44 protein-coding genes, 1 tRNA gene and 2 pseudogenes (1 of these 47 running past the window's edge) are annotated in these 49,027 nt (G+C 61.0%); 17 read left to right on the top strand and 30 right to left on the bottom strand.

The features are described 5' to 3' along the window. Positions 1-509: pseudogene (locus tag NH195_RS20975) on the bottom strand (transposase); the annotation flags it as partial. A 70-nt stretch (positions 510-579) separates the two neighbouring features. Here NH195_RS20975 and NH195_RS17365 point away from each other — a divergent pair. Beyond that, a pseudogene (locus NH195_RS17365) lies at positions 580-873 on the top strand (integrase core domain-containing protein); the annotation flags it as partial. 370 nt (positions 874-1,243) lie between these two features. Here NH195_RS17365 and NH195_RS17355 read toward each other — a convergent pair. The 6 genes from NH195_RS17355 to NH195_RS17330 all read right to left on the bottom strand — a co-directional run bounded on the left by NH195_RS17355 (position 1,244) and on the right by NH195_RS17330 (position 6,750). After that, positions 1,244-1,317: transfer RNA gene (locus tag NH195_RS17355), tRNA-Gly, on the bottom strand. A gap of 688 nt (positions 1,318-2,005) precedes the next feature. Continuing rightward, positions 2,006-2,635, bottom strand: a complete 630-nt coding sequence (locus NH195_RS17350) for a fasciclin domain-containing protein (protein ID WP_066709923.1) — start codon at positions 2,633-2,635, stop codon at positions 2,006-2,008. A gap of 144 nt (positions 2,636-2,779) precedes the next feature. Continuing rightward, positions 2,780-4,816, bottom strand: coding sequence for an ASKHA domain-containing protein (locus NH195_RS17345; protein WP_066709978.1), 2,037 nt, complete (start codon positions 4,814-4,816; stop codon positions 2,780-2,782). After that, complete coding sequence (locus NH195_RS17340) at positions 4,813-5,394, bottom strand: pseudouridine synthase (protein ID WP_066709920.1); 582 nt, start codon at positions 5,392-5,394, stop codon at positions 4,813-4,815. The genes NH195_RS17345 and NH195_RS17340 overlap by 4 nt, the downstream gene beginning before the upstream one ends. A 54-nt stretch (positions 5,395-5,448) precedes the next feature. Further along, positions 5,449-6,438, bottom strand: coding sequence for a methyltetrahydrofolate cobalamin methyltransferase (locus NH195_RS17335; RefSeq protein ID WP_066709918.1), 990 nt, complete (start codon positions 6,436-6,438; stop codon positions 5,449-5,451). Between the two features lie 12 nt (positions 6,439-6,450). Next, positions 6,451-6,750, bottom strand: a complete 300-nt coding sequence (locus NH195_RS17330) for a virulence factor (RefSeq protein ID WP_066709976.1) — start codon at positions 6,748-6,750, stop codon at positions 6,451-6,453. 229 nt (positions 6,751-6,979) lie between these two features. Between NH195_RS17330 and NH195_RS17325 the strand changes: the two genes are divergently transcribed. Further along, positions 6,980-8,092 (top strand): Ppx/GppA phosphatase family protein, encoded by a 1,113-nt coding sequence (locus NH195_RS17325; RefSeq protein WP_066709916.1) that lies wholly within the window; start codon positions 6,980-6,982, stop codon positions 8,090-8,092. A gap of 88 nt (positions 8,093-8,180) precedes the next feature. Here the strand turns inward: NH195_RS17325 and NH195_RS17320 are convergent, their stop codons facing one another. Next, positions 8,181-8,738 (bottom strand): lipid-binding SYLF domain-containing protein, encoded by a 558-nt coding sequence (locus NH195_RS17320; RefSeq protein WP_066709968.1) that lies wholly within the window; start codon positions 8,736-8,738, stop codon positions 8,181-8,183. Positions 8,739-8,892: 154 nt separating this feature from the next. Continuing rightward, on the bottom strand, positions 8,893-9,891 hold the full coding sequence (gene hemB / locus NH195_RS17315) for a porphobilinogen synthase (RefSeq protein ID WP_066709966.1): 999 nt from the start codon (positions 9,889-9,891) through the stop codon (positions 8,893-8,895). A gap of 164 nt (positions 9,892-10,055) precedes the next feature. Here hemB and NH195_RS17310 point away from each other — a divergent pair, with 164 nt between their 5' ends. Next, positions 10,056-10,583: a component of SufBCD complex gene (locus tag NH195_RS17310; protein ID WP_096804916.1), complete on the top strand. Its 528-nt coding sequence runs from the start codon at positions 10,056-10,058 to the stop codon at positions 10,581-10,583. 4 nt (positions 10,584-10,587) lie between these two features. After that, positions 10,588-14,067 (top strand): transcription-repair coupling factor, encoded by a 3,480-nt coding sequence (gene mfd / locus NH195_RS17305; RefSeq protein WP_066709913.1) that lies wholly within the window; start codon positions 10,588-10,590, stop codon positions 14,065-14,067. 3 nt (positions 14,068-14,070) lie between these two features. On the opposite strand, the gene NH195_RS17300 is transcribed toward mfd, so the two are convergent. After that, positions 14,071-15,309, bottom strand: a complete 1,239-nt coding sequence (locus NH195_RS17300) for a multidrug effflux MFS transporter (RefSeq protein WP_066709905.1) — start codon at positions 15,307-15,309, stop codon at positions 14,071-14,073. A 129-nt stretch (positions 15,310-15,438) separates the two neighbouring features. Further along, positions 15,439-16,077: a DsbA family oxidoreductase gene (locus NH195_RS17295; protein WP_066709903.1), complete on the bottom strand. Its 639-nt coding sequence runs from the start codon at positions 16,075-16,077 to the stop codon at positions 15,439-15,441. Positions 16,078-16,385: 308 nt separating this feature from the next. Here NH195_RS17295 and NH195_RS17290 point away from each other — a divergent pair, with 308 nt between their 5' ends. Together NH195_RS17290 and NH195_RS17285 are read left to right on the top strand one after the other, a co-directional pair. Further along, the gene (locus NH195_RS17290) at positions 16,386-16,634 is read left to right on the top strand and encodes a hypothetical protein (protein WP_066709900.1); all 249 of its coding nucleotides are present in this window, start codon (positions 16,386-16,388) and stop codon (positions 16,632-16,634) included. Positions 16,635-16,797: 163 nt separating this feature from the next. Continuing rightward, positions 16,798-17,433 (top strand): helix-turn-helix domain-containing protein, encoded by a 636-nt coding sequence (locus NH195_RS17285; RefSeq protein ID WP_066709898.1) that lies wholly within the window; start codon positions 16,798-16,800, stop codon positions 17,431-17,433. A 47-nt stretch (positions 17,434-17,480) separates the two neighbouring features. Here the strand turns inward: NH195_RS17285 and NH195_RS17280 are convergent, their stop codons facing one another. The 3 genes from NH195_RS17280 to NH195_RS17270 all read right to left on the bottom strand — a co-directional run bounded on the left by NH195_RS17280 (position 17,481) and on the right by NH195_RS17270 (position 20,072). After that, the gene (locus tag NH195_RS17280) at positions 17,481-17,597 is read right to left on the bottom strand and encodes a putative periplasmic lipoprotein (RefSeq protein WP_066709895.1); all 117 of its coding nucleotides are present in this window, start codon (positions 17,595-17,597) and stop codon (positions 17,481-17,483) included. Positions 17,598-17,646: 49 nt separating this feature from the next. Beyond that, a complete protein-coding gene (locus NH195_RS17275; RefSeq protein WP_066709888.1) occupies positions 17,647-19,473 on the bottom strand; it encodes an extracellular solute-binding protein in 1,827 nt (608 codons plus the stop codon). A gap of 383 nt (positions 19,474-19,856) precedes the next feature. Continuing rightward, positions 19,857-20,072, bottom strand: coding sequence for a hypothetical protein (locus NH195_RS17270; protein WP_066709885.1), 216 nt, complete (start codon positions 20,070-20,072; stop codon positions 19,857-19,859). Positions 20,073-20,180: 108 nt separating this feature from the next. Between NH195_RS17270 and NH195_RS17265 the strand changes: the two genes are divergently transcribed. Both NH195_RS17265 and NH195_RS17260 read left to right on the top strand, forming a co-directional pair. After that, positions 20,181-20,954 carry a 3-hydroxybutyrate dehydrogenase gene (locus NH195_RS17265; RefSeq protein ID WP_066709881.1) on the top strand — a complete coding sequence of 258 codons (774 nt, stop codon included), beginning with the start codon at positions 20,181-20,183 and terminating at the stop codon, positions 20,952-20,954. Further along, positions 20,954-22,012 carry a patatin-like phospholipase family protein gene (locus NH195_RS17260; protein WP_066709878.1) on the top strand — a complete coding sequence of 353 codons (1,059 nt, stop codon included), beginning with the start codon at positions 20,954-20,956 and terminating at the stop codon, positions 22,010-22,012. The genes NH195_RS17265 and NH195_RS17260 overlap by 1 nt, the downstream gene beginning before the upstream one ends. Positions 22,013-22,072: 60 nt before the next feature. On the opposite strand, the gene NH195_RS17255 is transcribed toward NH195_RS17260, so the two are convergent. The 3 genes from NH195_RS17255 to NH195_RS17245 form a co-directional block, all read right to left on the bottom strand. Beyond that, on the bottom strand, positions 22,073-22,822 hold the full coding sequence (locus NH195_RS17255; RefSeq protein WP_066709874.1) for a DUF502 domain-containing protein: 750 nt from the start codon (positions 22,820-22,822) through the stop codon (positions 22,073-22,075). A gap of 167 nt (positions 22,823-22,989) precedes the next feature. After that, positions 22,990-23,898, bottom strand: a complete 909-nt coding sequence (locus NH195_RS17250) for a pseudouridine-5'-phosphate glycosidase (protein WP_202906523.1) — start codon at positions 23,896-23,898, stop codon at positions 22,990-22,992. Then, on the bottom strand, positions 23,895-24,788 hold the full coding sequence (locus tag NH195_RS17245; RefSeq protein WP_066709871.1) for a PfkB family carbohydrate kinase: 894 nt from the start codon (positions 24,786-24,788) through the stop codon (positions 23,895-23,897). Before NH195_RS17245 ends, NH195_RS17250 begins: the two co-directional genes overlap by 4 nt. 250 nt (positions 24,789-25,038) lie before the next feature. Between NH195_RS17245 and rpsB the strand changes: the two genes are divergently transcribed. Then, the gene (gene rpsB, locus NH195_RS17240; RefSeq protein WP_066709869.1) at positions 25,039-25,806 is read left to right on the top strand and encodes a 30S ribosomal protein S2; all 768 of its coding nucleotides are present in this window, start codon (positions 25,039-25,041) and stop codon (positions 25,804-25,806) included. 105 nt (positions 25,807-25,911) lie between these two features. Beyond that, positions 25,912-26,787, top strand: a complete 876-nt coding sequence (gene tsf / locus NH195_RS17235; protein WP_066709866.1) for a translation elongation factor Ts — start codon at positions 25,912-25,914, stop codon at positions 26,785-26,787. A 412-nt stretch (positions 26,788-27,199) separates the two neighbouring features. On the opposite strand, the gene NH195_RS17230 is transcribed toward tsf, so the two are convergent. Together NH195_RS17230 and NH195_RS17225 are read right to left on the bottom strand one after the other, a co-directional pair. Continuing rightward, a complete protein-coding gene (locus NH195_RS17230) occupies positions 27,200-27,949 on the bottom strand; it encodes a helix-turn-helix transcriptional regulator (RefSeq protein WP_066709863.1) in 750 nt (249 codons plus the stop codon). Between the two features lie 96 nt (positions 27,950-28,045). Continuing rightward, positions 28,046-28,480, bottom strand: a complete 435-nt coding sequence (locus NH195_RS17225) for an Lrp/AsnC family transcriptional regulator (protein WP_066709860.1) — start codon at positions 28,478-28,480, stop codon at positions 28,046-28,048. Positions 28,481-28,603: 123 nt separating this feature from the next. Between NH195_RS17225 and rocF the strand changes: the two genes are divergently transcribed. Beyond that, entirely contained in the window at positions 28,604-29,533 is a 930-nt protein-coding gene (gene rocF / locus NH195_RS17220) for an arginase (RefSeq protein WP_096804924.1), read from the top strand. After that, positions 29,533-30,600 carry an ornithine cyclodeaminase gene (locus tag NH195_RS17215; protein WP_066709960.1) on the top strand — a complete coding sequence of 356 codons (1,068 nt, stop codon included), beginning with the start codon at positions 29,533-29,535 and terminating at the stop codon, positions 30,598-30,600. Before rocF ends, NH195_RS17215 begins: the two co-directional genes overlap by 1 nt. A gap of 15 nt (positions 30,601-30,615) precedes the next feature. On the opposite strand, the gene NH195_RS17210 is transcribed toward NH195_RS17215, so the two are convergent. The 3 genes from NH195_RS17210 to NH195_RS17200 form a co-directional block, all read right to left on the bottom strand. Next, entirely contained in the window at positions 30,616-32,022 is a 1,407-nt protein-coding gene (locus tag NH195_RS17210; RefSeq protein WP_066709857.1) for a Glu/Leu/Phe/Val family dehydrogenase, read from the bottom strand. 81 nt (positions 32,023-32,103) lie between these two features. Further along, a complete protein-coding gene (locus NH195_RS17205; protein ID WP_066709855.1) occupies positions 32,104-33,558 on the bottom strand; it encodes an NAD-dependent succinate-semialdehyde dehydrogenase in 1,455 nt (484 codons plus the stop codon). A 1-nt stretch (position 33,559) separates the two neighbouring features. Continuing rightward, positions 33,560-34,846, bottom strand: a complete 1,287-nt coding sequence (locus NH195_RS17200) for a 4-aminobutyrate--2-oxoglutarate transaminase (RefSeq protein WP_066709852.1) — start codon at positions 34,844-34,846, stop codon at positions 33,560-33,562. A 145-nt stretch (positions 34,847-34,991) separates the two neighbouring features. Between NH195_RS17200 and NH195_RS17195 the strand changes: the two genes are divergently transcribed. The 4 genes from NH195_RS17195 to NH195_RS17180 all read left to right on the top strand — a co-directional run bounded on the left by NH195_RS17195 (position 34,992) and on the right by NH195_RS17180 (position 40,199). Continuing rightward, on the top strand, positions 34,992-35,561 hold the full coding sequence (locus NH195_RS17195) for a cupin domain-containing protein (protein ID WP_066709850.1): 570 nt from the start codon (positions 34,992-34,994) through the stop codon (positions 35,559-35,561). A 479-nt stretch (positions 35,562-36,040) separates the two neighbouring features. After that, complete coding sequence (locus NH195_RS17190; protein WP_066709847.1) at positions 36,041-37,426, top strand: aspartate aminotransferase family protein; 1,386 nt, start codon at positions 36,041-36,043, stop codon at positions 37,424-37,426. Positions 37,427-37,433: 7 nt separating this feature from the next. Further along, on the top strand, positions 37,434-38,735 hold the full coding sequence (locus NH195_RS17185; protein ID WP_066709843.1) for an NAD(P)/FAD-dependent oxidoreductase: 1,302 nt from the start codon (positions 37,434-37,436) through the stop codon (positions 38,733-38,735). Between the two features lie 24 nt (positions 38,736-38,759). Next, positions 38,760-40,199, top strand: a complete 1,440-nt coding sequence (locus tag NH195_RS17180; protein ID WP_066709840.1) for an aldehyde dehydrogenase family protein — start codon at positions 38,760-38,762, stop codon at positions 40,197-40,199. Positions 40,200-40,208: 9 nt separating this feature from the next. Here NH195_RS17180 and NH195_RS17175 read toward each other — a convergent pair whose 3' ends face one another. From NH195_RS17175 to NH195_RS17140, 8 genes are all read right to left on the bottom strand, one after another. After that, entirely contained in the window at positions 40,209-40,874 is a 666-nt protein-coding gene (locus tag NH195_RS17175) for a GntR family transcriptional regulator (RefSeq protein WP_066709837.1), read from the bottom strand. 173 nt (positions 40,875-41,047) lie between these two features. Beyond that, on the bottom strand, positions 41,048-41,737 hold the full coding sequence (gene phoB / locus NH195_RS17170; RefSeq protein ID WP_066709834.1) for a phosphate regulon transcriptional regulator PhoB: 690 nt from the start codon (positions 41,735-41,737) through the stop codon (positions 41,048-41,050). Continuing rightward, the gene (phoU, locus tag NH195_RS17165) at positions 41,737-42,459 is read right to left on the bottom strand and encodes a phosphate signaling complex protein PhoU (protein ID WP_066709831.1); all 723 of its coding nucleotides are present in this window, start codon (positions 42,457-42,459) and stop codon (positions 41,737-41,739) included. The genes phoB and phoU overlap by 1 nt, the downstream gene beginning before the upstream one ends. Before the next feature lie 25 nt (positions 42,460-42,484). Next, entirely contained in the window at positions 42,485-43,282 is a 798-nt protein-coding gene (gene pstB, locus NH195_RS17160) for a phosphate ABC transporter ATP-binding protein PstB (RefSeq protein ID WP_066709821.1), read from the bottom strand. A 23-nt stretch (positions 43,283-43,305) separates the two neighbouring features. Further along, positions 43,306-44,664: a phosphate ABC transporter permease PstA gene (gene pstA / locus NH195_RS17155; protein WP_066709817.1), complete on the bottom strand. Its 1,359-nt coding sequence runs from the start codon at positions 44,662-44,664 to the stop codon at positions 43,306-43,308. Continuing rightward, positions 44,664-46,127 (bottom strand): phosphate ABC transporter permease subunit PstC, encoded by a 1,464-nt coding sequence (gene pstC, locus NH195_RS17150; protein WP_066709814.1) that lies wholly within the window; start codon positions 46,125-46,127, stop codon positions 44,664-44,666. The genes pstA and pstC overlap by 1 nt, the downstream gene beginning before the upstream one ends. Before the next feature lie 161 nt (positions 46,128-46,288). Further along, on the bottom strand, positions 46,289-47,320 hold the full coding sequence (locus tag NH195_RS17145) for a substrate-binding domain-containing protein (RefSeq protein WP_066709810.1): 1,032 nt from the start codon (positions 47,318-47,320) through the stop codon (positions 46,289-46,291). Between the two features lie 303 nt (positions 47,321-47,623). Continuing rightward, a complete protein-coding gene (locus NH195_RS17140) occupies positions 47,624-48,652 on the bottom strand; it encodes an ATP-binding protein (protein WP_238379794.1) in 1,029 nt (342 codons plus the stop codon). 256 nt (positions 48,653-48,908) lie between these two features. Here NH195_RS17140 and NH195_RS17135 point away from each other — a divergent pair, with 256 nt between their 5' ends. Next, positions 48,909-49,027 carry the start of a hypothetical protein gene (locus NH195_RS17135; protein WP_066709805.1) on the top strand. Its footprint extends 298 nt past the window's final position, so 119 of the gene's 417 nt are visible here — the first part of the coding sequence; its start codon is at positions 48,909-48,911; its stop codon lies beyond the right edge, outside the window.

The raw sequence follows: 49,027 nt of genomic DNA, 5'->3' as shown, positions 1-49,027 counted from the left end.
TTTGTGGTTCCAGCCAAAACCTTTGACGTTCCGCAGATGCAAAAAGCACAGACCAAACCCCCAACTCCTCTTGGCCGTTGTCAGCGCGACAAGCCAATCGGCGATCAGCTCGTTCTCAGCTCTGAGCGTCGGCTGATATCGATAGCACGTCTCACTGATGCTGAATGCTCGGCAGGCCAAAGCAATGCTGACGGACCGGTGCCGAACCGCCCACTCGGCCATCTCTCTGCGTTGAGACGGCCTTACCACTTTTTTCCAAGCGCTTCCTTCAACAGGTCGTTTTGCATGCTCTTCTCGGCATACATGCGCTTGAGGCGCTTGTTTTCCTCGTCGAGCTCTTTCATCCGCGCCATCAGGCTCGCATCCATGCCGCCATACTTCGAGCGCCATTTGTAAAAGCTCGCCGAACTCATCCCATGCTCACGGCACAGATCCGCAACCGGCACACCGCCTTCGGCCTGTTTCAAAATACTCATGATCTGAGCGTCGCTGTATTTCGATTTCTTCATCAGAATCTCCTCTTTTATCTTTCGAGAAAATTCTACTTTCAAACGCCCCTAAATTTCGGGGGGATTACCCATTCATCATACGGATCGCGGGTCGCAATATTGTTCACATGACTATCAGAAGCTTCTGCGCCAGCATGGCTTCAAGGTGTCGATGAGCGGCAAGGGCAATTGCTACGACAATGCTGCTGTCGAAACGTTCTTCAAAACCATCAAAGCCGAACTGATCTGGCGCAAGTCATGGGAAACGCGGCGGCAAGCTGAAGTGGCGATCTTTGAATACATCAACGGGTTTTACAATCCGCGACGACGCCACTCAGCACTAGGCTGGAAAAGCCCCGTCGCATTCGAACGGAAAGTGGCTTAAACGAGCACATGGGGCGGCACGAAAACGGGACAGGTCCAAGGCGCTTAGGACGGCCATGAGGAGGCAGGCGAGGCTCAGGCTCTTGAGGAACACAGAACGGCTTGTCGTGGCCGCTGTGGTTCTGGCAGAGGAAAAGCATGTGGTAATCATGGCTCAGGTCGCAAAGGTCTCATTTTCGCCCATGATCGCTAAATCCAATAGGTACGCAAGCCGAACGGCGATCCGTTTCGAAGATGAAGAGAGGCCAAATAGGCTGAACACGCCGTAAATTCGTGTTGCATTCCGTCTTTTTGAAAATGGGGAGCGCGTTGGCTAGCGCGCAAATCAATGCGTCATTTTATTTATAAAAACAAACACTTATTGGATTTATTGGAGCGGGTAGCGGGAATCGAACCCGCGCGTTCAGCTTGGGAAGCTGACAGGCTACCATTACATCATACCCGCCTGAGGTGAGCCTCTAGGTAGTCAAAGCCGCGGGGGCGGTCAAGCGGATAAGATTGGGTAAATGCTGTTTTTTCATTAGAAGATCAGCAGTGCGACCACGATCAAAATGGCGATAACAATAAGGACCAGCCAGGGATTGAGGGGGGGGCAGCGTTGATCCGCCAATACTGACCGATCGTGAGGTTTTGAAGGATGTGGGGCTTTCCACCAATGGAGGACAGTACGAACTGATGCTTGGATTTGAGTTCGGCATCCGAATAGGTATCGCTTGAGAATTGCAGATATTTTTCAGTGCCGTTCTGCGTATACCTCACATCATATTCACGAGTATTCGTTTTCCTTTGCCCACGGGACCTTTTCGAACGCGCAGTTCCCACAAGGCTCGTAAATTCAATATTACAGTTTTTGCATGTTAGAGAGAATTCGCCTTGCCCGGAGACGGAAAACGCAGTTTGCGTCGCGCATTTGGGGCAGACAATATTCAATTGCATTGCGTTATAAATTTCATTGTTAACTGTACCTGATAAAGACGTAGCATATACGTATCTGCCTATGAAGATTTGGCGATTGTTCCCACCGTCGGCGCTACGATGAGCGCAGAAGCGCAGTATGGCGATCAAAAAGGCCACGCCCGGTGAGGCGCGGCCAAGAGGTCCGGTGGGATGGACATCAGGTCTTGCGATATCGCTTAGGACACCGGCATCAGCACACCGTCGACGAAGTACATCACGCCGTTGGACTGCTCGATGTCTTTCGCGAGCGTGGTCACGAGATTGCCCTGGGCGTCGCGCAGGATGAGCTCTTCGCCGGTGCCTTTCTCGACGCGGATCGGGTCGCCGGACACGGTGGTCAGGGTCACGATGTTGTTGTCGAAATCGACCGCGACATTTTCCGGCAAGGCAATGTTGTCCGGGGACTCATCGCTCTTGAGCAGATCGTCGATCATTTGCGGCGTGAATTCGCCTTTCACCAGATGGGCATTGATCACGTCCTGAAGCATATCACGGTTTTCCGGCTTCATCAGATCGGCCACGGCCTCGGCCGGAAGCTTGTCGAAGGCGGCGTTGGTCGGAGCGAAAAGCGTGTACGGGCCTTCCCCCATCAGCTCTTCGGCGAGACCGGCGGCCTTCACCGCTTCGATCAGGGTGGTCAGGTTCTGTACCTTCATCGCATTTTCGGCGATGGTGGCATTCTGGTCGAGTGCCTGTTCGTTGATGATCTCGGCACCGTTCACCGGCGCGTCCGCAAAGGATGCGAGCGGGGCGGCGGCCATCAGGGCAGCGGTCGACAGGGCAAGGAATTTACCACGGGTTTTCATGAGAAACCTCCGTTTCATGTTCGTCAATTTGGCGTGGGCGACGTCTTCGCCGGCCTTCTGGGGACACAACCCGGCAAAACGGGCAAAGGTTTCCCTCCGCCCGTTCACATCATTTTCAACCAGTATCTGGGAACCTTTTGGCTCTTAGCCGCGCCGCCGTCTGCGCCGCCCGCCGCCATCACCATCGCCCGCGTTGAAATTCAGATCGGGCAGGGGCACGAGAGCACGCAGTCCCGTGAAAGGATCGGTCGCGTGCGGAATGGCGTTGGCATTGACGAAATGTTCCTGAAAGCGCGGCTCGATAGCGGTTTCCACCTTGGTGATGTGATGCACCAACTCTTCGATCTCACGCCGCGCGGTCCGGTTCAGAAGCGCGATCTGCGCGCCTGTGCCAGCGGCGTTTCCGGCGCTTGTGACATGCTCCAGCGGACAATCCGGGATCATGCCCAGAATCATGGCGTGTTTCGGTGAGATATGTGCCCCGAAGGCGCCGGCGAGCACCACGCGGTCCACCGTATCGGTGCCGAATTCATCCATCAGTAGCCGCGCGCCCGCGTAGAGCGCGGATTTCGCAAGCTGGATGGCGCGAATGTCGCCCTGGGTGACGGAGACCACGGGGCCGCCCTCGGCGGAGCCGTCGTAGATCACATATTCATAAGTGCGCCCCGAGGCACGGCAGCGCGACGTTCCAACGGCCTCCGGCGAGCCGATCAGCCCGTTGGCATCGAGCACCCCCGCCATGCGCATTTCCGCCACCGCCTCGATGATGCCAGAGCCGCAGATACCAGTGACGCCAGTGCGCCCGATCTTCTTGGCAAAGCCTGCCTCGTCGGACCATTGCTTGACGCCGATGATGCGAAACCGGGGTTCCTTGGTCACCGGGTCGATCTCGATCCGCTCAATGGCGCCATTGGCGGCGCGCTGGCCGGAGCTGATCTGCGCGCCTTCAAAGGCCGGGCCGGTGGGTGAGGAACAGGCCAACACCCGCGTCTTGTTGCCCAGCAGGATTTCCGCATTGGTGCCGACATCGACGATCAGCGTCAGCGGGTCCTGTTTCTGAGGTGCCTCCGAGAGCGCTACGGCGGCGGCATCGGCGCCCACATGACCCGCAATCAGCGGCAGGATGTAGAGCTGGGCTTCGGGAGCAAGGCGCAGCCCGATGTCGGAGGCGGGCAGGTCGAGCGCGGAATTGGTCGCCAGCGCGAAAGGCGCCTGTCCAAGAGGCACGGGGTCGAGCCCCAGCAACAGGTGATGCATCACCGGGTTCATCACCACGACGATCTCGAAAATATCGGATGTGGCAATCCCGGCCTCATCGGCCAGCTCCGCCGCCAGTTGCCCAAGCGCCTCACGCACCGCATCGGTCAGTTCGGCGGCACCGCCCGGGTTCATCATCGCATAGGACACCCGCGACATCAGGTCCTCGCCATAGCGGATCTGCGGGTTCATCACGCCGCCGGAGGCCTTGACCTCACCGGTTGCAAGATCGGTCAGATGCGCGGCGACGGTTGTGGAGCCGAGATCGACCGCCAATCCGCAGAGTGCCGGTTCGTGAAATCCCGGCCAGACGCCGACCACGCGCGGCGCACCTTCGCGGGCGGTGTTGAGCGCCAGTGTGACCGCGTCCTTGCCCTCAATCAGCGCCGCCTGAAGCCGGGTCAACATGGCCAGAGACAGGGTTGCGCTCTCAATCTGCCACGTCTCTTTCAATTGCGTCTGCACCCGTTCCCAGTCGCCGGTCGGCGTGTGCATGTCGGCGGGCGGGACCTCGACATAGACGGCGCGGGTCGCCGGGTCCATGTCGATGACCCGCGTGGTGGCGGCCTTCCGCACCACCTGCTTGTGCACCTGGCTCTCGGATGGCACGTCGATCACCACATCGCCCAGCACCTGCGCCTGACAGCTCATCCGGTGCCCGGGTTTGATGCCGCGCTTGGCGTCATAGGCGCGCTCCACCGCGTTGACCGGGCTGAGCGCCGCTTCGCCCGCGTGAATGCCGTGTTTGGCGTGATCGCCAAAAGACGGGCGCACCATGCATTTCGAGCAAATCCCATGCCCGCCGCACACACTGTCGACATCGACACCGAGATCGCGCGCTGCCTGCAACACGGTGGTGCCGGGGGCAACATGGCCGCGCTTGCCGGAGGGGGTGAAAATCACCAGAGGGTTCTGATCGCTCATCTTTTCTTTGCCTTCCACGGATCGTCCTCGCGCCACGCGCCACTCTCCAACCCGTCCAGATGCCACGGCCCGATGGACAGCCGGATGAGCCGCAATGTGGGAAAGCCCACGGCGGCGGTCATCCGGCGCACCTGACGGTTGCGGCCCTCGGAGATCGTCAGTTCGAGCCAGCTTTCGGGGACGGATTTACGGTAACGCACCGGCGGCGTGCGCGGCCAGAGCCAGTCCGGTTCGTCGACACGCCGGGCGCGGGCAGGGCGGGTCATGCCGTCTTTCAGTTCAACGCCTTGACGGAGCAGATCAAGCGCCTCCTCGCTCAGATCCCCCTCGACCTGCGCCAGATAGGTCTTTGCCATCTTGTGACGCGGATCGGAGATCGCCGCCTGCAATTTCCCGTCATCGGTCAGAAGCAACAGCCCCTCGCTGTCGCGATCGAGCCGCCCCGCCGGATAGACCCGCGGGACGTCGATGAATTCCGACAGCGTCTTCCGCGTCTTCCGCGTCGTCCCCTCGGTGCCCTTGTCGGTGAACTGGGAGAGCACGTCAAACGGCTTGTTGAAGGCGATTAATCGCGCCATGACGTGCATTTCCTTTGCTGTTCAGATACTCAGACACGGTCCCTTCGGACGTGCTTACCCTCTGCGACGCCGTCCACCGCCACGACGCCCGCCACCGGCCCCACCTGCCGCCGCGGCCTGTGCCGCCTCGGCAAAGCTCGCGCCGTGCGCCACGGCCTCCGCCACGCGAGAAAACCCGATCCATTTCGTGCCATCGGGATCATGATTCATCAGAAGGTTGGCGGCGCGGATCGCCTCCATCTCCTGCACCCGCACCGGGTTCATGATCGCAGACGTCATGCCCGCGCCAATCGCCATCGGCAGAAACGCCGCGTTGATGCCGTGGCGTTGCGGCAGGCCGAAGGAGATGTTCGACGCGCCGCAGGTGGTGTTGACGCCCAGCTCCTCGCGCAAGCGGCGCACCAGGGTGAACACCTGATGGCCAGCCGTCGCCATGGCGCCGATCGGCATCACCAGCGGATCGACCACGATGTCATGCGCTGGAATGCCGAAATCCGCCGCGCGTTCGACGATTTTTTTCGCCACGGCAAAGCGCACATCCGGGTCTTCGGAAATGCCGCTGTCGTCGTTGGAGATCGCCACCACCGGCACGTTGTATTTCTTCACCAGCGGCAGAACGCGCTCCATCCGCTCTTCCTCGCCGGTCACGGAGTTCAGAAGCGGACGGCCCTCGGCCATCTCCAGACCTTTTTCCAAAGCATCCGGCACCGAGCTGTCGATGCAAAGCGGCACGTCCACCACGGCTTGAACGCGGGCCACCAGTTCGGCCATCAGCGGCGGCTCGACAAAGTTGTTGTCGGCATAGCGCGGGTCTTCGGCCATCTTGTTGGAAAACACCGCGCCCGAATTGATGTCCAGAACATTGGCGCCACAGGCCACCTGCTCCAGTGCGTCACGCTCGACGGTGGAGAAATCGCCCATCTCCAGCTCCGCTGCGAGTTTCTTGCGCCCTGTCGGGTTGATGCGTTCGCCGATCACGCAGAAGGGTTCGTCAAAGCCGATGACGACGGTCTTGGTCTTGCTCTCGATCACAGTACGGGTCATGGGTCTCGTCCTTTACTGGGCCTCACGGCCCTCGTTGTTCACCAGCGCGATCAGGCGCTCTTTGTCATAGGCCGCATCCAGTTCGGCGGCGCGGGTGTTGGCGGCCTCCTGGTCGTCGAGTGTGGTTTCCTCCACCACATCGCGCCATTCGGCCATATAGGCGTCGCCATCCGTGGCGCCGATCTTCATCGCCACGCGGTCGATGGCCTGTTCGAACCGCTCCGGCAGAACGGCACGCGCGGCCCGGCGGCCCCGGCCCACACGGACCTGCGCCGGAATATCGCGCCAATAGATTACGGTCAGATCAGCCATCTTGCTCTCACGCTCAAATTCAGTCTCAGAACGCATAAAAGAAAGGCGGGCTGCGGGAAAGGCCGCAGGATCGGAAAAATACTCAAGAAGATCATGAGCGGGGCCGGACCGCGGCCGCCGACCTCCGGTCATTGTGATGGTCAGTGATGGTAATGGCCTCTCACGGCTCTTGCCCGACGCGCGGATTTTCGCTTATGGTGGGGATAACTTGATATGGAGGGCGTGAACCATGGCGCCCAAGCGTCCCAAAGGTGCGGGCGCGTTCCCGAAAGCGGTCGAGCCTTCCGCACCCAAACCCGCCGACCCGGCCGAGCTTTATGCCGCGCTGGATCTCGGTACCAATTCGTGCCGCATGCTGATCGCCCAACCGAAGGGCAGCCAGTTCCATGTGGTCGACAGTTTCTCGAAATCGGTCCAGCTCGGCAACGGGCTCGAGGCCTCCGGTCGGTTGTGTCGCACGTCGATCTCCCGGACCATTCAGGCGCTGCGCGTCTGTCGCAAGAAGCTCGAGAAACACGAGGTCAAACATATGCGCCTGGTGGCGACGGAGGCCTGCCGCCGCGCCCGCAATTCGCGCGATTTCCTGCGCCGCGTGCAGCGGGAGACCGGGCTCAAGCTCGAAATCATCAAACCGGAGGAAGAGGCGCGCCTCGCTGTCGTCTCCTGCGCGCCTCTGGTCTCGACCAAGACCGAACAGCTTCTGGTGGTGGACATCGGCGGCGGCTCGACGGAGCTTGTGTGGATCGACCTGACCAATGTGCCGCGCGCCGAGCGTCCGCGGTCGATCATGCGGCTGCATACCGGTTTCACCAATGCCGACAGCCCGTTTCCGCATGCCAAGGTGGTGGACTGGATTTCCGTCCCCCTCGGTGTCGCGACCCTGATGGAGCAATTCTCCGACGTCGAGGACGATGCCGCGCGGTTTGCGCTGATGTCCTGGTATTTCGAAGAAAAACTCGCCGATTTCACCCCCTATGCCAATGAGGCCTGTCGCGAAGGCTTTCAGATCATCGGCACCTCGGGGACGGTGACCACGGTCGCGGCCTCGCATCTCGGGCTCAAACGCTACGACCGCAACAAGGTCGACGGGCTGCGCATGACGTCCGAGCAGATCAACCGGGTGATCCGCGATTATCTCGACCTCGGCCCGGAAGGGCGCAAACGCGATCCACGCATCGGGCGTGACCGGCAGGAACTGATCATGTCGGGCGCGGCCATCCTTCAGGCGCTGTTGCGGATCTGGCCGACGGATCGGCTGTCCGTTGCAGATCGCGGCCTGCGCGAAGGTCTGCTTTACGCGCAAATGTCGGCGGACGGTGTTTTGGAAGAGGCCGTTCCCTAGGCTTTCCGATGACCTGAACATTCAAACAAAAAGCGGGGCTTGCCCCGCTTTTTTCATGCATCATATTAAGTTTCGACGAGACGCGAAATCAGGGGATGATCCGCGTGTATTTCGTCCCCTCGACGGTCGCGCCTGCGATGAGACCGGCCTGACCGAAGACCACGGCGATCACCGGAGACAGCGAGGTCAGGGTTTCCGCCGAAAGGTTTTCGCCCTTGTTCGACAGCGCGTATTCGAGATCGGCCCCCGCCGACCAACCCGGCGAATTGCGGAAACCCGCTAGTGCCTCGTTGGTCATGAAGAACAGGACGTGGGCATATTGCTGCGCGCCGATCTGAAGCCCAAAGGTGGCCTGTGTCGAGGAGAAATAATCCACCGTCACACCGCCCACGCGCAGCGCGCCGCGGCCATAGGACCCGCCAACGCCGAATCCGGCCTTGGTGATCAGCGGCATAACCAGCATGCCGACGGATTTGTCACGCAGCGCCGTGGTGCCGGGGTAGGTGGAGTAGAGGTAGTTCAGCGTACTGTCGACCCGAGCGTCGATGGTCGCGGCACCATTGGAGCGCATGGAATTGTCGCAGGCGGCCAAAAGCCCGGCACTGCCCAGACCGATCATGAACGTCCGGCGATTGGAAATCGGCATCTTGGAGGATGTCATAAGGCTGTCCTTTACTGCTATGCCTCGGAAGGGCTCTCTTGGCCCGATTGCCGGTACTATAACCGCAAGTTTTCGCCCATGTCATCGGCAAAACACCACCTATGGTGGGTTTGAGTGGGGTTTTGCCGATCTGTAGCCGTTATTTCGCGAGCAATTTCGCCGCTTCCGGGGCGAAATAAGTCAGGATGCCGTTGCATCCCGCGCGTTTGAAACACATGAGGCTTTCAAGCACGATCTTTTCGCGGTCGAGCCAGCCGTTCTGGAACGCCGCCGCCAGCATCGCATATTCGCCGGAGACCTGATAGGCGAAGGTCGGCACATGGAAACGCTCCTGCACCCGGGTGCAGACGTCGAGATAGGGCATGCCGGGCTTGACCATCACCATATCGGCACCTTCCAAAAGGTCGCGCTCGACAAGGCGCAGCGCTTCGTCGGTATTGGCCGGGTCCATCTGGTAGGTCTTCTTGTCGCCCTTGAGAGCGCCCGACGCGCCGACCGCATCGCGGAACGGGCCGTAAAACCCGGAGGCGTATTTCGCGGCATAGGACATGATCGACACCTTGTCGAAGCCCTCGGCCTCAAGCGCCTGCCGGATCATGCCGATGCGGCCGTCCATCATGTCCGACGGACCGATGATGTCGGCGCCCGCCTCGGCCTGGGCCACGGACATTTTCACCAGTGCCTCGACGGTCATGTCGTTGACGATCTCGCCATTCACCACATAGCCGTCATGGCCGTTGATGTTATAGGGATCGAGCGCCACGTCGGTCATGATCGCAAGTTCCGGCACCTCCGCCTTGATCGCGCGAATGGCCCGGTTCACGAGGTTGTTCGGGTCCCAGGCCCCGGCGCAATCTTCGGTTTTCAGCTCCGGTTCGATATAGGGAAACAGACAGATCGCAGGAATGCCAAGCGCGTAAGCCTCTGTGGCCGCTTTCACCAGCCGGTCGATTGTCAGACGTTCGACACCGGGCATCGAGGGAATGGGCGTCGCCTCATTCACGCCTTCGCGCACAAAGACCGGCCAGATCAGATCGGCGACGCAGAGGTGGTTTTCCCGCACGAGACCGCGCAGGGCCTCCATCTTTCGCGTCCGGCGCAGACGGGTGAGCGGGAAGGGAGCGGTGGTGCGTGTCATGGCGGTGACCTCGGTTTGCGACATTTCCATTGAGGTGGCATGGATTTTCTGGCGCTTCAAGGGTAGGAATCGGCACCTGGGGGGCCTAATCTGTGCACAGGTTGGGCAAGTTCCCCACAGAATTTGCCGTAAAAACCGGCCCCAGAAGCAAAGAGCAGGCGCCCGTGGACTTCTATTCAACCATTTTCGAAGTGATCGACATGCGGTCCTTTTCGAATCTGTGGTACTGGATCGCGCTGGCCGTGCTCTGGTCCACTGCCTCGCATTTCGTCCTGGGCGTGCCCTTCGATCTGGCGCTCAAGGCCAGGCGCCAAGGCGGTCAACGCATGGCCGATCTTGAGGATCTGGTGCGGATCAACTGCGCGCGGCTGCTCAGCATCGCCGAGGTTTCCGGGCTGATGCTCACGGCATTCGCGGGGGCGGCAATCACCATTCTGGGCTTCACCGGTTTCGTCTATGATATGGAATTCTCCCAGGCCCTCTTCCTGATGGCCTTCCCGATGATCTTCGTCGGCCTTCTGAATATCCGTCTGGCGCGGCGCATCGCAGCGGACCGCCCCAGGGGCGAGCACCTCGTCAGCCTGCTGCGCCGTCAGAGGTTCTATGTGCAACTCATTGGCATGATGTCTATTTTCGCCGCCGCCATGTGGGGCATGTATCAGAATATCGTCATCGGTCCCTTGGGAGGGTGAACGAATGAGCAAGGCCAATCATCTTACCGTCGGCGGCGCGCCGGAGGGGTTCGACGCGTTTTACCTTGCCCGCGAAGTGGCGCGCTCAGAGGCGCCCGTGATCCATGTGGCGCGGGACGACAAGCGTCTGGCGGCCCTGCGCGACGGGCTGCGGTTCTTTGCGCCCGATCTGCCGGTGCTGGAATTCCCGGCTTGGGATTGCCTGCCTTTCGACCGCAGTTCGCCCAACCCCGACCTCGCCGCACAACGCATGGCGACGCTGGCGGCTCTGGCCCATGGCGCGGTGCCGAAACGCTTTGTCCTGCTGACCACGCTGTCCTCCGCGACCCAGCGCGTCCCGGCGCGGGATACGCTCGCGGAGGCGGCGTTTACGCTCAGAAAAGGCCAGCGTGTTAATGAGGCGGAGTTGCGGGCGTTTTTCGTTCGCATGGGCTTTACCCAAGCGCCGACCGTGGTGGAGCATGGCGACTATGCCATTCGCGGCGGCATCATCGACGTCTTCCCGCCGGGGCAGGTTTTGCCGGTGCGGCTCGATTTCTTCGGCGACGAATTGGACGGCATCCGGCGCTTCGATCCGGCGAGCCAGAAAACCGTCGACACCCTGGCAGAGGTCAGCTTCACGCCGGTCTCGGAGGTGATCCTCGATGAGGCGGCGATCACGCGGTTCCGGCAAAATTACCGCATCGAATTCGGTGCGGCAGGCACCGACGATCCGCTCTATGAGGCGGTGACGGCGGGGCGCAAACATGCGGGCATGGAGCATTGGCTCCCGTATTTCCACGAACGGCTGGATACGATTTTCGATTATCTGCCGGGCGTAACGATTTCCCTTGACAATCAATCGACTGCGGCGCGTCTTTCGCGCTGGGAAGGCATTGAGGATCAGTATCAGACCCGGCGCGAGGCACTGGCTGCCAAGGGGCGGCTGGACTCGGTCTACAAACCCTGTCCGCCGGGTTTGCTTTATCTCGACGATGCGGCGTGGGAGGCGGCCACCGAAGGTCGTCGGGTGATCCATTTCCACCCTCTGCCGCAGGCCTCCGGCCCCGGTGTGATCGACGCGGGCGGTCGTGTCGGGCGTAATTTCTCGCCCGAGCGCCAGATGGAAGGCGTCAATCTTTTCGAAGAGTTGTCGGGTCATATTCGCAAACGGCGCGAAGTCGGGCAGGTGATCGTTGCCTCATGGTCCGAAGGCGCACGGGAGCGGCTCAAGTCGCTTTTGGAAGACGAGGACCTGAATGGGCTGACGGAGATTTCCGACTGGCGCGATGTGCCGGACGGGATCGGCGGCGTGTATCTTGCGGTCTGGACGCTGGATCAGGGCTTTGAGGCGCCGGTGGGCGACGGCCATTCCGTGACGGTGATTTCCGAGCAGGACGTGTTGGGCGACCGGCTGATCCGCCGTCCGGGACGACGCAAGAAGGCGGAGAATTTCCTCACCGAACATAGTACGCTGAGCCCCGGCGACCTGATCGTCCATGTCGAACATGGCGTGGGGATTTTCCGCGGGCTTGAGGTTGTGACCGCTCTGGGCGCGGCGCATGAATGTCTTCTCCTCGAATATGCGGGCGGGGATCGGCTTTATCTTCCCGTTGAAAACATTGAGCTTCTGAGCCGGTACGGCCATGACGAAGGGCTTTTGGACAAGCTCGGCGGCGGTGCTTGGCAGGCCAAGAAAGCGCGGATGAAGGAACGCATCCGCGAGGTGGCGGAGAAGCTGATCCGCATCGCCGCCGAGCGCCATATCCGTAAAGCGCCGATCATGGAGCCGCCGGAGGATATGTGGGAGGCCTTCTGCGCGCGTTTCCCCTATACGGAGACCGAGGATCAGATGAAGGCCATCGAAGATGTGCTCGACGATCTGGATCGCGGCATGCCGATGGACCGCCTCGTGTGCGGCGATGTGGGATTTGGCAAGACCGAGGTGGCGATGCGCGCGGCCTTTGTTGCGGCACTTTCGGGCGCACAGGTGGCGGTGATCGCACCGACGACGCTTCTGGCGCGGCAGCACTTCCGCAGCTTTGCCGAGAGATTCCGGGGTTTTCCCATCAATATCAGACCGATGTCGCGCTTTGTTTCCGCAAAAGACATGGCGAAAACCCGGGAGGAACTGGCCGAAGGGACGGTCGATATTGTCGTGGGCACCCATGCTTTGCTTGCGAAATCGGTGAAGTTTGCCAATCTGGGCCTCTTGATCGTGGACGAAGAACAACGCTTTGGTGTGACCCACAAAGAGCGCCTTAAGTCTTTGAAGTCCAACATTCATGTGCTGACGCTTTCGGCCACGCCGATCCCGCGGACGCTGCAAATGTCGCTCACCGGGGTGCGGGATCTCTCTATTATTGGCACGCCGCCCGTCGACCGGCTGTCGATCCGCACCTATGTGTCGGAATTCGACACGGTGACGATCCGCGAGGCGTTGTTGCGCGAACATTACCGGGGCGGGCAGTCGTTTTTCGTGGTGCCGCGCGTCAGCGATATTCCGGAGATCGAAGAGTTCCTCAAGGCGCAAGTGCCGGAGCTGACCCATGTGGTGGCGCATGGTCAAATGGCGGCGGGCGAGCTCGACGATCGGATGAACGCGTTTTACGACGGGAAATATGACGTGCTGCTGGCGACGACCATCGTGGAAAGCGGTATCGACATTCCGACCGCAAACACGATGGTGGTGCACCGCGCCGATATGTTCGGCCTCGCGCAGCTCTATCAAATCCGGGGCCGAGTGGGCCGTGCCAAGACGCGCGCTTATGCCTATCTGACTACGAAACCCCGCGCGCCTTTAACACCGCAGGCGGAAAAACGTCTGCGGGTTCTGGGCTCGCTCGATACGCTTGGGGCCGGATTTACCCTTGCGTCTCAAGATCTTGACATCCGGGGCGCAGGCAATCTGGTGGGTGAGGAGCAATCCGGGCACGTCAAAGAGGTCGGCTTTGAGCTCTATCAATCCATGCTGGAAGAGGCCATTGCGCGGATCAAATCGGGCGAGGAGGCGGTGAGCCTTGACGACGACGGCCAATGGGCGCCGCAGATCAACCTTGGCGTGCCTGTGCTGATCCCCGAAACCTATGTGCCTGATCTCGATGTGCGCTTGGGGCTCTATCGGCGTTTGTCCGGCCTGAAAACCAAGGTGGAGCTGGAAGGCTTCGCAGCCGAACTGATCGACCGCTTTGGAAAATTGCCCAAAGAGGTCAACACCTTGCTGCTCGTTGTTCGGATCAAGGAGAAATGCCGGGAGGCCGGGATTGCGCGGCTCGATGGCGGGCCAAAGGGCGCGACGATCCAGTTCCACAACGACAAATATGCCAACCCGGCGGGGCTTGTGGAATTCATCCATGGCCAGAAGGGTCAGGCCAAGGTCAAGGACAACAAGATCATCATTCGCCGCGACTGGAAAAAGGACAGCGACAAGATCAAGGGCGCGTATTCGATTGCGCAGGACCTTGCGAAATTCGCGAAGACCGCTGCGCAACCATCTAAAAAGTAAACTTTATTCAGCCGGTTTCGAGGGTTGCGACGGGGCGCCATGGGGGGCCGTGGCGCTGTCTTCGAAACGGAACAGGATCAGCGCCAGACCGGAGCAGAGAATCCCTGCCGCCATCACCGGGATCGGCGTGCCGTTGAAGGCAAGTCCGACGGGTGCGGCAATGAGAACGGCACCCATGGTGAACACCGCCCCGATCAGCGAGTTGGCGAGCCCCGCGAGACGCCCGAGCGGCACCAGTGCCAGTGCATTGAGGTTGCCGAAGGTGAAGGCGTTGATCGAGAACATCGCCACGGTCCACAGGAAGAACACGACAAAGCCCGGCATGCCGGTGCTGACGCCCAGAAGGTTGAGGGCGAATGCGATCACAGAGGCGGTCAGCGCGATGCCATAGCCCAGCCGGATCATGAAATGCATGCCTTTTTCACCCACGAGCCGCCCGTTCAGGATCGCGCCCACAGCGGAGATGATGGCGGTCGCCCCGAAGAAATAGGGGAAAACCTCTTCGAGCCCGAAGGTCTCGCTATAAATCTGCTGGACGGAGGAGAGGATGGCGAACATCTGGCCAAAGCCGAGAAGCAGGATCACCGTGTAAATCCGCACGTTGTAATTGCCGAAAACTTCGACCGCACCGGAGGACAGGTCCGCCCAGTTCAGGCGGCGGTGATTTTCCGGCATGAGGGTTTCACCCTGGCGCAGGCCGAGCCATGTCGCGCCCAGAATGGCGACCAGGATGAAGGCCGCGAAAATCCCGTGCCAGCCGAAATCCGTCATGATCAGCGCGCCGATCGAGGGGGCGGCGGCGGGCACCACCATGAAGATGGTCATCACGAAAGAGGTGATCTTGGCCATTTCCCGGCCTTCGTAGAGGTCGCGGACCATGGCGATGCCGACGGTGCGGGGAAAGGCGCCGCCGACGCCCTGGATGGCGCGGCCGACCAGCATCATTTCCAGCGTCCCCGACAGGCCAGCGACCACCGCGCCGACGATATAGAGGCCGAGGCCGAACAGGATCACGGGCTTGCGTCCGAAATGGTCGGACAGGGGGCCGGAGACCAGCGTGCCGAATCCCATGCCGAAGACGAAGGAGGTCAGCACCAGTTGCGCACGGTTGATGTCGTCGGGCGACAGATCGGCGGCGATCTGCGGCAGGCCGGGGAGCATCGCGTCGATGGAAAAGGCGACGGTCGCAAAGAGCAGGGCCAGAAGAACCGTGAATTCGAGTTGCGGCAAACGGCGCGGCATGAGGGTCACTTTCAATTTGGAAACGCTGGGGGACCCTAATCGGGGTGCGGCATTTTGAACAGTCCGTGAGATGGCGGGGCGGCTCTGCGGGAATGCACAGCCGCCGGGCTTGGGGTGAGGCGCCGCGCTTTAATCGGTCTCTTGCGCGGCCAGCTCGTCGATCACGTTGAGCCAAAGCTCGGTCGGCTGTGCGCCCTCGACCGCGTGCTGGTTGCCGACGATGAACAGCGGCACAGCGTTCACGCCCCGGTCACGGGCGTGCTGATCGCGGGCGCGGATGTCCCCGACGTCGGCCTCGGTGGCGAGCAGGCGGGTGACGGCCTCGGCGTCCATGCCGACCTGTGCGGCGAGCTCGGCCAGCGTGGCGGAATCCCCAATATCGCGACCGTCCTGGAAATAGGCGCGGTAGAGGGCGGCGACCATCGGTGTCTGACGTCCCTCGATCCCGGCCCAGTGAATCAGCCGGTGCGCATCGAGCGTGTTGGGTGTGGTGCGAATGCCGAGAAGATCGGTCTTGGGCAGTTCCCGGATCAGAATCTCGACCACCGGCGCATAGGCTTTGCGCGCCCCCTCGGAGCCGCCGAATTTCGCATTTAGATAGTCGCGTCGCTCCATGCCGTCCTTCGGCATGGTCGGGTTCAATTGGAACGGGTGCCATTGGATGGCGAAACGGTGGTTTGGGCGCGCTTCGAGAGCGCGCTCGAGGCGCGCCTTGCCGATGTAGCACCAGGGGCAGATCGGATCGTGGAAAATGTCGAGCGGGATCATCGGGACCTCGTTTGGATGTTGAGGGCTTGTAGCGCGGTCGGAGCGGGGAGGGGAGTGAGAAAAGGAAAATATTCTTGCCGCTCACATTTTCCAGAAAAGTGAATGTTCCCCTTGTCCCATATCTTGTGTTTGGGGCTGGTTTGCAGGTTTGCAAACTCTTCATATTCCCGATTTGTTTACCCTTCGTTCACGAATGATCTGCACTGAGTGCGGTGAGGATTGTGACGGACCGAGTTCGGTGACGAGGGCGGGGAATCGTGGTTAACTACGTGCAATCAAACGTTTTCAAGTTCATCAGGGTCACCATCATGGCGATGCAAAGCACTCCGCACTTCTCCACATTTCAGGGACGCGCCCCGCGCTCCGAACATGAGGTCGACAGTTTTCGTCACCGCATGCGTGTGCCCGTCGCGACGCTGGCCCTCGGTCTGATTGCGGCGATTGCCATCGCGGGCGGTGCGCTGGATCGGGTGATCTCGCATCAGGTCACCGGCGGCCTGACCGACATCGAATTCCTCACAGGTACGCTTCCGATCACCTCGACCGAGCTCGACTAAAGCAACCGGTCAGAAGAGAGATTCAGAGACCCAGGGCAGGCAAAACCTCACGAGCAGTCCACCCAACTGACCCTGCCCCAAGAGCCCCCGAAGATGCGAGAACAGCATCCGGGGGTTTTCTTTTGCCCTTTTCATCGTGCCAGCCGACGCGCTACAAAGCGCCATGGAACCGGATGACGATCACACCCCAAGCCTGATCAGACTGGCGCGCGAAGGCGTCGAAGGCCTGCCGGAAGAGGCGCGACCTTTGGATTTGGGATTGCGGGTGCGCGATCTGCGCAAGGCGCGCGGTTGGACGCTGGAGCAGGCGGCGACGCAGGCCGGTCTGGCACGCTCGACGCTCTCCAAGATCGAAAACGGCCAGATGTCACCCACCTACGATGCGCTGAAAAAGCTCGCCGTGGGCTTAGAAATCTCCGTGCCGCAGTTGTTCACCCCGCCGCAGAAGGCGCAGATCTCGGGCCGGATGGCGGTCACGAAATCGGGCGAAGGCGCGGCGCATCCGACGGCGACCTATGAGCATGAGATGCTCGCGGGCGCGCTGACCAAGAAATCCATGCTGCCGTATCGCGCCACCATTCGGGCGCGCAGTTTCGAAGAGTTCGATGGCTGGGTGCGCCACGACGGGGAGGAATTCCTCTACGTGCTCACGGGTGTGATCAAGCTGATCACCGAATTCTACGAACCTGTCGAAATGCGCCGGGGCGACAGCGCCTATTACGACGCGTCGATGGGCCATAACGTAATCTCGGTCAGCCCGGAGGATGCGACCATCCTCTGGGTGACCTCCCTAACGTAACGCTCGCCCGACGTAATGTTCGGGCCGGGCCCGAGAGGTCTTTCCACTCAGAACCAGCCCTGAACCGTGCGCGACGCGCCGGTGATGTCTTCGCCGACGCCCGCGACGGTGCCGCAGGAGGCCAAGATGAGGGTGAGGAGGAGGGCGACTGCTGCTTTCTTCATATTCTTTCTTCCCATTTCTCTAAAGGGTATTTTTCTCAGGCCTGAAGGGTCATTCTTCCCAGTACCACGTCATTTCCCGCCACATGATCCAATCGCCGTACAAAGGCAAGGGCTCAGGATAATGCAGCTCTTTCACATGTGCGTCGAAGCTCTCGTTCCAGGCGTAAAGCGGGATGACGTAGCGGCCTGCGGTCAACAGCCGATCGAGCGCGCGGGTGGCGGCAAGGCTGTCTTCGCGGTCATTCGCGTCGAGCATTTTGGCGATCATCGCATCCACGACCGGGTCCTTGATCCCCGCGACGTTGCGCGAACCGGGCTGATCGGCGGCGGCCTGACCGAAATAGGCATATTGCTCGTTGCCGGGGCTGAGCGAGGTGCCGTAGCGCACCGGGGTCATGCCGAAATCGAACTTGCCCATGCGTTGGATATATTGCGGCTTGTCGACGACTTCGATCTTCGGCTGGATGCCCAGTTGGTTGAGCATCTGGGTGTAGGTGTCGATGATGGATTGGTTTTCGTTGTCGCCGACCATGAGCAGAATCTCGAAGGTGAAAAGCTGGCCGTCGGCATTTTTCATCTGGCCGTTCTGGATGGTCCATCCGGCCTCTTCCATCAGCGCGAGCGCACGGCGCATCGCGCCTCGGTCAATCTCACGGTCCGAGGTTTCGGGCAGGGTGTAACCCTCCATCACGCCGGGGAGCAGATCGTCCTGATAGGGTTCCAAAAGCTCTTTGACGCGACCTTCGGCAGGCCCCGGACGCATGCCCAGCGGCGAGTTGGAGAAGTAAGAGGTGATGCGGGTCTGCTGGTTCTCGGTCTGGGCCTCGTTGATATAGTTGAAGTTAAAGGCCTCGATCATCGCTTGCCGGACGCGCCAATCGGCGAATTGCGGCAGGCGGGTGTTCATTGCGAATCCGGTCATGCCGGTGGGGCGCTGGTGCGGGATCTCGGATTTGATCACATCGCCGCGGGTGACCGCAGGAAAGTCGTATTGATCCTGCCAGGTCTGCACGTTGAATTCGCGGTGCGCGTTCAACTCTCCGGCTTTGAAGGCCTCGATCACCAGAGAGGGATCGGCAAAGAACTCAAACCGGATGGTGTCAAAATTCGCCTGACCCTGCATCACGGGCAGGTCCTTGCCCCAATAGTCGGGGTTGCGGGTCATCTCGATGAACATGCCGGGGTTAGCGTCGGTCACCGTATAGGGCGCGGAGGTCACCGGGATCTGGTCCATGCCGGATTTGGTGAACTCCTTGTCGTCCCAATAGGCCTTTTTCAGGATCGGGCGCGTGGCGACCAAAAGCGCCAATTCGCGGTTTTCGACATTGAAGTTGAATTTCACGGATCTGTCGCCGGTCTGCTCGACGCTGTCGATCTGGCTCCAGAGCGAGGCGTAACGCCCGTTGCCCTCGGTGCCCAGCGTCTCGAAAGACCAGATCACATCCTCGACCGTCACCGGTGTGCCGTCGGAAAATTTCGCCTCCGGGCGCAGGGTGAACTCGACCCAGGTGCGATCTTCATCCGTCTCGACCGTCTCACACAGCAGGCAATAGAGCGAGAAGGGTTCGGAATAGGCCTGCATCATCAGGCTTTCGGCCATCAGATACCGCAACTGCCAGGGCACATTGCCTTTCTCGATGAAGGGATTGAGGCTGTCGAAGGTGCCACCTTCGCCGGTGACGATCTTGCCTCCCTTGGGCGCGTCGGCGCGCACATAGGGCAGGGACGTGAAATCGGCGGGCAGCTCGGGCGCGCCATACATGGCAAGACCATGGGTCGGCTCGGCATGGGCCATGGGGGCCAGGGCGCACAGCGCGAGCGCCGCAGTCGAAAGTCTCGCGGTATTTTTGACGCCCGAGAAATAGTTTTGTGCCATGGTGTAAACGCTGCCTCCGCCGGGGTCTTTTTGCGACCGATGTGCCGTTGTTCTTGCCGCAAACTTACGCGCAGCGGAAAGTGTTTTCAAACTTTTAGCTTGGAGAGCGGCACAGAACCGCGTATAAAGAGATCACTGCTCGATAGGTTTCTTGCCTGTATGAAACCTGCCTCAATAACTCAGCGCCCGCCTCGTGCGGGCGTTTTTTTTGGTTCTCAAACCGCCTTTTTTCCAAGCAGGCTTGAGTGAATCCGCCGTCGTCAATGGCAGGGAAAACCTGCCCGTCGGCGCATATATGGAACAGGGCCGGGCGATTCTCTGAGAGCGGGCGATTCTTTGTCTTGGGATCGGGAGACCTGTCCGCACTGTGCCGCAGGACGCACTCACTTTTTCGCGTTTGTCGTGTCATGCCGAAAACTGAGCCAGCCGCCCAGAGCGATGACAAACGCCGCAGCGAGCCAGGGCAGAGGAGACCAGAGGTTCAGTCGGACACAGAGGTAAAAGGCACCGCCCGCAAGCAACAGGACCGCAACGATGTACAAAAGAAACAGAAGCCCCTGTACCTCCCCGACGATGACATCATAGAGAAAGCGGAACATGTTTCACCCTTGCCCTTACAACAACGGGAAAAACATATGCGTGACTTCGCCCCAAGGGCAACCTAGGTTTTCCCCGACAGACATGAGAAAGTGTCAGAGGAGATTGAGATGTCATTGAAATCCAAAACCGCCGTGATCACCGGATCGAATTCGGGGATCGGGCTTGGGGTCGCACGCGAACTGGCAAAGGCAGGGGCCGATGTGGTGCTCAATTCCTTCACCGACCGCGACGAGGATCACGCGCTGGCCGAGGCCATCGGTCAGGAATTCGGCGTCAAGGCCCGTTATATCAAGGCGGATATGTCGCAGGGCGCGGAGTGTCGCGCGCTGATCGAGCAGGCGGGCACATGCGACATCCTCGTGAACAACGCAGGCATTCAGCACGTGGCGCCGATCGACGAATTCCCCATCGAGAAATGGGATGCGATCATCGCGATCAACATGAACTCGGCCTTTCACACCACCGCCGCCGCTTTGCCGTTGATGCGCAAGGCGGGCTGGGGCCGGGTGGTCAATATCGCCTCGGCGCATGGCTTGACCGCCTCGCCGTTCAAATCCGCCTATGTCAGCGCCAAGCACGGCGTGGTCGGCATGACCAAGGTGGTGGCGCTTGAGACCGCGAAAGAGGCGATCACCGCCAATGCGATCTGCCCTGGCTATGTGCATACGCCGTTGGTGGACGCGCAAATTCCAGACACGGCGAAGAAATACGGCATGAGCGAACAAGAGGCGATCGAGAAGGTGATCCTTGAGCGTCAACCCTCGAAACAGTTCGCCACGGTGGAACAGATCGGCGGCACGGCGGTGTTCCTCTGTTCCGACGCCGCGGCGCAGATCACCGGCACGACGATTTCCGTCGACGGGGGCTGGACCGCACTCTGATGGCGAAGCGGAAGGCGAAGAGCTCGATCAAACGGATCAACCTCGCGCTTCAGGGCGGCGGCGCGCATGGCGCCTTCACCTGGGGCGTGCTGGACCGGCTTCTGGAACATGAGGAGATCGAGATCGCCGCGATCTCCGGCACCTCGGCGGGGGCACTCAATGGGGCCGCGCTCAAATCCGGGCTGGTGCGCGGCGGAGCCAAGGGCGCGAAAGAGGCGCTCGACGGGTTGTGGGAACAGATGGGCGCGGTGTCCGATATGCGGCTCAACCGCTGGATGTCGCAATTCGGGCCGACGACCGAGATGGTCACCCGGATGATGCAGGCCAGCGTCCCTTTCGCCTTTCTCGATTCGATTGCGACCTTCACCAGCCCCTATGTCTACGGCGCCTTCTATGAGAACCCGCTGAGCGATGTGGTGGAAGATCTGGTCTGTTCGCAGACCGGATCTGACGAGGGGCCGGCGCTGTTCATCTCGACGACCAATGTGCGCACCGGCAAGATCCGGGTGTTCTCGGGGGCGGAGGTGACGGGGGATGTCATTCTGGCCTCCGCCTGCCTGCCGGAACTGTTTCAGGCGGTGGAGATCGAGGACCCTGAGACCGGCGTGACCGATCCCTATTGGGACGGCGGCTATACCGGTAACCCGGCGCTGTTTCCGCTGTTCGAACCGGAATTCCCGCAGGATGTGGTGATCGTCAACATCAACCCGATGGAGCGGCCCGGCACGCCGAAGACACCGGAGGAGATCCAGAACCGGATCAACGAGATCTCGTTCAATTCCTCGATGTTGCGGGAGCTGCGCTCGGTGCAGTTCGTGCGCGACCTGATCGCGGACAAGCGCCTTCCGGCGGGGGCGATGAAGGATGTGCTGATCCATATGATCGCCGATGACGATCTGATGCAGGATCTTTCGGCGCGCACCAAACTCGTGTCCTCGCCCTTGCTTCTGTCTCGGATGAAAGAGGCGGGCAGGGCCGCCTGCGACCGGTTTCTGGAGGCGCATTTCGACGATCTCGGACAGCGCGCGAGTGTCGATCTCAAAGCGATGTTTTCATAAGAGAAAAGCCGCCCTGATAGACGGCTTTCGGGAACGGGGTGGTCTGTCGTCTTGCCCCGGTTATGCGGACGGCAATGCGTCGGGTTTGGGCGGCTGTGTCGGGTCCTTCGGGTTCGGGTAAACCAGCCCCGCCGAAATCACTAGTTTGGCGGCATCTTCGACCGTCATATCGAGCTTGATCACGTCATGTTCAGGAAAGAACAGCAGAAAACCAGAGGTCGGGTTCGGCGTCGTCGGCACGAAGACGGAGAGGTATTTCTCGTCCTGCGGTGTGCGTCGGGCCACCTCGCCCTTGGCATTGGTGGAGACAAAGCCGATCGCCCAGATGCCGCGCCGCGGGTATTCCACCAGACAGGCCTGATCGAAGGAGGTTTCCGCTTGCGAAAAGATCGTTTCGGCGATCTGCTTCACCCCGTTGTAGATCGAGCGCACGATGGGCGTGCGGTCTACAAGGCTTTCGGCCCAGCGGATGAGCGAGCGGCCGACGAGGCCTTTGGCGATCCAGCCGACGACCACGGTGAAGATCAGGAAAATGATCACGCCTGCGCCGCGCAGGTTGATATGGATCTGATCCGCGGGGTCGGTATAGCCGAGGAACCGGTTGATCAGCGCATCGGGGTGATAGCCCTGCGGCACGAAGGTCAGCACCCAACCATCGACCCAGCCGATCACGGTCCAGATCACATAGGCGGTCAGCCCGATGGGGGCGACCACCACGAGCCCGGTCAGGAAGGCCGCACGCAAATGTGCAAAAAGCCCCGGACGGCGCGGTTTGGGCGGGTGGGTTTCGTCTTCGAACGGGTTGGTCATTGAGGTGCGAAGCCTGTGCTTGCGGGCGAGGTGCCCTGTTTGCGCTGAACTTATGCGCGCACAGGTTAAGAGACAAGTAAGCGGCCCAAAGGTTTCGGGCCGCTCACAGGTTTATTTTTCAGATCGTCGGTTCCGTTGCCGTTCTGGCGTTTATTTGCACAGCGCTCTTATGCGCAGAGCGCTTTGGCGATCTCGGCCGCGAGCCGCGCGTTGTTGCGCACCAGCGCGATATTGGCGGTGAGCGAAGCCCCTTCGGTCAGCTCGAAAATCCGCTGCAACAGGAAGGGGGTGACCTCCTTGGCGTGGATGGCCTTGTCCTCCGCCTCTTTCAGCGCGGTCTCGACGAAGGGCATGATCACCTCGCGCGGGATTTCATCCATCTCGGGGATCGGATTGGCGACAAGCTGCCCGCCCTTGACGCCCATGGCGGCACGCATATGCATGGCGCGGGCGATCTCTTCCGCGCTGTCCATCCGCAGAGGGGCCTGAAGCCCGGAGGCGCGCGACCAGAAAGCAGGAATTTCGTCCTGACCATAGGCGATGACCGGAACGCCATGGGTTTCCAGCACCTCAAGCGTCTTCGGGATGTCGAGAATGGCCTTCGGACCCGCCGCCACCACGGTCACGGCGGTTTCGCCCAGCTCCAGAAGGTCGGCGGAGATGTCGAATGTCTCTTCTGCGCCGCGATGCACGCCGCCGATGCCGCCGGTGGCGAATACCTTGATCCCGGCGAGCTCAGCCCCGATCATTGTCGCGGCCACGGTGGTCGCGCCCGTCGCACCGCGTGCGATGCAGACCGGCAGATCGGCGCGCGAGACTTTCATCACGCCGGTCGCCTGACCGAGGGCGGTGAGCTGTGTGTCGGTCAAACCGATGTGCAACACGCCGTCGAGCACGGCGATGGTCGCGGGCGTGGCACCCGCCGCCCGGATGTCCTCCTCGACCATGCGCGCGGTCTCGACATTCTGCGGGTAGGGCATGCCATGGGTGATGATCGTGGATTCGAGCGCCACCACGGGGCGGCCCGCCTCCAGAGCCTCGGCAACTTCGGGGGCATACATCATGGGAAGGGTCATAGGGGGGTATCTCCGGAAACGTAAAGGGCAGCGGCCTCAAGCGCGGCGGTCAGCGCACCGGTCGCATCGACCCCGCGCATTTCCGCCGCGATATGCGCCGCCATGAAAGTGTCGCCCGCACCGGTCACGCGCGCGACCAGAACTTCGGGCGGGGTTTGGGTCAGGACATCGCCACCGCTTGCAAGCGACGCGCCCTTGCCACCATTGGTCACAAGAACCCGATGCGCGCCTTTCTCCACGAGGGCCTGCGCGGCCTCGGCGGAGCTCTCAAACACGGTCTGTGCCAAAAGCCCGGCCTCTTCGAGGTTGACGTAAAGCGTTGCGCGCGGGTGATCCAGAAGCGGCAACAACCGCTCCGCTTTGCCCGGCGAGGCGGGTGCCACCCGCAGGTCAGCTTTGGCAAACAGCGGTGAGGCGGCAATCTCGCGCAAGAGCTGCGTGGTCAGGTTGCCATCGAGCGCCACAGGGCCAATGTAAGGCGCGTTCACCGTGCCAAGCCGCCCGTCGGCCAGAGGCCGCAGGATCTTGTCGCCCGCGCGTTCCAGAGAATGCGCATCCGCGATGGCAGCAATCAGACCGTTGGCGCCTTCGACGGCCATATAGCTGTCGGTCGGCAGATCCTCGGAGAGATAAACGTGCTCGGTGCCGATCCCGCGCACGCGGGCGGCCTCCATCAATTCCGTGCCTGCGGGATCATGCCCGATGGCGGTCAAAAGATCGGGCCGCATCCCGAACCGCGCCAAAGCCATGGCAATATTCATCGCCACACCGCCCGGCACCCGCACGATGCGCCCGGGCACATCGGAGCCCACGCGCATCGAACGATCCGTCCGCCCGATCACGTCCCAGAGCACCGAGCCAATACAAAGAATGTCATGTGTCTTGTCCATGTTCCCACTTGCGCCGGATTTTGACCGGATGGCAAGAGATGGCATGTGGTCCGGGCTCCGCCCCCTGTCTCCTTTGTACGAAAAATACTCAAAAACGGGGCAGGGGTTGCCAATGCCCGAATTCCCCTCTATATGCGCGAGCACTTCACAGACGGAGGCGGGCCCTCGGGGGAGACATCCCTGAACGGTCCACCGGTTGGGCATCTGCCTGAGACCCTCCGTCAAGGCGTTAAACCGGAAAGGAACGAACATGGCGCTTCCCGATTTCTCCATGCGTCAGCTCTTGGAAGCTGGCGTTCACTTTGGTCACCAGACTCAGCGTTGGAACCCGCGTATGGCGGAGTTCATCTACGGTGAGCGCAACGGCATTCACATCTTCGACCTGACGCAGACCGTCCCGATGCTGGACCAGGCTCTGCAGGCCGTGCGTGACACCGCCGCCAAAGGTGGCCGCATTCTCTTCGTCGGCACCAAACGCCAGGCCGCTGGCCCGGTTGCCGAAGCCGCAGAGAAATGCGCGCAATACTACATGAACCACCGCTGGCTGGGCGGCACGCTCACCAACTGGAAAACCGTGTCCCAGTCGATCCAGCGTCTGGCTGCCATCGACGAGACGCTCTCATCGGGCGCCGAAGGCCTCACCAAGAAAGAGCGCCTCAACATGGAACGCGACCAGGCCAAGCTTCAGGCGTCGCTCGGCGGTATCCGTGAAATGGGCGGTCTGCCGGACCTGCTGTTCATCATCGACGTGAAAAAAGAAGATCTCGCGATCCTCGAAGCCAAGAAACTGGGTATCCCGGTTGTGGCCGTCGTCGACTCCAACTGCTCGCCGGCCGGTGTGGACTACATCATTCCGGGCAACGACGACGCCGCCCGTGCGATCTCGCTCTACTGCGACCTCGTGGCCCGCGCCGCTCTGGACGGCATGACGGCTCAGATGGACGCCGCCGGTGTCGACATGGGCGCCTTCGAAGAGCTGCCGGTTGAAGAAGCCGTGGCCGAGGCCGTCGAAGAGTAATCTTCGTCTCCGGGCCTGTATGTCGGTCCGGTCGTTACAAAATTGATACGGGGGCAGGGTAATCCCGCCCCCGCAAGCATATCCCAGAATTCGAGGAGAGCCGACATGGCAATCACTGCTGCTCAGGTCAAAGAACTGCGCGAATCCACCGGCGCAGGCATGATGGACGCGAAAAAAGCGCTGGTCGAAACCGATGGCGACATGGAAGCCGCCGTTGACTGGCTGCGCACCAAAGGTCTGGCGAAAGCCGCCAAGAAATCCGGTCGGACCGCTGCCGAGGGCCTCGTGGCCGTCGCCGTGAACGGCGGTGTGGGCGTCGCCGTTGAGGTGAACTCCGAGACCGACTTCGTTGCGAAAAACGCCGAATTCCAAACCATGGTGAAAGACATTGCCACCGCCGCTCTGGGCGTTGCGAATGTCGAAGAGCTGGTCTCCGCCGACGTGAACGGCAAGCCGGTTTCCGAACTGATCACCGACAAGATCGCCAAGATCGGCGAGAACATGGGTCTGCGCCGCATGGCCAAGCTCGAAGCTGAAACCGTTGTGACCTATGTCCACAACGCGGCGGCCGACGGCATGGGCAAAATCGGTGTGCTCGTGGGTCTCAAAGGCGGCGACGAAGCCTTTGGCAAACAGGTTGCGATGCACATTGCGGCCGCCAACCCGCAGGGCCTCGGCGAAGCCGATCTCGACCCGGCGATGGTGGAAAAAGAGCGTCAGATCCAGATCGAGATCGCCCGCGAATCCGGCAAGCCGGAAAACATCATCGAGAACATGATCAAGGGCCGCATGGCGAAATTCATCGCCGAGTCGACCCTTCTCGGTCAGGCCTTCGTGGTGAACCCGGATCTGACCGTCGAGAAAGCCGCGAAAGAGGCTGGTGCCGAAATCACCGGTTTCGTGCGTCTCGAAGTCGGCGAAGGCATCGAGAAAGCCGAAGAAGATTTTGCCGCTGAAGTCGCGAAAGTGATGCAGGGCTGATCCGTCCTGTTCGGACGAGCGTTTCGGGCCGTCTCCTTCGGGAGGCGGCCTTTTTCATGGCTCATGGTGACATGCGGCGGTTCGGCTGACGCGTCGATGACGAGGCAGAAGAGTCGAGGCAAAAGAAAAGGGTGGCTCAAAAAGAGCCACCCTATGCGGGACAAAAACCTTGGATGAGGGACCCCGCAAAACTCATACAAACAAAAAGGACCGCACGGTTGAGTATAAACCCGCGGCCCTTCATAGAAGCATCGGTAAGCCGAATGACCCTGGCGATCCCGTACCCCCCGTCCCAAAGGCCAAGCCTCGAAAGCCGGAACAATCTCATTTTGTTCCTCTCTCAACCAGAACGAAAGTACGCAATTCCATACCTTTTGGTTGATTTTATCCGTGGACGGCCTGGCGGCGGGGGTCAGAAGGTAAAAATTTGGTTGTGTAATGAAGCCTTTAGCACCGCCTGTGCCGTGGTTTCCACCCCCAGAGCCTCACGGGCGAGTCGCAGGTGTTTCTCCACCGTAGCCTTGTTCAGGCCCAGAATCTGGGCCGTATCGGCGACTGTTTTGCCATCGCTGATCCATTCCAGCACCTCGCGCTGGCGCTTGGTCAGCATGCGTTTCGGCAGCGGCATGCTGATCAGCTTCAGATGTGCAATGCCGCACAGGATCTCAATGTCCTCGCCATGCACCCCCCAGATTTCATCTGCTTCGGCCTGTGTGCCGTTGAACGGCTCCAACGACATGCCAATCGCACCCTTGGCCCGTTTCAGCGAATGCGGGAAGGCGATGGTATAGCCAGCGGTGACGCCGGAGGCCTGATTGAAGGCCACCACCTCACGCTCTTTCTCGGTAAAGCTGGCATGGTTCGCGCCGATCCAGTCCCAGGAACAACACCCTGAATTCTCCACCGCCCAACGGACCATCGGGCCGTGGCGATACCGGCCCTCAAGGAAATAGCCCTTCATGTAGTCCGGGCCGAAATTCGTCAGGAAGAGGTGGTCGTTGTCGTCACCGAACCCGGAATCGGTATGAAACCGCGTGAAACCGTAGAGCACATGATGAAAGCCGACCGTTTTCAGTCGTCTCAGCAAGGGGTCCCAGACCTCCTGGACCGTGGTCGCGTAGAGGATCTTCTGGACCTGATTGTGAATGCTCGTGTCCCCCATGCATTGAAATTAGGTAGAAATTACAAGCCGCGCAAGACATCCCGCGAGGTCAACCCGATGCCCAAATCCTGTACATTGACGCACGGTTGCTGTGCATCACCCCACAACATGGGCCAGAAGAAGACAGCTTTCCGAGGTCACCACGCCGGGAATTTCACGAATCTCGCGCAGGATCCGGTCGAAATTCACGAGGCTGTCGGTGCGGATGTCGACGACCAGATCCCAGGCGCCATTGGTCGCGAAGACCGTGGAGACGCCCGGGATACGGGTCAGGGTGCGGATCACCTGGCGCGACATCTTGCCTTGCAGCGCCACAAGCGTGATCGCCCGCACCTCGCCCTCGACATCCACATCGGTCTCGATGGTGAAGCGCCGGATATGCCCGTTCGCCACCAGCGCGTCGAGCCGCGTGCGCGCGGTGCTGCGCGACAGGCCGGTGTCCTGCGCCAGTTCGGTGATCGACAATCTTGCATTGCGCCGCAGCGCCCCCAGGATGGCACGATCGCTGTCTGTCAGGGCGGGGATGTTCATTTTGACCTCATAATTAGTCATTTTGTATAAAACTAACGCCATAACGATCAAATTATAAGTCACAACTTTCATGGAACCGGCGCATACTGCGAAAAACGCACATCCTCACAAAGGTCTTCGCAGATGATGAAATCCACCGTTCTCCTTGGCGTTCCGGTCGAGACCGGCGCATCGCAACGCGGCTGTCTCATGGGGCCGGCAAGCCTGCGCACCGCCGGGTTGCCGGAGACACTCCAGGCGCTCGGCTGGTCGGTCGAGGATCGTGGCGATATCGAGATCGCGCCGCAGGAGAACATGCCGCATGCCAACCCTGCGGTGCACAACCTCGCCGAAACCCGCGCCTGGATCGCGGCTTTGGAGCCCGCCGCCTATGAGGCCGCACGCGACAGCCGTCTGCCGATCTTCATGGGGGGCGATCATTCCATGTCGGCGGGCACGGTGCCCGGCATCGCCCGCCACGCCGCCGAGGAGGGCCGACCGCTCTTCGTGCTCTGGCTCGATGCGCACCCGGATCTGCACACGCTCGACACGACCGAGAGCGGCAATCTGCACGGCACGCCGGTGGCCTATTTTACCGGGCAAGAGGGCTTTGAGGCCTATCCGGCCCTCACCGATTCCGTCGCCCCTGAGCATATGTGCTTCATCGGCATTCGCTCCGTCGACTCGGCGGAACATAAACGCATTCAACGTCTTGAAATGGATGTTCAGGACATGCGAGCGATTGACGAGACCGGGGTTCTGGTGCCGCTTCGGGCGTTTCTCGACCGGGTGCGCGGCGCAAACGGGCGGTTGCATGTCAGCTTCGATGTCGATTTTCTCGACCCCGGCATCGCGCCGGCCGTGGGCACAACGGTGCCGGGTGGGGCGACCTTCCGCGAGGCGCATCTGATCATGGAAACCCTGGGTGACAGCGGGCTGGTCGGCTCGCTTGATCTGGTGGAGTTGAACCCGTTTCTCGACGAGCGAGGGCGTACGGCGAAACTACTCTGCGATCTGACGGCGAGCCTGTTCGGTCGCCGCGTTCTCGACCGCATGACCCGGAGTTTCGGATGATGAATCTGCCTGCCTCCTCGAACCTGGCCCCTTCGGAGCTCGCCTATGTGCCTTTCGTCTCTGTCGCCAACATGATGCGTCTCGTGCATCATGTTGGAATTGAAAGATTTCTCAGAGACTTGGCGGGGCATATCGAAGCGGATTTCAAACGCTGGCCCGAATTCGACAAAACCCCGCGCGTGGCGTCCCATGTCCCCGGTGGCGTGATCGAGCTGATGCCGACAGCCGATGACACGCTCTACGGGTTCAAATATGTCAACGGTCACCCGAAGAACACGAGGACCGGCCATCAGACGGTCACGGCCTTCGGAGTTTTGTCCGAAGTTTCTACGGGTTACCCGGTGTTACTCACGGAAATGACAGTTTTGACGGCGCTGCGCACGGCGGCGACTTCGGCGCTTGTCGCCAAATACCTCGCGCCTACGGGAGCAGAGATCATGGCGATGATCGGCAATGGTGCGCAATGCGAATTTCAGGCCATGGCCTTCCGCGCGCTCTGCGGCATCAACCGGCTACGCCTCTATGACATCGACCCGACGGCGACCGCCAAGGCGAAACGCAACCTCGAAGCGCAAGGCTTTGAGATCACGACATGTTCCAGTGCACAGGACGCGGTGATCAGCGTAGAGGTGATCACCACATGCACCGCCGACAAGCAATATGCTACGATCCTGACAGACAACATGGTCGGACGTGGGCTGCACATCAACGCCATCGGCGGCGATTGTCCGGGCAAAACGGAGCTGCATCCGGATATTCTCCGGCGTGCCGGGATTTTCGTGGAATACCCGGAGCAGACCCGGATCGAGGGCGAGATTCAACAGCTTCCGGAAGATCACCCGGTGACCGAGCTTTGGCAGGTCATGCGGGGAGAGACCGAAGGGCGGCGCGACGCGGCGCAGCTCACGCTGTTCGACAGCGTGGGCTTTGCCATAGAAGATTTCTCGGCGCTGCGCTACGTGAGAAATCTCATACAAGGCACTAATTTTGCGGAAAATCTCGATATGCTTGCCGATCCGGACGACCCGCGCGATCTGTTTGGCATGTTCGAGAGAGCGGCGCGTTGACCCTCTGTATTCTCCTCAGCCACCGATCCCCAGCGCCTGATAAATCTCGGCCAGACGGCGCACGGCGATGATATAGGCGGCGGTGCGCAGATCGGGAATGTCGTCGGAGCTGTTCCAGAGCCGGGACATCTCGCCATAGGCGGAGCGCATCTTGTCGTCGAGACCCGAGCGCACCAGATCAATTTCCCGTGCCCCGTCGAGGAAGCTCTCCGCGCCTTCGGGAAACTGATGCCCGGTCATGCTCTCGATTTGGCGTGCCAGCATGCGGTTGCCCTGTTCGTCGCGCCGGCGTTCCATCAACCCGAAGGGAATATGGGTCAGGTTCTTGACCCATTCGAAATAGCTCACGGTCACGCCGCCGGCATTGGCGTAAAGGTCGGGGATGATCACCACGCCGCGCTCGCGCAGGATTTCGTTGGCGGCATAGGTGATCGGGCCGTTGGCGGCCTCGACAATCAGCTTTGCCTTGATTTCATGGGCGTTCCCGTCGTGGATCGCGCTTTCAAGCGCCGCCGGAATGAGAATGTCGCAGGCATCGCTGAGCGCGGAGCCACTGTCGTATTCGCCGCCCGAGAACCCGCTTATGCCGCCGGTTTCCAGCATATGGGCCTTGAGCGCCTCGATGTCGAGGCCAGCCGGATTGCGCAGCGAGCCGTCGCGCTCGACCACCGCCACGATCTTGCAGCCATCCTCCTGGCTAAGGAATTTTGCCGCGTGATAACCGACATTTCCAAGCCCCTGAATGATCACCGTGCGGCCTTTGAGGTCCGCCGGCAGGCCGGTTTTCGCGATGTCTTCCGGGGTCTGGAAGAACACCTGCGTGGCGTATTGCACGCCCCGCCCGGTGGCTTCGACCCGGCCCTCGATGCCGCCCATGGCAATTGGTTTCCCGGTGACACAGGCATTGGCATTGATGTCATTGGACTTCATCCGGCGGTATTCGTCGGCGATCCAGATCATCGTCTTCTCATTGGTGCCGACATCCGGGGCCGGGACGTTCTGCGAAGGGCTGAGGAAATCGTGCCGCGCCAATTCCTGTGCGAACCGCCGGGTGATGCGCTCGAGCTCATGCGGGGCCCATGCGCTCGGGTCGATCTTCAGCGCGCCCTTGGAACCGCCGAACGGCAAATCCATCAGCGCGCATTTGTAGGACATGAGGGCGGCGAGTGCCTCGACCTCTTCGTGATTGGCATAGGGGGCATAGCGAATGCCCCCCTTGGCCGGGCTGGGGTGATTGGAATGAACGGCGCGCCAGCCCTCGAACGTATGCATCTTGCCACGCAGCCGCACCCCGAAGCGGGTCGTCAACGTGGTGTTGCAGACCGAGATTTTCTCCGCGAGCCCCTCTTCGAGCGACAGCAATTTGGCCGCATCGTTGAACATATTGGTGACATCGGCGAGAAACCCGTGACTGGTGGCCATGAAAACGCTCCGTAAGATCCTTGAGTGATGTGAAAAGGGCGGCCACACATTTCCCCGTGGCCGCCCGTCTTCGATGATATATCAGGTCAACCCGCCGAAGCAGAGGTTCTTGATCTCGAGATAATCGTCCATGCCGTATTTTGAGCCTTCGCGGCCCATGCCGGACTGTTTGACGCCGCCGAACGGGGCCATTTCCGTGGAAATCGCACCGGTGTTGATGCCGACCATGCCGCTTTCCAGCGCCTCGCCCACACGCCAGGCGCGGTTCAGGTCAGAGGTGTAGAAATAGGAGGCCAGCCCGAATTCGGTCGCGTTGGCGAAGGCGAGCGCCTCCTCCTCGGTCTCGAATTTCACCAGCGGCGCCAGCGGGCCGAAGGTTTCCTCGCGGGCGACCTTCATCTCCTGCGTCACGCCTTTGAGAAGCGTCGGTTCGAAGAAGGTCTGGCCGAGGTTCGAACGATTGCCGCCGGTGACCACTTCCGCGCCTTTCTCGACCGCATCCGCAATATGGCTTTCGACCTTCGCGACCGCCGCCGCATTGATCAGCGGGCCGGTGTTGACGCCTTCGGCGAACCCGTCGCCAAGGGTCAGGCCATCGAGCGCTTTCGCCAGTTTCGCGGCGAATTCATCATAGATTCCGGACTGAACATAGATGCGGTTGGCACAGACGCAGGTCTGGCCGTTGTTGCGGAATTTCGCAAGCATGCAGCCCGCGACCGCCGCATCGACATCGGCATCGTCGAACACCACGAAAGGCGCATTGCCGCCCAGTTCCATGGACATTTTCTTGACCGTCCCAGCCCCCTGTGCGAGCAGAATTTTCCCCACGCGGGTCGAGCCGGTGAAGGTGATTTTCGCCACTTTCTCGTTGGCGCACATCTCCTGGCCCATGCCTGCGGCGTCGAGCCCTGTCAGCACGTTGAACACGCCGGCGGGCACGCCCGCGCGCTCTGCCAGAACGGCAAGAGACAGTGCGGAGAGCGGCGTGAACTCGGACGGTCGTGCCACCATGGTGCAGCCGGCAGCAAGGGCAGGGGCCATCTTGCGCGCCAGCATGGCGTTCGGGAAGTTCCACGGCGTAATGGAGCCGACCACGCCCACCGGTTGCTTGACGATCACCATACGTTTGTCGTTTGTCGGCCCCGGGATCATGTCGCCATAGATCCGCTTGGCCTCTTCCGCGAACCATTCGACATAGGACGCACCGTAGAGAATTTCGCCACGGGCTTCGGCCCAGGGCTTGCCCATCTCGGCGGTGAGGATCGTCGCCAGATCGTCGGCATTCGCGACCATGAGATCGAACAGCCTGCGCAGGATCGCGGAGCGTTCCTTGACGCCGGTCGCGGCCCAGGCCTTTTTCGCGGCATGGGCGGCATCAATCGCCATGGCCACATCTTCCGCCGACAGGTCGGTGACATGGGCGATCACCTCTCCGGTGGAGGGGTTCTCCACCGGGAAGGTTTTTTTGCCTTCGACCCAGACGCCATTCACATAGGCGCGGGTTTCCAGCAGGGTTTTGTCGTTCAGCTCACGCATCTCAGAGTCCTTTTGCCGCTTTGGCAGCGTTTTCGAGGATATCGAGCGCTTCTGCAAACACATCGTCCTGAATGGTGATCGGCGCGAGGAAGCGGATCACGTTGCCATAGACACCGCAGGTCAGCAGAAGCAGGCCACGGTTGAGCGCCTCGACCCGGATCGCATTCGCCAGTTCCGGGGCAGGGGTGCCGTCGGCGTGGCAGAATTCGGCCGCGACCATGAAACCGGGCCCACGCACTTCGACGATCTCCGGCACATCGGATTTCAGCGCTTCGAGACGGGCCTTGAGCGTGTCGCCAAGCATATTGGCGCGGTCGCAGAGTTTTTCTTCCTCGATGACGTCGAGCACGGCGTTCGCCGCCGCAATCGCCAGCGGGTTGCCGCCATAGGTGCCACCCAGACCGCCCGGACCGGCCGCATCCATGATCTCGGCCTTGCCGACCACGGCAGAGATCGGGAAGCCGCCGCCAAGGCTTTTCGCCATGGTGGTGAGATCCGGCGCGATGCCGTAAGCCTCCATCGCGAACACGGTGCCGGTGCGGGCAAAGCCGGTTTGCACCTCGTCGGCGACCATCACGATGCCCTTATCGTCACAGAGCTTGCGAATACGTTCGACGAATTCTTTCGGGGCCGGGTTGAAGCCGCCTTCGCCTTGCACGGGTTCGAACACGATGGCCGCGACTCGGGCCGGATCGACATCCGCCTTGAACAGGTGCTCGATGGCATTCAGGCTGTCGTCAACGGAGATGCCATGCAGCGCGTTGGGGTAGGGCGCGTGGAACACGTCGGCGGCCATTGGGCCGAAACCGACTTTGTACGGCACCACCTTGCCGGTCATCGACATGGTCATGAAAGTCCTGCCATGGAAGCCGCCGTTGAAGGTGATCACCGCCGATCGACCCGTGGCCGAACGCGCGATTTTCACTGCGTTTTCAAGTGCTTCTGCGCCAGTCGTGACAAAGAGGGATTTCTTATCAAAGTCCCCAGGAGCCAGCGCGTTCAGGCGCTCGGCGAGACGAACATAGGGTTCATAGGGCACCACTTGGTGGCAGGTATGGGTGAAGGAGGCGAGCTGCTTCTCGACCGCTGCGATGACCTTCGGGTGGCGGTGGCCGGTGTTCAGCACGGCGATGCCGGAGGCGAAGTCGATCAGGCGATTGCCATCTTCGTCCCAGATTTCCGAGTTTTCCGCTTTCACCGCATAATGGTCGGTGAGTACGCCCACGCCGCGGGCCAGAGCCGCCTTGCGACGGGATTCGATTTCGGTATTTGCAGTCGATTTCAACATGATCTGTCCTTTCAGGGCGCCGATTTGGCGCGATGTTCTGTGCCTTGCTCCTGAGATTAGGGGTTTTATTATTTTCAAAAAGTCTGTTTCTTTATTTTTGTAACACATTGTATTACGGTGATAGCTCACAACTGTTTGGTCGATAATGAACACCCACAACACCTCCGACGATCTAGCCCTCGGCCACCGGCTGCGTGTCGTGCGCGAACGCGCGGGCCTGTCTCAACGCACTCTGGCCAAGAAGGTCGGTGTGCCGAACTCGACCATTTCGCTCATCGAGAGTGGCAAGATGAACCCGTCGGTCGGCGCGCTGCACAAGATCCTCGCGGGGGTACCCATCGGACTGTCGGAATTCTTCGCCATCGAACCCGTGGCCGAACAGCAGATCTTCTACGCCGCCGAGGAGCTGACCGAGATCGGCAAAGGCAAGGTCTCGCTCAAACAGGTCGGGCAATCGCTCTTTGGTCGGGCGATGATGATGCTGCGCGAACGCTACGAGATCGGCGCGGACACCGGTCGTGTGATGTACGGTCATGAGGGCGAAGAAGCCGGAATCGTGATTTCCGGCCGTGTCGAGGTGACCGTGGGCGATCAGCGCAAGATCCTCGGACCGGGCGATGCATATTACTTCGAAAGCCGCACACCGCACCGTTTCCGCCAGATCGGACCGGAACCCTGTGAAGTGGTAAGCGCCGCGACGCCACCGAGTTTCTGATGGAATATTAAGGGATTACGCGCAATATCTCATCTTGGTATTTGTATATATTATACATAATACCAATTATCAGACAATCCCAGATTGGTCCAACTTCCCCGAAAACGCGGTTCCGCCACGTCTACGTTAGGACGTCGCACAGTATGGACGATCTCCGCAGAACGCATGATCGAAGCCAGTGCCCCTGGTCCGACGTATACACAAACCCTGCGCGATCATGGCGTTACAGGCTGCGATCCCCGGCTCTGGCAAATGTTGAAGACGCTATCGCAGAACCGTTGCTCAATCCTTCGGCGTGAAGTTGTGCACACAGCCCCATAAGTGTGTCTGCACAACGGCTCATGCTTGACCGCCTCATAATTTGATCATATTTTTCCAAAGACGGATCAAAACGATCCCCGACCCGTCATGGCCACCCGGTATTGCTCCCCTCTCGGGTGCGATGCCCTCGAACGGTCCGGCGATAAAGGATAAAGACCATGCAAGACAACCACCTGCCCACCGCCGAGCTGCAAGCGCTCGATGCCGCTCACCATATGCACCCGTTCACCTTCGGGGCTGAACTGGCTGAGAAAGGTGCGCGCATCATCGCCAAGGCCAAGGGTGTCTGGCTGACCGACAGCGAGGGCGAAGAAATTCTCGACGCCATGGCGGGCCTGTGGTGTGTCAATGTCGGCTACGGGCGCGAGGAACTGGCCGATGTGGCGGCGCGCCAGATGAAGCAACTGCCCTTCTACAATACCTTTTTCCAAACCTCGCACGTCCCCGCGATCATGCTGGCGAAGAAACTCGCCGAGATTGCACCGGGCGATCTGAACCATGTGTTCTTCAACGGTTCCGGATCGGATTCCAACGACACCAACCTGCGTATGGTGCGGCATTATTGGGAGCTCAAGGGCCAACCCGAGCGCTTCAACGTGATCTCGCGCTGGAACGGCTATCACGGCTCGACCATGGGCGGTGGTTCTCTCGGCGGGATGAAAGGCATTCACGCTCAGGGCGGTCTGCCGATTCCCGGCATTCACCACATCGACCAACCCGACTGGTGGTCCGAAGGCGGCGACATGACGCCCGAAGACTTCGGTTTGCAACGCGCGCAGGAGCTTGAGGCGAAAATTCTCGAACTCGGACCCGAAACTGTCGCCGCCTTCATCGCGGAACCCGTGCAAGGTGCCGGTGGCGTGATCGTGCCGCCCGCCACCTATTGGCCGGAAATCCAGCGCATCGTGAAAAAATACGACATCCTGCTGATCGTCGATGAGGTCATCACCGGCTTTGGCCGCACCGGCAACTGGTTTGGCAGCCAGACCATGGGCATCACGCCCGACATCATGACCTGCGCCAAGGGCATTACTTCCGGCTATATCCCCTTGGGCGCCTCCATCGTGTCCGACAAGATCGCCAATGTGATCGACGAGGGCGACGAGTTTGCCCATGGCTACACCTATTCCGGCCATCCGGTGGCCTGTGCCGTGGCGCTCGAAAACATCCGCCTTCTGGAAGAGGAAGGCATCGTCGAGCGTGCGGGCAAGGAGATCGCGCCCTATCTCAAGGAAAAATGGGAAGCGCTGGTCGATCACCCGCTGGTCGGCGAGGCCAAGATCGTCGGCCTCATGGGCTCCATCGCCCTCACCCCGAACAAGGCCACGCGGGCGAAGTTCAAGGCCCCCGGCGGCACGGTCGGCTATATTTGCCGCGAGCGGTGTTTCGCGAACAATCTGGTGATGCGCCATGTCGGCGACCGGATGATCATCTCGCCGCCGCTGACCATCACCAAGGCAGAGGTCGACATTCTCATCGACCGCGCGCGCAAGTCTCTTGATGAAGCGCTGGAGCGGATCAATGCGGAGGGGCTGAACGCCTGAGTTCCGTATGGACATCCTGACCTATAACGACCGCTTGGGCGAACATCCGCAATCGTGGTACGCCGCCACAGCGGAGACGCCCGGCCCCTACCCGGCTGCCACCGGCACGATCAAGGCCGATGTCTGTGTTGTCGGTGGCGGCTATGCGGGGCTGTCGGCGGCGCTGCACATGGCACGGCGCGGGCTCGACGTGGTGCTTCTGGAGGCGTCGCGCGTCGGCTCCGGGGCTTCGGGGCGCAATGGCGGTCAGGTGTCGATGGGACAACGGCTCGAACAAGACGAGCTCGAGACTCATGTCAGCATGGATGACGCGCGGATGCTCTGGGATCTGGGCGCCGAGGCCGTGGGTCTGGTCAAAACGATCCTGTCCGAGAGCGGGGATGACTGCGACTGGCGCGATGGCGTGATCCACGCCAATCACCGCGCGCGGTTTTCCGACCATTCGCAAAAGCATGTGGATCACATGCACAAGGTCTACGGCTACGACAAAATCCGCTACCTCGACCGCGATGCGGTGCGCCATGAGACCGGGTCTGAGGACTATCATTCCGGCACGCTCGATATGGGGTCCGGTCATCTGCACCCGCTGCGCTATGCCTTCGCGATTGCACGTCTGGCCGAGGCCGCTGGCGTGCGTATCCATGAGCTGTCGCGGGTCACACGCGTCGAGACCAAAGCCAAACCGCGCGTCCACACCGATCAGGCCGTGGTGGAGGCCGAGCACCTGATCCTCGCGCTCAATGGCTATCACAACAATCTCGACCACGACGTCGCGCATCACGTCATGCCGATCAACAATTTCATCGCGGTCACCGCCCCCCTGCCCTCGGGTCTTGCCGCCAAGCTGATCCCGAACCGCCATGCCGTCGCGGACTCGCGCTTCGTGATCAATTATTACCGCATGTCGCCGGACAACCGGATGATTTTCGGCGGCGGTGAGAGTTACGGCTATAAGTTTCCGACCGACATTCGCGCCAAAGTCCGCGCGCCGATGCTGGGCGTCTTCCCGGAGCTGAAAGACGCGAAAATCGACTACGCTTGGGGCGGCACTCTGGGCATCACCATGTCTCGCCTGCCGCATTTCGCACGGCTTGGACCGAACGCCCTGTCCATCGCTGGCTTCTCCGGCCAGGGCGTGGCGCTTGCGACGCTTGCAGGCCAGATCGCGGCGGAGGCGGTCGAGGGCCACGCAAGCCGGTTCGATCTCATGCAATCGCTGCCCAGCCCGCGCTTTCCCGGCGGGCCGAGCCTTCGGACGCCGCTTCTGGCGCTGGCAATGACGTGGTATGCTCTGCGCGACAAGATATAAAAGACAACAGGATAAGAGGCGAAAATGACGGAATTGAAAACCGACAGGTTCTATATCGACGGGGCTTGGGTAGCGCCTCTGGGCAGCACCATGGTGGACGTGATCAACCCGGCGACCGAAGAGGTCTTTGCCGAGGTTGCCCTGGGAACCAAAGCCGATGTCGATGCCGCCGTGGCCGCAGCCAAAGCCGCCTTCCCGTCCTTTTCGCGCAGCACGAAATCCGAACGCCTTGAGCTTCTGGCCTCAATCCGCGAGGTCTATCAGAGCCGCTACGACGAGATGTCCGCCGCGATCACCGAGGAAATGGGGGCGCCGATTTCGCTTTCGGACCGGGCGCAGGCCGCCGTTGGCATCGGCCATCTCGATGGCGTGGTGAAAGCGCTCGAAGCCTTCGACTTCGAACATCGCAACGGGCCGGGCGATCTGATCCTGCATGAGCCGATCGGGGTTTGCGGCTTTATCACGCCGTGGAACTGGCCGATCAACCAGATTGCTTTGAAGGTGATCCCTGCCCTCGCCGCCGGTTGCACCATGGTGCTGAAACCCTCGGAACTCACCCCGATGAGCGCACTGCTCTATGCCGAGATCCTTGAGGAAGCGGGCCTGCCGAAAGGCGTGTTCAACCTCGTGAATGGCGACGGGCCGACGGTGGGCGCTGCGATCTCGTCGCACCCGGATGTGGCCATGGTGTCCTTCACCGGCTCGACGCGTGCGGGTGTGGAGATTTCCAAAGCCGCCGCCGCGACCGTGAAACGCGTGACGCTGGAGCTTGGGGGCAAATCGCCGAACATCCTTCTCGACGATTGCGATTTCGAGGAGGCGGTGAAGCGCGGCGTGCGCCATTGCTTCCAAAACACCGGCCAGTCCTGCAACGCACCGACGCGTATGCTGATCCCGCAGAGCCATTACGAGACCGCGATGGAGATCGCCAAAGAGGTCGCCGAGAGCACGAAAATCGGCCTTCCCGCCCAGCCCGGCAATCACATCGGCCCGCTCGTGTCGCAGATGCAATACGATCGGGTGCAAAGCCTCATTCAGGCCGGGATCGAAGACGGTGCGCGGCTCGTCGCGGGCGGTCTCGGTCGGCCCGAAGGGTTCAACCGTGGCTATTTCTGCCGTCCGACCGTGTTCGGCGATGTGACCAACGACATGCGCATCGCGCAGGAAGAGGTGTTCGGTCCGGTTCTGGTGATGATCGCCTATGACGGCGACGACGAGGCGGTGGAGATTGCCAACGATACGCCTTACGGCCTCGCCGCCTATATCCAGACCGGCACCAGCGAGGACAGCCAAGCCCGCGGCATGGCCATGGCGCGCGAAATTCGTGCGGGCATGGTGCATCTGAACGGTTCGGATATTTCCTACGGCTCGCCCTTCGGGGGCTACAAGCTGTCGGGGAACGGTCGTGAGGGCGGCATTTACGGCATCGAAGATTTCTGCGAAATCAAGGCGATTTCCGTATAGTCTCAACTTTTACGTGAACTCTGCTGTTTCGGCGACAATGGCGCGAATATTCTCCATCCCCTGAAGAATATCGCGCCGCACCGCCTCCGCCACGCCCTGACTGTCGTGACGCTTCAGCGCCTCGATCGCCACGCGGTGCATGTCGGGCAGGTTCTGGTTGCCGAACCGCGTGCACATCACCCGAAGCGCCGGACCGCAGCGCAGCCAGAGCGCGTCGATGATCGGGCTGATCACCTCGCTCCTGCCCGGGGCGTAAAGCTGCATGTGAAACCGGTGGTTGTAGATCATATAGCCGCGCATGTCGCCTTGCCCCATGGCGACGTCGATCTCGCGGTCCACCGCCACCAGAGCCTCGATCCCCTCCTCCGTCATCCGCTCCGCGCCACGGCGTGCCAGTTCCGGCTCCAGAGCCAGACGGGCGAAAATCAGATCGTCCACCTCGGAGAGTGTCAGCGCCGGGACCGTCACCCTACGGTTGCCGTGAAAAATCAGCGCGCCTTCCGAGGTCAGACGCCGGATCGCCTCACGCACTGGCGTCATGCCCGCGCCGAGCCGGTCGGTCAGCCCCTTGATCGTTACCGGTTCGCCGGGGACGAGATCGCCGGACAAGATCAACTCGCGAATGCCGCGATAGGTCCGCAAATGTGCGGGTTCCTTGAAATAAAGATCCGTCATGCTCCGCCCTGATCCGCCACCTGTCGAAATTTGCTCAAATCATCTGAGCACAGGTTGACGGGGCTCGGCAAGAGAGGCGGATTTTTCTTCGCATTTTCAGTGCGGAAAAGCACCGACCCTTGGCGGGACCGGTGCTTCTCTGCTCATTTCTTGCACGCGTTTCGTGTCGGGGCTCAGCCGAGCGCGTAACCCGCGCCACGCACCGTGCGCACCGGATCTTCGCCACCGTGTTGACAGAGCGCCTTGCGCAGCCGCCCGATATGGACGTCCACGGTGCGGGTGTCGACATAGATGTCACGCCCCCAGACCCGGTCGAGCAATTGCTCGCGCGACCAGACGCGGCCAGGTTTTTCCATGAAAGTGGACAAAAGCCGGAATTCGGTCGGGCCGAGTTTGAGCTGTTCGGCGCCGCGCGTGACGCGGTGAGTCTCGCTGTCGAGGCGGATGTCATCGTATTCGAGCACCTGCCCGGTGGCCGCCGGACGGACGCGGCGCAACTGGGTGCGCACGCGGGCCATCAGTTCGATCACCGAATAGGGTTTCACCACGTAATCGTCGGCTCCGGTCTCGAGCCCGCGCACCCGGTCCACCTCTTCGGAGCGGGCCGAGAGCATGATGATCGGGATTTCGCGGGTATCGGGCCGGGTCTTGAGACGACGACAGATCTCGATGCCGGAAACCCCGGGCAACATCCAGTCGAGGACGATGATGTCGGGGTTGTCCTCGTCGACATAGAGAAGCGCGTCATCGCCGTTCTCCGCCTTGGAAACGGCGAAGCCTTCGGCCTCGAGATTGTAGGCGAGCACCTCCCGCTGGGCGGGTTCATCCTCGACGACAAGAACACGGGGCTGGTCTGCGGACATCAGAGATCCTCCGCGTCCACGGCCTGCGAGGTGAAATCACCTTTCGGACGGGCGTCTTCCGGCATTTCGCCAGTGGTCAGATAGATCACCTGTTCGGCAATCGAGGTGGCATGATCGCCCATGCGCTCGATGTTCTTGGCGATGAAATGCAGATGCATGCAGGCGGTGATGTTGCGCGGGTCTTCCATCATATAGGTGAGGAACTCGCGGAACAGGGCGTTGTACATCTGATCGACGTCGAGGTCGCGGTGACGCACTTCGTTGGCCATGGAGACGTCGCGCTGGATATAGGCGTCGAGCGCCAATTTCAGCATTTCCTCCACCTCGCGCGCCATGCGACGGATCGAGGGGGCCGCGCCTTCGATCGGACGCATGTTCACGAGCACGCCGGTGCGCTTCGCGAGGTTCTTGGCATAGTCGCCGCAGCGTTCGAGATTGGTCGAGATCTTCATCACGGTCAGAACCGTGCGCAGATCGGAAGCGGTCGGCGAGCGCAGCGCGATCAGCCGCGCGGCTTCCTCGTTGACATCCTCTTCGAGCTTGTCGATGGCCTTGTCCGCTTCGCGCACCTTTTCGGCCAGTTCCACGTCGCGCTCTTCGAGGGCCTGAGCGGCATCCTTGATGGCGGCTTCGACGAGCCCGCCCATCTTCATGATCATCGCCTGAATGGCTTCGAGATCGCGGTCGAAGGCGGAGGCAATATGTTTGCTGTCGTTATGCATGGTTCTCTCCTGAGCCGATCCGGCCTTACCCAATCCGACCTGTGATGTAGCTCTCGGTGCGCTCATCTTTCGGGTTGGTGAAAATCTGTTCGGTATCACCATATTCCACAAGGTTGCCCAGGTGGAAGAAAGCGGTTTTCTGGCTGACGCGGGCGGCCTGTTGCATCGAGTGGGTCACGATGACGACGGAGAAATTCTCGCGCAATTCATCAATCAGTTCCTCGACCTGAAGCGTCGCAATCGGGTCGAGCGCAGAGCACGGCTCGTCCATCAGCAGCACTTCCGGCTCGGTCGCCACGGCGCGCGCGATGCACAGACGCTGTTGCTGACCGCCCGACAAACCAGTGCCCGGCGCGTCCAGCCGGTCTTTCACCTCGTCCCAGATCGCGCCACGGCGCAGCGCCTTTTCAACAATCTCGTCGAGATCGGCCTTGTTCTTGGCGAGGCCGTGAATGCGCGGGCCATAGGCGATGTTGTCATAGATCGACTTCGGGAAGGGGTTCGGACGCTGGAACACCATGCCCACTTTCGCCCGCAATTGCACCGGGTCGACGCGCTTGTCGTAGATGTCTTCGCCGTCGAGCAAGATGTTGCCCTCGACGCGGCAGATGTCGATCGTGTCGTTCATCCGGTTCAGACAGCGCAGGAAGGTGGACTTGCCACAACCGGACGGGCCGATGAAGGCGGTCACGGTCTTGTCGAGGATTTCCACATCCACGTCCTTGATCGCGTGGGTGTCGCCGTAGAAAACCTGTACGCCTTTGGCCGAGATTTTGGTGTCGTTCATGTCCACGTCTTTTCTCACAATTCGCATATCGTTCATGGGTCTAACCTCAAATGACCTCGTTACCAACGGCGCTCGAAGCGGCGGCGCAGGATGACGGCGATGATATTCATCGTCATCAGGAAGAGAAGAAGGATGATAATCCCGCCCCAGGCCCGCTCATAATAAGCCGGATCGGCGCGTTTGGCCCATTCGTAAATCTGGGCCGGCATGGCGGAGTTCGGCGACAGGAAGCCGGCGGCAATCCCGTCGGGCATGTTGGAGGCGATGAAACCCACCATACCGATCAAGAGAAGCGGTGCGGTTTCGCCAAGCGCCTGCGCCAGACCGATGATGGTCCCGGTCAGGATGCCCGGCATGGCGAGCGGCAGCACATGGTGGAACACCGATTGCATCTTGGAGGCGCCGACCCCAAGAGCCGCATCGCGGATCGAGGGCGGCACGGCCTTCAACGAGGCGCGCGTCGAAATGATGATTGTCGGCAGCGTCATCAGCGTCAGCACGAGACCACCAACGAGCGGCGCGGACATCGGCAGATGGGCGAACTGGATGAACACCGCGAGGCCCAGAATACCGAAGACGATGGACGGCACGGCGGCGAGGTTGGAGATGTTCACCTCGATCAGGTCGGTCCATTTGTTCTGCGGCGCGAATTCCTCGAGATAGATCGAGGCGGCCACACCGATCGGCAGGGACAGCACCAGCACCACCATCATCATGAAGAAGGAACCCACCATGGACACACCGATCCCGGCCTGTTCCGGGCGGCTTTCCGAAGCGTCGGAGCCGAAGATGAAGGCCGGGTTGAACGAGGTCTTCATCAGGCCTGCCTTGACCATGGCATCGGCCACGTCGAGGTGTTCGGCGTCGAGGTTCTTGTCACGCGCCAGGCTGTCGCGGGTCACACGGCCCTTGAAATAGCCATCGACACGGGACGAGGCCAGAAGCCGGAAATCGACCGTCTGCCCGATCAGGTCGGGGTTGGCGAGCACGGTGTCCCGCACCTGGGCGGCCACGGAAGAGGACAGGATATCCTCGACATCCTTTTCCTTGGCAAAGGGGATCTCGATCCCCTGCTCTTTCAGCGCCGCAACCAGGGCATTGGTCACGAGCGGCTTGTAGCCAAAGGTCGTGACCTTGGCGAGATCGGCCGGATCGCGATTGCCGTTCTTGTCGAGCTTGGCCTCGGTCAGCTCCACCGGGATGGTGACGAAGGTCTGCTTGAACGCCGGAATGCCGTTCGTGATGATCGAGAACAGCAGCGCCACGAGGAAGAACAGGCCGAGCGCGATGGCACCGATGCCATAGACCTTGAACCGGGTCTCGGCGGCATTGCGGCGTTTGGTGCGCGCGGTTTGCGTGAAGAGCGAGCTCTTGCCCGCGGCTTTGGCGGGGCCGTTATCAGCGGTAAAGTCGGACATCAGTCATACTGCTCCCGGTATTTGCGCACGATCACGAGCGCGACGATGTTGAGGCCGAGGGTGATGACGAACAGCGTCATGCCCAAGGCAAAGGCGACCAGCGCTTCCGGCGAGGAGAAATCCGCATCGCCGGTGAGCTGGGAGACGATCCGCGTGGTCACGGTAGTCATCGCCTCGAACGGGTTCATGTTGAGTTTGGCTGCGGCCCCTGCCCCCAGCACCACGATCATGGTCTCGCCGATGGCGCGCGAGGCGGCCAGAAGGATGGCGCCGACGATGCCCGGAAGGGCTGCGGGCAGTACGACCTGTTTCACGGTCTCGGATTTCGTCGCACCGAGACCCAGAGAGCCGTCGCGCATCGCCTGCGGCACCGCATTGATGATGTCGTCCGACAGCGAGGAGACGAAGGGAATGAGCATCACGCCCATCACCAGACCCGCGGTCATGACGGAACGCCCGCCCTGCATCCAGCCGAGGCCTCCGTCGCCGAAGACCGACATCAAAAGCGGCCCGACGGTCAGGAGCGCGAAGAGACCGTAGACGATGGTCGGGATACCGGCGAGCACTTCGAGAAGCGGCTTGGCAATCGCGCGCACCTTGGGACCTGCGTATTCCGACAGGTAGACGGCGGCAAACAGCCCGATCGGCACCGCGACGACAAGCGCGATCAGCGAGACATAGAACGTGCCCCAGAACAGCGGCAGAATGCCCAGCTCGGACCCGCCACCGAAGGACGGCGCCCATGTGGTGCCGAAGAAGAAATCCGTGGCCGGGTAGAGCTTGAAGAATTCGATGGTGTTGAAAATCAGCGACAGCACGATGCCGACCGTGGTCAGGATCGCGATGGAGGCCGCCGACAGAAGCAGCATCAGGATCACACGTTCGACGGAGTTGCGCGCCCGCAGGTCCTTGCCTGTGCGCAGGAAGGCCACGGCAAAGCCCGCGATGGCGGCGGCCAGAACGGCCCCGGTCATCAGCCAGTGGCCGGTTGCGTTCATCGTCCGGTATGTCTGCGCCGCCTGAAGCACATAGGGCTGCACATTGGAGCCGAGCGCCACGCCGACCTCGCCGAGACGGCCGCGAATGTCGGTGAACTCGGTGCGGATGTCCCGGGCCTGTTCGGCGCTCAGGGCACCCTGCTCAACCGCGATGTCGAGCCCGTCGGCAACGCGGCGCACATCGGACATGGCGAGGTTGAGAGAACCGTAATCCGTCAGGCCGCGCTCCGGGATCATACCCGCCACCTGACCGTGGATCACCATCGGCTGGACGATCAGCCAGAGCACCAGAACCGCGAAACCGGGGATCAACGTGGCCAAAAGCACGTTGGAGCCGTAATAGCTTGGGAGAGAGTGAAGCAGGCGAATATCGCCCTGCGCATCTTTAAGCGCACGGGCGCGCCCGAGAACAAATCCGATGAGGCCAAGGGCCAGAACGAGGATGAAAAGCCACAAAACGGGCATGGAGCTGCTCCTATGCGGGACCGGGGGAGGAATGGACCGGTCCGGTGCAGGGATTTCGAAAAGCGATCTGCCGGTGTCGGCGGGGCTTTCCGGCGGGAAGCGGCGCGAGATCTCCCGCGCCGCCTCTGTCTTCGTGCAAACCTTGGGGGTACCCCCGAGGCTTATTGCATGGTGTCTTCAGCAGCGACAGCAGCTTGCGTGGCGGCCAGTTCCGGGTCGGACACGAGGCCGTACTCGGCGAGCGGGCCGTCCGGGCCAGCCATGTCGTCGGAGATGAAGAACTCAGCATATTCTTTCAGACCCGGGATCACGCCGATGTGGGCTTTCTTCACGTAGAAGTAGAGCGGACGGGAGACCGGGTAGTCGCCGGAGGCGATGGAGGCGGTGGTGGCCTCGACGCCGGACATGGTCGCGGTTTTCAGCTTGTCGGTGTTGTTCTCGTAGAAGGCGAGACCGAACACGCCGATGCCGTTCGGGTTGGCGTCGATGGAAGCGAGGGTTTCGGTGTAGTCGCCGTCGATGTCCACGGATTTGCCGTCGGTGCGAACCGCCATGCAGGCGTCTTCCGCGTCGTCTTCGGACATGCCGGAAGCAACCATGGCTTCCATCGCGCCGGTGGCTTCACAGCCGGCCAGGAGCACTTTTTCTTCGAAGACTTCACGGGTGCCGTGCTTGGTGCCCGGGATGAAGGCCATGATGTCGGCGGCGGGCAGATCGGCGTTGAACTCGGACCACTGGGTGTAGGGGTTGGCAACGATCTCGCCGTCTTTCAGGACTTTCTCGGCCAGAGCGTTGAAGATGTCAGCCGGTTCAAAGGCGGTGAAGGCCGGGCCGTTGAGCTGGGAGGCGAACACGATGCCATCGTAACCGATGCGCACTTCGATGATGTCGGTCACGCCAGCTTCGGCACAGGCGGCGATCTCTTTGTCTTTGATCTTGCGGGAGGCGTTGGCCACGTCGATGGTGTTTTCGCCGACGCCTTCGCAGAAGCGTTTCAGGCCAGCGGAGGAGCCACCGGATTCGACGACCGGGGTCGGGAAGTCGAAGTTTTCACCGAAAGCTTCCGCGACGATGGAAGCGTAGGGCAGAACGGTGGAGGAACCGGCGACCTGCACCTGATCACGGGCGCTCGCGGCGGTGGCGGAGACGGCTGCGATCGCGATCGCGGAGGCGGTCAGTTTCACAAAGGACATCGTATGCTCCTGATTTGCTCTATGTCCGAGAGCGGTATTGCTCTCTCGCTGGGCGGTTTAGGGGGGGCGTGCAATGCTTTTGTGAAACTGGTGTAACAGTTTCATGACAGATGGCGTGGATTTCCTCGACATCTTTCGGATTAGTCGAGAAAACGCCGGGGTTTTCGGCTGTTTCGCACCTTTCCTGTAACATTCCGTCAAGGATTGTGACAGGAAATTAACCTTTGCCGACCGAACACTGGCAGGCAAATGGAGGGACTATCCGGTCGCCGCAGACGGTTTGTGACAGGTTTAATGTGACGCTTATTCGTAGGGCAGGATGACGGAGAAGCAACTGCCCTGCCCCGCGTGGCTTTCGATCCGAAGACGCCCGCGGTGCCGGTTCAGGATGTGCTTCACGATGGCCAGGCCCAGCCCGGTGCCGCCCATTTCGCGCGAGCGGTGCGAATCGACGCGGTAGAATCGTTCGGTCAGGCGCGGAATGTGCTGGGCGGCGATGCCGTCGCCCTGATCGGAAACATCTACCCGCACCGCCTGCGAGCGCATGGTCGGCTCATCCGTGTGCGACGTCAGGCAGACCCGCACCTCCTTGCCGCGGCCGCCGTATTTGATCGCATTCTCGATCAGGTTGGTGAAAACCTGGATGAGCTGGTCGTGATCGCCAGGCACCTCTTCGCAGCCCTCGACCCCTTCGACGATCAAGGTCACATCCTGGGCCTTGGCCACCGGTTGAAGATTGAGCGCGACGGAGCGCAGAATCGCCGAGACATCCACATGATCGGTCGGACGCACCCGACGCTCTGCCTCGACCCGGCTCAGGGACAAGAGATCACCGACGATCCGATTCATCCGCTTGGCCTCGCGATCCATAATCCCGAGAAAGCGTTCCCGTGCCGAGGTGTCCTCCGCCGCAGGTCCCAGAAGCGTTTCGATGAAGCCCAGCACGGCGGTCAGCGGCGTGCGCAGCTCGTGGCTGACATTGGCGACGAAATCCCGCCGCATCTGCCCGGCCTCATAGACCTCGGTCTTGTCCTCGAAGGCGACCGTGACACAGGCGAAATCGCCGACGATCACCGGGCGCAGCACGACGTCATAGACCAGTTCACGCTGGCTTTCGGTGACGCGATAGACCGCTTCGGCCGGGTGCGACAGGCGCAGCACGTTCTCGATCGCATCCAGAAGCATCGGCTGGCGCAGAACGGTGATGTAATGCCGCCCGACCATCTGTTCGTTGAACAGACCACGCGCCGGGGCATTGGCCGCCATGATGCGTTCGTCCCGCCCGATCACCACGACAGGCAACGGCATGGCATCCGCCAGGGCGCTGACCATCTCGCTGTCTCGGGAAGAAGATTTGAAACTGTATTGCATCGGAAATCCTGTCTGCGCGCCTGCCTAAAGTGGCGATGTAACTGTTTCATGACAGTCCGGGCAGGCCAAGCGCGATCCACATTCTCCTGCCTTAAACCGCGCCATGATTTTTTCAATTTGCGAATTTTTCCGAATTCAGAAAAAATATTGTTGCATTTTCGATACTTTACCCCTTTCCTCAGAGAGGATGAGGCAGAAACAGATGGGGACCCGGCCCATGGGAACCGTAAGACAAACGGCTTTCGGAGAGTTCGTTGCGGGACGACGCGGGGCGCAACCCGGCGCCGGCGGCATGATCCTGATGGTCGGAGAGCCTCAGCGCATGCAGACCCTGAA

The organism is Celeribacter ethanolicus (assembly GCF_001550095.1).
GTDB lineage: Bacteria > Pseudomonadota > Alphaproteobacteria > Rhodobacterales > Rhodobacteraceae > Celeribacter > Celeribacter ethanolicus.
Note: the sequence above shows the minus strand (reverse complement) of the source record. Positions and strands in the feature narration are given on the sequence as shown.

Bases quoted from the DNA above. Each gene is read 5' to 3' on its own strand.
- NH195_RS17300 (WP_066709905.1), bottom strand. From the start codon at position 15,309: ATGCCGCGCCGTTTGCCGCAACTCGAATTCACGGTTCTTCTGGCCCTG.
- NH195_RS17245 (WP_066709871.1), bottom strand. From the start codon at position 24,788: ATGGACAAGACACATGACATTCTTTGTATTGGCTCGGTGCTCTGGGAC.
- NH195_RS17285 (WP_066709898.1), top strand. From the start codon at position 16,798: ATGGAACCGGATGACGATCACACCCCAAGCCTGATCAGACTGGCGCGC.
- rocF (WP_096804924.1), top strand. From the start codon at position 28,604: ATGATGAAATCCACCGTTCTCCTTGGCGTTCCGGTCGAGACCGGCGCA.
- NH195_RS17215 (WP_066709960.1), top strand. From the start codon at position 29,533: ATGAATCTGCCTGCCTCCTCGAACCTGGCCCCTTCGGAGCTCGCCTAT.
- NH195_RS17250 (WP_202906523.1), bottom strand. From the start codon at position 23,898: ATGACCCTTCCCATGATGTATGCCCCCGAAGTTGCCGAGGCTCTGGAG.
- phoB (WP_066709834.1), bottom strand. From the start codon at position 41,737: ATGTCCGCAGACCAGCCCCGTGTTCTTGTCGTCGAGGATGAACCCGCC.
- NH195_RS17270 (WP_066709885.1), bottom strand. From the start codon at position 20,072: ATGTTCCGCTTTCTCTATGATGTCATCGTCGGGGAGGTACAGGGGCTT.
- NH195_RS17175 (WP_066709837.1), bottom strand. From the start codon at position 40,874: ATGACGGATCTTTATTTCAAGGAACCCGCACATTTGCGGACCTATCGC.
- NH195_RS17320 (WP_066709968.1), bottom strand. From the start codon at position 8,738: ATGCCGATTTCCAATCGCCGGACGTTCATGATCGGTCTGGGCAGTGCC.
- NH195_RS17210 (WP_066709857.1), bottom strand. From the start codon at position 32,022: ATGGCCACCAGTCACGGGTTTCTCGCCGATGTCACCAATATGTTCAAC.
- NH195_RS17185 (WP_066709843.1), top strand. From the start codon at position 37,434: ATGGACATCCTGACCTATAACGACCGCTTGGGCGAACATCCGCAATCG.
- NH195_RS17265 (WP_066709881.1), top strand. From the start codon at position 20,181: ATGTCATTGAAATCCAAAACCGCCGTGATCACCGGATCGAATTCGGGG.
- NH195_RS17255 (WP_066709874.1), bottom strand. From the start codon at position 22,822: ATGACCAACCCGTTCGAAGACGAAACCCACCCGCCCAAACCGCGCCGT.
- NH195_RS17180 (WP_066709840.1), top strand. From the start codon at position 38,760: ATGACGGAATTGAAAACCGACAGGTTCTATATCGACGGGGCTTGGGTA.
- phoU (WP_066709831.1), bottom strand. From the start codon at position 42,459: ATGCATAACGACAGCAAACATATTGCCTCCGCCTTCGACCGCGATCTC.
- NH195_RS17350 (WP_066709923.1), bottom strand. From the start codon at position 2,635: ATGAAAACCCGTGGTAAATTCCTTGCCCTGTCGACCGCTGCCCTGATG.
- mfd (WP_066709913.1), top strand. From the start codon at position 10,588: ATGAGCAAGGCCAATCATCTTACCGTCGGCGGCGCGCCGGAGGGGTTC.
- NH195_RS17140 (WP_238379794.1), bottom strand. From the start codon at position 48,652: ATGGTCAGCGCCCTGGCGGATGCCATGCCGTTGCCTGTCGTGGTGATC.
- rpsB (WP_066709869.1), top strand. From the start codon at position 25,039: ATGGCGCTTCCCGATTTCTCCATGCGTCAGCTCTTGGAAGCTGGCGTT.
- NH195_RS17340 (WP_066709920.1), bottom strand. From the start codon at position 5,394: ATGGCGCGATTAATCGCCTTCAACAAGCCGTTTGACGTGCTCTCCCAG.
- NH195_RS17330 (WP_066709976.1), bottom strand. From the start codon at position 6,750: ATGGCTGATCTGACCGTAATCTATTGGCGCGATATTCCGGCGCAGGTC.
- NH195_RS17280 (WP_066709895.1), bottom strand. From the start codon at position 17,597: ATGAAGAAAGCAGCAGTCGCCCTCCTCCTCACCCTCATCTTGGCCTCC.
- NH195_RS17290 (WP_066709900.1), top strand. From the start codon at position 16,386: ATGGCGATGCAAAGCACTCCGCACTTCTCCACATTTCAGGGACGCGCC.
- pstA (WP_066709817.1), bottom strand. From the start codon at position 44,664: ATGTCCGACTTTACCGCTGATAACGGCCCCGCCAAAGCCGCGGGCAAG.
- NH195_RS17325 (WP_066709916.1), top strand. From the start codon at position 6,980: ATGGCGCCCAAGCGTCCCAAAGGTGCGGGCGCGTTCCCGAAAGCGGTC.
- NH195_RS17225 (WP_066709860.1), bottom strand. From the start codon at position 28,480: ATGAACATCCCCGCCCTGACAGACAGCGATCGTGCCATCCTGGGGGCG.
- pstB (WP_066709821.1), bottom strand. From the start codon at position 43,282: ATGAACGATATGCGAATTGTGAGAAAAGACGTGGACATGAACGACACC.
- hemB (WP_066709966.1), bottom strand. From the start codon at position 9,891: ATGACACGCACCACCGCTCCCTTCCCGCTCACCCGTCTGCGCCGGACG.
- NH195_RS17295 (WP_066709903.1), bottom strand. From the start codon at position 16,077: ATGATCCCGCTCGACATTTTCCACGATCCGATCTGCCCCTGGTGCTAC.
- NH195_RS17200 (WP_066709852.1), bottom strand. From the start codon at position 34,846: ATGTTGAAATCGACTGCAAATACCGAAATCGAATCCCGTCGCAAGGCG.
- NH195_RS17275 (WP_066709888.1), bottom strand. From the start codon at position 19,473: ATGGCACAAAACTATTTCTCGGGCGTCAAAAATACCGCGAGACTTTCG.
- NH195_RS17345 (WP_066709978.1), bottom strand. From the start codon at position 4,816: ATGAGCGATCAGAACCCTCTGGTGATTTTCACCCCCTCCGGCAAGCGC.
- NH195_RS17195 (WP_066709850.1), top strand. From the start codon at position 34,992: ATGAACACCCACAACACCTCCGACGATCTAGCCCTCGGCCACCGGCTG.
- NH195_RS17190 (WP_066709847.1), top strand. From the start codon at position 36,041: ATGCAAGACAACCACCTGCCCACCGCCGAGCTGCAAGCGCTCGATGCC.
- NH195_RS17230 (WP_066709863.1), bottom strand. From the start codon at position 27,949: ATGGGGGACACGAGCATTCACAATCAGGTCCAGAAGATCCTCTACGCG.
- NH195_RS17205 (WP_066709855.1), bottom strand. From the start codon at position 33,558: ATGCGTGAGCTGAACGACAAAACCCTGCTGGAAACCCGCGCCTATGTG.
- NH195_RS17260 (WP_066709878.1), top strand. From the start codon at position 20,954: ATGGCGAAGCGGAAGGCGAAGAGCTCGATCAAACGGATCAACCTCGCG.
- pstC (WP_066709814.1), bottom strand. From the start codon at position 46,127: ATGCCCGTTTTGTGGCTTTTCATCCTCGTTCTGGCCCTTGGCCTCATC.
- NH195_RS17145 (WP_066709810.1), bottom strand. From the start codon at position 47,320: ATGTCCTTTGTGAAACTGACCGCCTCCGCGATCGCGATCGCAGCCGTC.
- NH195_RS17335 (WP_066709918.1), bottom strand. From the start codon at position 6,438: ATGACCCGTACTGTGATCGAGAGCAAGACCAAGACCGTCGTCATCGGC.
- tsf (WP_066709866.1), top strand. From the start codon at position 25,912: ATGGCAATCACTGCTGCTCAGGTCAAAGAACTGCGCGAATCCACCGGC.